This window comes from Luteibacter aegosomaticola (assembly GCF_023078475.1).
Lineage (GTDB): Bacteria > Pseudomonadota > Gammaproteobacteria > Xanthomonadales > Rhodanobacteraceae > Luteibacter > Luteibacter aegosomaticola.
In genome coordinates this window covers 2,920,236-2,976,548 of record NZ_CP095741.1, presented here as the reverse complement: position 1 = coordinate 2,976,548, position 56,313 = coordinate 2,920,236, and the positions used below count along the sequence as shown (strand labels likewise).

The window sequence follows — 56,313 nt, the reverse complement described above, 5'->3', positions numbered from 1 at the left end:
TGGAACTGGAGCGGCGACGGGCGGCGGTGGCCGTTCGTGCCACTTTTTCCGAAGGGCGGGTGCCGGGCGGGGCGGTATCCAGGTGTTCGGGCAGTTTCAGCATGGCCCGCAGCACGGCGCCATCGACCAGGTGCACGCGGGGCTGGCGCAGCACGGCGTTGCGCGCAGGGGTGGTGAATGCGCCCCGGGTGACGAGCACGCCACGGGCGGCCGCCTCGTTGAGCATGGTGCTCATGAGGTGCTGCACCTCGGGCAGATCCACGAAGATCGCATCCCAGTGTCCGCACTGGACGATGGTGGTTTCGCTGCCCCGGAACAGGCGCATGTCCAGGCCGGACTGGCCGAGCGCCTTCAGGTCGTGCGCCGTGACCAGTTCCACGCGGTAGCCCTGCGCGCGGTAGTGCTCCGCGAGCAGGTGCTCAAAATCCTGCCAGCTCAGCCGGGCAAGGGCGTCGCCGGGTTCAGGGGCGCGTGCGGAAAAGGCCAAGCGGGATCTCTGCCGAAGGAATGGACGTCACATCATACACTTATAAACTATTTGCCGGAAATCACCTCGCCTTCAGCCGCCGCCACCATGGCGTCGATGGCGTGCTCGATCTGCTCGTCACGGGCGTCCGGGTGGACCACGACGCACAGCGCCGTCTGGCGCATCGCACGCACGGCGACGGGGCAGCACACCTTGCCGTCACTGGCCCGCATGGCGGGCGGGGTGGCGTGCGACGTGTAGAACTCGCGCGTGAAGCGCTCGCCATCCTGGGGCCCGCCGGCCATCAAAGAGATCCATGTATGCATCTCAGGACTATCGGCGCCGTTCGGCGGGGGCGTAGAGGCAATTTCGGCACATCACAATGTGATGTGGCGCATTGCCGGCCAGGCACCCCAGCGGTTACAGTCCCCGGCTTGTGTCCGGGGGAAAACCAGGGGTTTGGAAGTGATGAAGTGCTTGTCGGTCGCCGCCGCGACCCTGTTGTTGTCCGCCTGTGGCGGCAAGTCGATGATCGAAGCCGATGCCAGCCGCATGGTGGCCGCCAGCCCCGATTCGCCGTGGCTGACCGTCGAGAACAAGAAAGACACCGTGATCGTCGTGAAGGGCCTCGAGGCCAAGGCGCTCGTGGAAGTGACGCCGGACGTGGCGTCGTTGATCCAGGCCCAGCTGCGCACCTCGCTGCAGCCGAAGTATTTCACCGACCTGATCATTGGCTGCCGCAATGTGGCCTGGACGATCGCGGCCAACCCGCAGGCTGATACGCCGGTGACCTCGATCAACCTCCAGGCCGATTGCCGCATCGTGGCGCGCGGCAAGGTGGTGGCGAAGGAGTACCGCGAGACGGAGTCCGTGCCGTTGAACGCCGCCGAGCCGAACCTGGGTAAGCAGGTACCCGCGCTGCTGCAGGCCGCTTCGCGTGACCTCGCCGACCAGCTCTGGGCCGACGTCGTCGCCACGGGTGTGCAGCGCTAAACCTGCCTCAGGCCTCGGCGGCTGCCGGGGCTCTCAGGTCGTCGCGTGCAGCCAGGAGACGCTCCTGGCTGAAGCCTTGCGAGGGCGTGGCTAGCAGCACGCTCTCGGGTTCGGCCAGCCCTTGCTCGATCAGCACATCCAGCATCGCCACCCGGCTCGACGCTAGCAACGCGCGGCCGAGGGGTGTGCGTGCGCCCGCGTCGGCGGGATCGGCGCGTTCGGCCAGGGCCTGCACCACCCGCGACGGGAAGTGCCAGTGGCGGGCGGCGTGCAAGGACAGCCTTTCGATCTGTTGGCCGATGGCGGCAATGAATGGCCGGCTCAGGCTTTCCTGCGCCAGGCCCGCGGCATCGAGTTCCATCAGGATCGTCTGCGCGCCGGTCTGGCTGACGAGGCCTGCCAGGAACGCTTCAAACGGATCGGCTGCCGGGCGGCTGAGGAATACGCAGGTACGGGCGCAACGGTCAGCGTGCTCCCACAGGCGGTCGCCGGCGGCACGGCTCGTCGGGTCGCTGTCGGTGCGCAGGATCGGCCGCATGACCAGCTGCATCACGACACGGCGCAGGCCGTTCTGGCCCAGCAGGGTGATGGCCTGGGGCAGGCCGGTCACCGGGCGGGTCGTGCGGAAGTAGGCGCTGTTGGCGACGCGGATGATTTCGCCGACCAGGACGGTATCGCGGCTGATCTGCTCGGCGAGCGAACGGCTGCTGCTGTCGTCGCTGCGCAGCGAGCGCATCAGTTGCGGTACCACGGAGGGCAGGCGGGGCAGGGTGCTCACGTCAAAGCGTTCGGCACCGAACGCGTCGCGCACCCGGCGCGCGGCCACCTGTTCCGTCGCGGTCATCGCCGGCTCGGCCGAAGGGGCCACGCCGAGCAGCAGGCGATAGAAGCGGTCTTCGACATCCTCCGCCGCGATGGCATGGGCCGGGCGGCTCGACTCCTCGACCGCGACCGCCACGAACGCGTGCTCCGCCTTCGCCTTCGGCGCCGGCGTGCCACCACCAAAAAGCTTCCTGAAGAACCGGCCGATCACGGGCGCAACGACCTCGCCAAACCTGGGGTGGAATAAGTGTTTGCAGTATATGCGCACACCGGGCTTTCCGCCGTCTTGCGCGCACGTGCCCGCCCGCCGCGCCAAGGGAACCGCACCGGGCCACGGAAGCCGCGCCGGTCCACGGAAACCGCGCTGGGCCACGTGAACCGCGCCGCTGTAGGAGCCCACCCTGTGGGCGACGCCGTTCGCGACAACGCCGCACGCCCTGTGGCGTTGTCGCGAAAAGATGTCGCCCACAGGGTGGGCTCCTACAACGGTTGTGCTCCACAATGCCGCTATGTCCCTTGCCCCGAAAAGCCGCGTCACGCTTCCACCTGGCCATGGGAGTACCGTGCTGGCGTTCCTGATCGAACGCTTTCCGGCGATCCCTGCGACGGAGTGGGCCGGCCGTATGGCACGGGGCCTCGTCGATGATGGCGATACCCCGCTCGACCCAGGCTCGCCTTACCAGGCGGGCCTTACCGTGTACTACCGCCGCGAGGTGCCGGTCGAACCACGCGTGCCCTTCGAGGAGACCATCGTCCACATCGACGATGACCTCGTCGTGGCCGACAAGCCCCACTTCCTGCCCGTGATGCCCGCCGGGGCCTACGTGGAGGAAACCCTCTCGGTGCGCCTGGCGCGCCGCCTGGGCAACCCGGAGCTTGTCGCCTTGCACCGGCTCGATCGCGCGACGGCCGGACTGGTGGTGTTCTCCGCGCGTCCCGCCAGCCGCGACGCCTACACGCGGCTCTTCCGCGAGCGCCTGATCGAGAAGACCTATGAGGCGCTGGCGCCGCCCCTACCATCGCTGGCCTTCCCGTATGTCCACGAAAGCCATCTGGCGAAGGGCGAGCCGTTCTTCCGCATGCAGGAAGTCCCCGGGGCCAGGGCGAACGCGCGCACCGAGATCGATGTGCTCGAGCGGGGCGATGCGCTGTGGCGTTACCAGTTGAAGCCGGTGACGGGCCGCAAGCACCAGCTGCGCGTGCACATGGCGGCGCTTGGCGCGCCGATCGCAGGCGATGTGTTCTATCCCGAGTTACGCGACGAGGCGCCGGGCTTCACGGAGCCGATGTGCCTGCTGGCGCGTGAATTATTCTTTATAGACCCGTTTTCCGGGCTCGAAAGGCGGTTCCGCAGCCAACGCGAGTGGGGCGGCTCTGCTAAAATGGCGCTTCCTCCTCCGCCTTCCCCCGGATGACCACCGCCCCTGGCTTTCGCACCGTTGCCCTGATCATCGCGAGCGCGATGTTCATGGAGCAGTTGGATGGCACGATCCTGGCCACCGCGCTGCCGGCCATGGCTACTTCATTCGATGTGTCGCCGCTGCACATGAGCGTGGCGCTTACCTCGTACATGCTCAGCCTCGCGGTGTTCATTCCCGCCAGCGGCGCCATCGCCGATCGCTACGGCTCGCGCAATGTGTTCCGCGCGGCCATCGCGCTGTTCACGGTGGGCTCCATCCTTTGCGGTATCGCCTCGAACCTGCCGCTGCTGGTGCTTTCGCGCCTGCTGCAGGGCATTGGCGGCGCGATGATGGTGCCGGTGGGGCGCCTGGTGCTGTTGCGGTCGGTACCGAAATCCGAACTCGTCAGCGCCATGTCGTGGCTGCTGGTGCCCGCGCTGATCGGCCCGGTCGTGGGGCCGCCCTTGGGTGGCTTCATCGTCACCTGGGTGTCGTGGCGCTGGATCTTCTACATCAACGTGCCCATCGGCGTGATCGGCATCTGGCTGGCCACGAAGTACATCCCCGATGTGCGGCTGACGGAGCGCGTGCCCTTCGACCGGATCGGCTTCGTGCTTTCAGGCGTGTCGCTGTCGTGCCTGGTGTTCGGGTTGGAACTCGCCAGCCGCGGCTCCTCGTCGCTGCTCGGTTCGACGGGGCTGATCGTCGGCGGCATGCTCGCTGGTGTGGGCTATCTGCTGTACTCGCGACGTATTTCGAATCCCATCCTCGACATGACGCTGATGCGTTTCACGACGTTCCGCCTGTCGGTGATCGCGGGGTCGCTGACGCGCATCACGGCGGGCGCGGTGCCGTTCCTGTTGCCGTTGATGATGCAGCTGGGCTTTGGCCTTTCGGCGGCGCATAGCGGCGTGATCACCTTCGTGTCGGCGCTGGGCGCGATGCTCATGAAGGCGACCGCAGCGCCGGTGCTACGGCGCTGGGGTTTCCGCGCGACGCTGGTGTGGAATGGCGTGTTCTCGATGCTGTGCATCGCGTTGTGCGCGGCATTCCGGCCGGACTGGCCGTTGTGGATTATCTACGCGGTGCTGCTGTTCTCCGGGTTCTTCCAGTCGCTGCAGTTCAGCGCATACAACACGGTGGCGTACGCCGATGTGCCGAGTGAGCGTTTCTCCAGTGCCACGAGCTTCTATACGACGTTCCAGCAGCTGATGCTGTCGCTGGGTATTTGCGTGGCGGCCGCGGCGTTGCATGTGAGCGTGGTATGGGGCGGCCGCGAGCATGCGGCGCTGCCTGATTTCAGCGTGGCGTTCCTGGTGGTGACGTTCATCTCGCTTCTCGCCGCACCCGTCAGCGCACTGCTGCCGAAGAATGCTGGCGCGGAGATGAGCGGGCATCGCTCCAGGTAGGATTCCGGCTGCCGGTTCGGAACGGCTCGCCTTTGGCTTCGCGCCGTTGAAGCGGTTCATTCGCTGGCGCGAATGCATGTTTTTAGCGGCTGACGCCGCCTCGCGCTGGCCAACCGGTACGTGATGACGACCGGCGCCGTCGTAGGAGCCCACCCTGTGGGCGACATCTTTCGCGTCAACGCTCGAGCTCTGCCACACATCACGACCCATCAAAGGCGAGGTGCCGCAAGATCGGTAGAGTGTCGCGAACGGCGTCGCCCACAGGGTGGGCTCCTACAGGGTTGGGCGCCTGAGCGCGAGGCGGCGTCAGCCGCTGGTCACACGCATTCGCGCCAGCGAATGAACCGCCCAAAAAAAGCTAAACAGGAAGCGGCACCTGCGCCTTGATCCAGCTGCCCGGCATGCCTGGCATGGCCGCCAGTCGGCGCGCCTGGGCGACGAATTGCTTACGGGGGATTTCGATGGCGCCCATGCTCACCAGGTGCGGGTTGGTGACCTGGGCATCGAGCAATGGGAAACCCCAGCCATGCAGCAGTTGCGAAAGCCCGGCCAGTGCCACCTTCGAGCCGCCGGTGCGCGCACTGAACATCGACTCGCCGCAGAACAGCCGGCCGATCGCCACGCCATAGATACCGCCGACCAGTGAGCCACGGTCCCACACCTCCACGCTATGCGCGTGGCCCAACCGGTGCAGCTCCAGGTACGCCGCGATCATCTCCTCGCTGATCCACGTGCCAGGCTGCCCGTTGCGCGGCTCGGCACAGGCCTGCATGACGCGAGCGAACGAGGTATCCGCGGTGAGTCGCCAGTTCGTCTTTGCCAGCTGCTTCTTCAGGCTGCGGCTGATGTGCACGGCGTCGGTGCGGAACACGCAGCGCGGGTCGGGAGACCACCACAGGATGGGCTCGTCCGGGTTGAACCAGGGAAACACGCCCTGCGAATACGCAGCGAGCAGGCGTTCGGCCGAAAGATCGCCGCCCCACGCGAGCAGGCCATTCGGTTCGTCCATGGCCTGTTCCGGATCGGGGAACTGGCTGGGCCGGGCAGGGTGGAGCTGGGGCAGGCGAATCATCGGTCCGCGTACGGCGAATGGGTGAGCAGTTCGGCGCGGTAAGCCTCGCGGTGTTCGGCTTCGTGTTCAAGCGCTTCGGCCACCGCGCGACGGAAACCGTCGTGGGGGATGTAGTGCCGGGAGTGCGTCAGTGTCGGCAGGAAACCGCGGGCGAGTTTGTGCTCGCCCTGGGCGCCGGGTTCGAAGCGCTGCAGGCCTTCGCGGATGGCGTATTCGATGCCGCGGTAGTAGCAGAGTTCGAAATGCAGGCCGGAGACCTCGACGCTGGCGCCCCAGTAACGGCCGTAGAGCGCTTCGCCGCCGCGCAGGAACAGCGCCATGGCGACGATATCGTGCTGGTCGCGGGCCATGGCGACCTGCACGTCGCGGCCGAGCGTGCGGCCCAGGTACTGGAAGAAGCGGGCGGTGAGGGCGGCGTGGTTGCCCTTCATGTCGAAGGTGAGCTCGTACAGCGCGTGGATCTGCCGCCACTCGTTGTCGGAAAGCTCGTCGCCGCCGCGCATCTCGAGGGTGAGGCCGGCCCCGTGGGCGTAGCCGCGTTCCTGGCGGATGTTCTTCCGCTTCTTGGCGGTCAGTGCGCCGAGGAAGTCGTCGAACGAGCCGTACCCGCGGTTGTGCCAGTGGAACTGGTAATCCGACCGTGCGAGCCACTGGTCGTCGAACGCGTGCAGGTCGGCATCGGCGAGGAAGTTGGCGTGGATCGAGGACAGGCCCAGCCGGTCGGCTTCATCCACCAGTGCGGCGGTGAGCTGGTTGCGGTAGATGTCGGCCAGCGGCCCTTCGCGCACCAACAGGCGCGGCCCGGGCACGGGCGAGTAGGGCGAGGCGACGAGTAGCTTGGGGTAGTACTGGCCCCCGGCGCGTTCCCAGGCGGCAGCCCAGCTCCAGTCGAAGACGAACTCGCCGTGCGAGTTGCCCTTCAGGTAGGTGGGAGCAGCGGCCACGATCCGGCCTTCGTCGAAAATGGCCAGGTGGTAGGGCGCCCAGCCGTAGTCCTCGCGCAGGCAGCCCTTCGACTCCATGCCGTACAGGAAGGCATGGGAGACGAAAGGGTTGCCGTCGGGAATGAGCGCGTCCCAGTCAGCGGCGGGGACATCGCGCAGGCCCTGCAGGAAACGGACGTCGTTCATGAAGGAGGGCCCCGCCTGCCACCAGCAGTGCGGGGCCCGGGCTCCATCAGTCGAGCTTGTGGTTCGCGTCGAGCCAGCGCTCGGCGTCCAGCGCGGCCATGCAGCCGAAGCCGGCCGAGGTGATCGCCTGGCGGTAGACGTGGTCGGCCACGTCGCCAGCGGCGAACACGCCCGGGACCGAGGTCGCGGTGGCCATGCCGGCCAGGCCGGACTGGATCTGGATGTAGCCATCCTTCATGTCGAGCTGGCCGTCGAAGATGCCGGTGTTCGGGGTGTGGCCGATGGCCACGAAGAAGCCCTGCACCTCGAGGTCGCGCTTGGCGCCGGTGTTGATGTCCTTGACGCGGACGCCGGTCACGCCGGAGTCGTCGCCCAGCACTTCATCGACCTGGCTGTTCCAGATCAGCTCGATCTTGCCGGCCGCGGCCTTCTCGAACACCTTGTCCTGCTGGATCTTCTCGGCGCGCAGCTTGTCGCGGCGGTGCACCAGGTAGACCTTGCGGGCGATGTTGGAGAGGTAGAGGGCCTCTTCCACGGCGGTGTTGCCGCCGCCGACCACGACCACGTCCTGCTCGCGGAAGAAGAAGCCATCGCAGGTGGCGCAGGCGGAGACGCCGCGGCCCTTGAACTTTTCTTCCGAGGCGATGCCCAGGTACTTGGCGGTGGCGCCGGTGGTCACGATCAGTGCGTCACAGGTGTACTCGCCGCCGTCACCCTTCAGGCGGAACGGGCGGTTGTTCAGGTCCACGCTGTGGATGTGGTCGAAGACCATCTCGGTCTCGAAGCGCTCGGCGTGCTCGGCCATGCGGCGCATGAGCTCCGGACCCTGCACGCCCTTTTCGTCGCCCGGCCAGTTGTCCACCTCGGTGGTGGTCATCAGCTGGCCGCCCTGCTGCAGGCCCGTGACCATCATCGGCTTCAGGTTGGCGCGCGCCGCGTAGACGGCGGCCGTGTAGCCGGCGGGACCGGAGCCGAGGATAAGCAGTCGGCTGTGCTTGGGGGTGCTCATGTATAATCCTTCAGGTTTGCTGCGGCTGTTTCATTCGTACCGCTCGCCTCTTGCGGCAGGAAGCTGAAGCCGTGTCGAGGTTCCGCGAGATTGCGTCGACCCGGAAGAATGGGGAAGACGGGGGTGCGATTCAAGACATTCGCTACATGCCGGTGGCTGCCCATGTCCCCACATGGGGGCTTATTTCTGTACTTTCAGGATCTTCCCTAAGATGCGCATTGGTATCCCCTCCGAAACCAAGACCCTTGAAGGCCGCGTGGCCCTCATCCCGGCCGCCGCCGCCGACCTGGTCCGCCGCGGCCACGAGGTCTTCATCCAGTCCGGTGCCGGCACCAAGTCCGGTTACGCCGATGCCGATTATTCGGCACTGGGCGTCACCGTGGTGCCCGACGCCGCCGCCGTTTATGAAAAGGGCGAGCTGATCGTCAAGGTCAAGGAACCGATCGAGGGCGATCTCAAGCTCCTTAAGAAGCACCACCTGCTGTTCTGCTACCTGCACCTGGCGGCCGAGCCGGCGCTCACCAAGAGCCTGCTGGACATCGGCCTGACCGGCGTCGCCTTTGAATCGGTGGACGAGAACGGCGCGCTGCCGCTCCTGCTGCCCATGTCGGTCATCGCCGGCCGCATCGCCACCCAGATCGGCACCACGCTCCTGCACCAGCCGAACGGCGGCAAGGGCAAGCTGCTCGGCGGCATGGCCTCCACCCCGCGTGGCAAGGTCGTCGTCCTCGGCGCCGGCGCGGCCGGTGGCAACGCCGCCGCCCTGGCTGCCCAGGCTGGCGCCAACGTGGTCGTGTTCGACAAGCGTCCGGACCGCATGGCCGAAATGATGGCCCTGGGCCCCAACGTCACCGCCCTGTACGCCTACGAGTCGTCGGTGGCTGAAGAAGTGCGCAACGCCGACATCGTCGTCGGTGCCGTGCTCATCCCCAGCGCCAAGGCCCCGCGCGTCGTCACCGAAGACATGGTCAAGACCATGGAGAAGGGCTCGGTCCTCGTCGACATTTCGATCGACCAGGGCGGCTGCTTCGAGACCTCGCGCCCGACCACCTGGAAGGAGCCGACCTACACCGTGCACGGCGTGACGCACTTCTGTGTCACCAACATGCCGGGCGCTGTGCCGCAGACCTCGTCGACCGCCATCTCGGCTGCCATCCTGCCGTACGTGCAGCGCCTGGCTGCCGGCAAGGAATGGCGCGACTACGCCCCGCTGGCCGCCGGTATCAACGTGGAAGGCGGCAAGCTGGTGCACCCGGCGCTTCAGGGCATGGCATGATGCCCCGCACCGAAGCCGGAGTAGTTCGCTAAGTGGCGCGCAGCGCGAAAGTGGTTAAGAAACAGGCCCGGGCCCAGCCCAAGGCCGAAAAGCCGGGCTTGAGCGATGAGCTCAAGCGCCGGCTCCGTGAAGCGGGGGCACTGCTGTTGCTCCCGCTCGCCCTGTACCTGCTGGTTTGCCTGCTCAGCTACAACGATCAGGATCCCAGCTGGGGTCACATGGGCGTGGCCGAGCACGCCACCAACTTTGGTGGTGCGGTGGGCGCGAATATCGCCAACCTGCTCCGGTACATCTTCGGACTCGTTTCCTACTTCTTCCCGCTGCTCCTGCTGGCCCTGGGTATCCAGGTCATCCGCCATCGTGGCGAGCGCAACGTCCAGCCGTGGGAACCCTCCCTGCGGCTGATCGGCTTCGTGTTTTTCTTTATCACCGCGCCGGCCCTGATCTACCTGAATGTCACCGAGACCCCCGTATTGCCGGAAGGCCCGGGCGGCATCGTCGGCAAGTGGGTAGGCCATGGCCTGCACAATGCGTTTGGCGACAAGGGCGCACCGCTGCTCCTGCTGGCGGTGTGCCTTATCGCGATCACGCTGGCCACCGGCCTGTCGTGGTTCAAGCTGATGGATGCCACCGGCGAGCTCGTCATGAAGATGGGCGGCTGGTTTGGTGGCAAGGTCCGCCAGGCCCCCGAGGTCATGGCCGCCCGTTCCGCCCGCGCCGAGCGCGAGGTGGTGAAAAAGGCCGAGGCCGTGAAGCAGGCCAAGCGCGAGCCGGTCCGCATCGAGACGCCCACCCCCATGGTGGTGAAGAGCGACCGCGCCGTCCGCGAAAACCAGATTCCGCTCTTCACCGGCGCCTCGATGGAAGGCGAAGTGCCGCCGTTGTCGCTGCTGGATGAAGCCCCGCCGCAGGGCCCGGGCTATTCCGAAGAAACGCTCGAGGTGCTGTCGCGCCAGGTGGAGCTGAAGCTGCGCGATTTCCGCGTCGAAGCCCGCGTGGCCGGCGTGTACCCGGGCCCGGTCATCACCCGTTTCGAACTGGAGCCTGCCGCCGGCGTGCGTGGCAGCCAGGTGTCCAGCCTCGACAAGGACATCGCCCGCGGCCTGTCCGTGGTGAGCGTGCGTGTCGTGGACGTCATTCCAGGCAAGAACGTCATCGGCCTGGAAATCCCGAATACCAAGAAGCAGATCGTCTACCTCTCGGAGATCCTCAAGTCCGAGCGCTTTGACCAGGTGAAGTCGCCGCTGGCGCTGGCCCTGGGCAAGGACATCGGCGGCAAGGCCGTGGTGGCCGATCTGGCGAAGATGCCCCACCTGCTCGTGGCCGGTACCACCGGTTCGGGTAAATCGGTGGCGGTGAATGCGATGGTCCTGAGCCTGCTCTACAAGAGCAGCGCGAAGGACGTGCGCATGATCATGATCGACCCGAAGATGCTGGAGCTTTCGGTTTACGAAGGCATCCCGCACCTGCTGGCGCCCGTGGTCACCGACATGAAGGAAGCCGCCAACGCGCTGCGCTGGTGCGTGGCCGAGATGGAGCGCCGCTACAAGCTCATGGCCGCGGTAGGCGTGCGTAACCTGGGTGGCTTCAACAAGAAGGTGAAAGACGCCGAGAACAGCGGCCAGCCGCTGCTCGATCCGCTGTTCCGCGCCAACCCCGATATGCCGGGCATGGTGGCCGAGCCGCTCGAGACGCTGCCGCACATCGTCATCATCATCGACGAATTCGCCGACATGATGATGATCGTCGGCAAGAAGGTCGAAGAGCTCATCGCCCGTCTGGCGCAGAAGGCGCGCGCCGCTGGCGTGCACCTGATTCTCGCAACGCAGCGCCCGTCGGTGGACGTCATCACCGGTCTGATCAAGGCGAACATCCCGACGCGTATCGCGTTCCAGGTGTCGTCGAAGATCGACTCGCGCACCATCCTTGACCAGAGCGGCGCGGAAGCGTTGCTCGGCCACGGCGATATGCTTTACCTGCCGCCGGGCACGGCGCAGCCGGAACGCGTGCACGGCGCCTTCGTGGATGACCACGAGGTGCATAACGTCGTCGAGTGGCTGCGCGCGCAGGGTTCACCCAATTACATCGAAGGCGTGCTCGAGGAAGTGCAGAGCACGGCCGACGGCAAGATCATCAACGATGCGGGCCTCCCGCAAGAAGCCGACGGCGATGGCGATAGCGACAACGCGCTGTACGACCGTGCCGTTCGCGTGGTGACGGAGACGCGCCGCGCCTCCATCTCCGGCGTGCAGCGTCACCTGCGCATTGGCTATAACCGTGCCGCCCGCCTCGTCGAACAGATGGAGCAGGACGGCATCGTCAGCGCGCCCCAGCACAACGGCAACCGCGAAGTCCTGGCCCCGCCGCCCCCGAAGGATTAACCCCCATGAACGCCATTAAGCCGGGTGCGCTACGCCAGCGCCCCTGGAGCCTGCTCGTCACCGGCGATCTCACGCCCACCCGCGAGGTGCTCGACGAGGTCGCGGTGGTCTTCGAGCTGAACCCGTCGATCCCGGGGCTGGAGCTTCGCGCGGACGATGGCCGCACGTGCACGATCGTGCGCGACTACCCGGCTGGCCACACCGCCGAGGTGGACGACGCGCTGGAAGTGATTTTCGCGGAGCAAGGCGAGCTGGCCGAGATCGTGGTCCTGGGCCAGGAAGCCCGCCCGGCCCATACCGCCACCCGCGCGGCGCCGTACTGGCACCGCGACGGCAAGGCCATCGCCGATATCAGCGAGAAGATGGAGGCGGGCGAGATCTCGCCCGCCGAAGCCATCGATATGCTTAAGTCGCTGTTCGAAACCGATCGCTGACAATCGGCCCGCATCCCACGGAATCCATGCCCATGAAACGCTTCCTGCTTGCCGCCTCGCTGTCGCTGCTCAGCCTGCCTGCCTTCGCCGCCACGGCGGCCGGTCCCGCGCGCGAGCGCCTGGATGCCTTCGCCAAGGGTCTGCACTCGTTGACGGGCCGTTTCAGCCAGACCCTGTTCGATGTGAACGGTGGTCCGGGCAAGACGACCACCGGCGTGGTCTCCCTGGAGGCGCCGCGGCAGTTCCGTTGGGAAGTGCTGGCGCCGTCGAAGCAGACGATCGTGGCCGATGGCAGCCGCGTGTGGCTGTACGACCCGGACCTTGAGCAGGTTACCGTGCGCAAGCAGAGCAGCGAAGAAGCGCAGAGCCCGCTCACCGTGCTGACCGACCTGTCGCAGCTCGACAAGGGCTTCTTCAAGGTCGCCGAGCGGGGCGAGCACGATGGCATGCAGTGGCTGCGCCTGTCGTCCACGGCGAAGGATCCGGCGTTCGATTACGCCGATCTCGGCTTTGATGCCAGCGGCCTGGCCCGCATGGAGTTCAAGGATCAGCTCGGCAACACCACCAAGATCCAGTTCGCCGGCTGGCAGAAAAACACCGCGTTGCCGGATGGCACCTTCACCTTCGTCCCCCCGCAGGGCACCGACGTGATCGGTGATGCCCCGGTCATCCAGACCCAGGGCGTGCACTAACTCAACCGCTTTCGTGCAAAACTTCGCCCTAGACATGGGATGTGTTGGGGGTAGGCAAGGGCATGTATGTGGTTTGGGCAATCGTGGGCGCCATCATTGGCGGGGTGGTCGGGGAGGGGATTCCTGGCGCCGTCGCCGGTTTTGCCATCGGCCTGCTTTGGGCGCGGCTTTCGCAGACGCGCCGTGAACTGGATGAACTGCGTACCCAGCTGAGCGCGACGCGCGTTACGGCGGCCAGTGCTTCGGCGCGCGCCGGTCAGTCGAGCCAGGTGCCGCCGGCCAGTCAGGATGCCTATACCGCGCCCGACGACCTCTGGGCGGCTGCGGACGCCAGCCCACCCTCTGCCGACACGCGTGCGCCTGCTGCCGGTACGCGAACCCCGTCCGCGACATCGGCGCCTGCCATGCCGCCACCGATGCCCGCCACCGTGGCCGCGCGCGCGGCGGAAGCGGCAGCGACAACCGCACGCACCACGCCGCCGCCCGCACCTGTATCCGGCTGGACGGCTGACGCTGCCGAGCCTGCCGGCCCCTCCGCGATCGATCGTGCCATCGAGACCGCCAAGCGCTGGTTTACCGAGGGCAACGTGCCGGTGAAGGTCGGCATGCTGGTGTTGTTCGCCGGTATCGCCGCCTTCCTCAAGTACGCCGCCGATCAGGGCCTGTTCCACGTGCCGGTGTCGGTGCGGCTCAGCCTTGTGGCGCTGGCTGCGATCGCGGGTGCCGCCTTCGGCTGGCTGCAGCGCGATAAGCGCCGCTCGTTCGCTCTCTCGTTGCAGGGTGGTGCGCTGGGCGTGCTGGTCATGACGGTGTTTGCGGCCTACCGGCTCTATCACCTGATCGATCCGCTGCCGGCGTTTGTGTTGCTGGTCGTGTTCGTCGGCTGCCTCGGCATCCTGGCGGTGTTGCAGGATTCGCTGGCGCTCGCGGTGCTTGGCCTCATTGCGGGTTTCGCGGCGCCGATCATCGCGTCGAGCGGGCAGGGCAACCATGTTGCGCTGTTCTCGTACTACGCCGTGCTGAACCTCGGCATCCTGGGTATCGCGTGGAAGAAGGCCTGGCGCATCCTCAACGTGCTGGGCTTCGTCGCGACCTTTGGTATCGGTACGGCGTGGGGCGTGCTTTCGTACCGTCCCGAGCTATTCAACAGCACCGAGCCGTTCCTCATCCTTTTCTTCCTCCTCTACGTGGCGGTGCCGTGGTTGCATGTGCTGCGCGCGCCGCGCGCGGATCGCGCCATCCTGGACGGCAGCCTGATGTTCGGTACGCCGATCGTCTGCCTGCTGGCGCAGGGTGCCTTGCTCGACTGGCAGCCCATGCCGCTGGCGTTCTCCGCACTCGCGGCCGCCGTGCTGTACGTGGCTATCGCGTTCGTCGTGCGTAAGCGCGACGACATGCATCTGCTGCGTGAGACCTGGGCCGTGCTGGCGGTGGCGTTCGCGACCATCGCCGTGCCGCTGGCGCTGAGTGCCAGCACCACCGCGTGTGTGTTCGCCCTGGAAGGCGCAGGCCTCGTCTGGCTGGGCTTCCGTCAGCAGCGCCATCTGCCGCGCTGGTCGGGCATGTTCCTGCAGCTTGCTTCGGGCGTGGCGTGGGCGCTGGCGGATTTCCCGCACGGTAGCGTGCGCGCCATGGCGTTCCTCAATCCGTATTTCATCGGCACCGTGCTGATCACGATCGCCGGTATCGCCTGCCTGGTGCAGTACGACCGGCATAGCGCGTCGAAGGGCATGGGCAGTCTGGCGCGCGCTGGTTTGCTGGTGTGGAGCGTCGCCTGGTGGTTGCTGGGCTTTGGCGCCGAGATCGACACCTTCGTGGGTGGAGGCGCGAATGGCTGGGCCGCGTGGATGGTGCTGCTCAGTGTCAGTGGCTGGCTGCTGGCCGAAGGCAATCGCCACGTACGCAAACTCGATCTTGGCCTGATGCTGGCGTGGTCCGCGCCGCTGGCCCTGGCGATCACCGCGGCATCGTCGTTAGTTGCGGACGCGGCACTCTTCCAGATCTTCGTGGGCTGGCCGCTTGCGGCCATCCTGGTGGCGGCGGTGGCGGGCTGGTTCTCGCTGCGCGCGGTCGCGGCACACGCCGGGGCGGCCGTCGTCGCGCAGGTGCTCTGGTGGGTGCGCTGGCTGGTGCTCGCCTACGTGGGCACGCACGTCGCTTTCCGCTTCGCGCCCTGGGTCGCGGATGGCTGGGTGTTCCTCGCGATGGCGGCGCCCACGCTGCTCCTCACCAAGCTGGCCTGGTGGTGGCCGCGGGTGATCACGCCGCCCCTCTCGATGCATGCCGCCGAGATCCGCCGCATCGTCGCCTGGGGTGGCCTCGGCATGAGCCTGCTGATCGGGGTGTTCGCGCTCGGTGCCGACGGCAGCCCGGACCCGTTGCCGTTCATTCCGGTGTTGAACCCCGTCGAGCTCGTGCTCGTGACGGTAGCGGGCCTGCTGGCCCGCGCGCTATGGGATGAAAGCGCGCCGGCCGAGTTGCGCCGCGTGCGTCCGGCGGTGCTTGCTGTCGCGGGTTTCGCCATCGCCACCAGCATGACCCTGCGCGCCGTGCATCATCTGGGCGGCGTGCCCTGGGATAACCACATGCTCGCCTCAAGCCTGGCCGAATTGTCCCTTACCGTCGTGTGGAGTGTGATCGGCGTGGTGGCATGGGTGCTGGGGTCGAGGCGGGGGCAGCGGCTGTTGTGGATGGCCGGCGCAGCATGCATGGCTATCGTTCTCGCCAAGCTCCTCCTGGTCGATCGCGGCCATCTCGGCAATCTCTTCGGCATCGCTTCATTTATCGCCTATGGCCTGCTTTGCACGGTCATCGGCTACCTCGCACCCGCACCGCCAAGGCAGGCAACCCCGAATGCCCAGGAATCCCATGATGCGCCGTGATGGACGCATCGGTTTGTTCGTGTTGTACGCCGCAGCGTTCAGTGCGGCCTTTGCACCGGCCCGCGCGGGCGATGATCCCCTGTACGCCTATGGCTGGCCGATCCAGGTCGCTTCGCACGCCGAGGCGTATGTCGTAGCGTTGCCGCAGGAGGCCTATGCGTGGGCTGCGCCGGATGCCGGCCTGGGTGATGTCGTCATCGTGGACGCCAAGGGGCGCGAGGTCGCGACGGGTCCGTATGAGGCTGCTGCGCCCACTTCGCATCCGGTGACTCTGGACGCGCCGCTGCTCCCGGTGCCGAACGGCAGCGATGGCGTGGCGGGGCCCAGCATTCGCCGCACCACGGCCGGCGATATCGTGATCGAGCCGGGCGCAGCCGCCAGCACGGGGCGTGTGCACGAATGGCTATTCGATGCGCGTACCGCCATTTCGGCGGAGCGGCTCGAATTCCCGCCGACACAGGGCGATGTGAAGCTGAGTGTCGATATCGACGCCAGCACCAACCTGCAGGATTGGCAGCCGCGCGCTACGGGTAGCTCCATCGTGAGCCTTGGCCACGGCGACGGCGCCGTCGATGCGCGGGTCGTGAAGCTCGATGGCCCGGCAGCCCGTTACTACCGTGTGCGCACCAGTAGTGATGACGCGCCGTGGGCTGAGGGCGCGAAGGTCACGCTCTCGGGCAGTGTGGTCGATGCCGCGGCGCTCGACGAGGCCGCGCGGCAGTGGCTGGATGTCGCCAATACCGCCTCGGCAGTGAGCGGCGGCGGCATGGACTACGACTACAAGCTGCCGGCGGCGCTCCCGCTCAGCGCGCTGCGTGTCACCCTGGGTGAAGGCGATAGCGTGGCCAGGCTCGGGGTGATTTCCGTTACTGGTACGGTAAGTGGCGAGAGCCTCGGCACGATCGTGGTCACGCCGGGGCAGGACGATAAGCGCCCGCTGGGCGTGCCGCCGCAGCGCCGCGACCTGATCCGCCTGCATTCGGCGACCTCGCTGCGCAGCGCGCCTAAGCTCAGCGTGGGCTGGCGCCCCGATCGTTTCGTGTTTCTCCCGGAAGGCACCCCGCCGTACCGCTTGCAGGTAGGCAGTGCGACCTCGCGCCGCGCCGCGTGGCCGGTCGATGATGCCGTGGCGGCATTGCGCACCCGCAACGGCGCCGCGTGGCGCCCCGAGCCGGTCACGCTGGGCGCTGGCCAGTCCATGGCCGGCAAGCGGGCCCTGGCGGGCGACGAGCATGTCGATTGGACCCGCCCGTTGCTCTGGATCGTGCTGCTCCTGGGCGCCGCCCTTGTCGCAGGCATGGCCGCCACCTTGCTCCGCAAGCCCCCAAAAACCTAAGGGTGAACGGCCTCGGGCGAATCGCGCGATAATGGCGGGATGCCGTCTTATTCCTCCCCCGGCCTGTTCGCCGAACCCGAAGCCCTGAAGCCCCTTGCCGAGCGCATGCGTCCGCGCGGCCTCGATGAGATCGTGGGCCAGCAGCGGGTGGTGGGCGAAGGCAAGCCGCTCCGCCGCGCACTGGAGGCGGGCAGGGTGCACTCCATGATCCTGTGGGGGCCGCCGGGTTGCGGCAAGACCACGCTCGCCCTGCTAGTGGCGCGCTATGCCGATGCCGATTTCCGCGCGATCTCCGCCGTGATGAGCGGCCTGCCGGATGTCCGCAAATCGCTGGCCGAGGCGGAAGGCAACTTCGCCCAGGGGCGGCGCACCGTGCTGTTCGTGGATGAGGTGCACCGCTTCAACAAGGCGCAGCAGGATGCGTTCCTGCCGTATATCGAGCGCGGCGTCATCATCTTCGTCGGCGCCACCACCGAGAACCCCTCGTTCGAGCTCAATTCCGCGTTGCTCTCGCGCTGCCGCGTGCACGTGCTCGATGCGGTGAGTCCCGACGACATCGTCGCGGCCCTGCGCCGTGCGCTGTCCGATGACGAGCGCGGTATCGGCGAGCTGGGCCTGCAGGTGGAAGACGCCACGCTGAAGCTCATCGCCTCGGCGGCCGATGGTGATGTACGCCGCGCCCTGACCCTGCTGGAAATCGCGAGCGAACTCGCCGAAGGCGGAAAGATCGACGACGCCACGCTCGAGCAGGTGCTTGCCGATCGTACGCGTCGCTTCGACAAGAGCGGCGAGCAGTTCTACGACCAGATCTCGGCGCTGCACAAATCGGTGCGTTCCTCGGACCCTGATGCCGCGGTGTACTGGCTCACGCGCATGCTCGATGGTGGCTGCGATCCGCTCTACCTCGCCCGCCGGATGACCCGCATGGCCGTCGAGGACGTGGGCCTGGCGGAGCCGCGCGCGTGGCGCATGGCGCTCGATGCGTGGGATACGTATGAACGCCTCGGCAGCCCCGAAGGCGAGCTCGGCCTCGCGCAGCTGGCCATCTGGCTGGCGATCTCGCCCAAGAGCAATGCCGCGTACATGGCCTACAACAAAGCCAAGGCCGTGGTGCGCGAGATGGGTACGCTGGAAGTGCCCATGCACCTGCGCAACGCGCCGACGAAGCTGATGAAGGGCCTCGGCTACGGCCAGGGTTACCAGTACGACCACGATGCCGAAGGCGGCGTCGCGCTCGACCAGGTCTGCCTGCCCGACGCGCTGGCAGACGCCACGTTCTACGAACCTGTCGACCGTGGCCTCGAACTGAAGCTGCGCGAAAAGCTCACGGCCCTCCGCGCCGCCCGCGCTGCGGCCCGCAAAAAATAGCGCTCCCGCCACCGCTCGCACCAATCAAAAAATCAGCATTTGGCCGATACGGCGAGTGACACGCCACGACGTACCGTGGCTGCACTTTCCACCCACGGGAACGGCCATGACCACGCTGAGCGTAACCGGCAAATACCTCACCCCACTTTGTGACGCGCGCCTCGTTCTGGCGTGCGGCACCGACGCGCACGCCGTTCGTTTACGCACTTCATAAAGCGGGCGAAACCCGCGCGCGGCGGCCGCCAGGGGGAGCCCGGCGGCCGGCCGACCACAGGGGACCAGAAAGCCTGGCAGGGGCGCTGGCCATAGGATTGAACAGGGGCTGGCCACGCCGACCCGAGCGCCTATGCGGTCGGCGGCTGGCCATGGAGGTCCAGCATGCCTTCGCAGTTGAACGGCACCGCCCGGCGTGGCGGTGTGTGTCGTCGTTTGTCCACGGTGGCGGGGAAGGAGTGCGCGCCGTGATGCCGGTTACCGTCTTGCTCGCCGACGAGCATGCCCTGCTGCGCGAGGGCGTGGCCGCACTGCTCGGTTCCTCACCGCGATACGAAGTCATCGGCAGCACCGCCGATGGGCGCGATTGCATGCGCCGCGCGCTGCGCAGCCAGCCTGGCCTGATCGTGTTCGACTGCGCCATGCGCGGGCTAAGTGGCCTGGAAGCCGTGCGGCGGATCGCACCACGTTGCCCGCATACGCGCCTGCTTTGCCTTTCCGCGTACGACGATTCGCGCTGGGTGCGCGCCGCCTTCGACGCCGGAGCGCACGGCTACGTGCTGAAGCGCGATGGCTTCGAGGTGCTGCGCGAGGCGATCGACACGGTGATGCGCTCGCGCTACTTCATCAGCCCGGACATCGCGCATCTCCTCGTGGACGGTATCCGCCGCCAGGGCGCACCCGCGTTCGGTCGAGGCGAAGCGCTCAGCGCCCGCGAACGCGAGATCACCCAGCTGTTCGCCGAAGGCCTGAGCGCCCGCGACATCGCCGAACGCCTGCACGTCAGCGTGAAAACGGTAGGCACCCACCGCGAACACATCATGGCGAAACTAGGTATCAACGGCATCGCCCAACTCACACGCTACGCCCTAAAAGAAGGCCTGACCACCCTCGACCACTAACCCCGCCTCCTGTAGGAGCGCGCTCGGGCGCGACATCTTTTCGCGAGGTGCTGAGGGTCACGAGCTCTGATGTTGCGTGGATCGCGCGCAAGCGCGCTCCTACAAGAGCGGTTCGGTCAGGTTGGTGGGTCGGGATAATCAGGTTTTTCCCGATCCCGCGTACCGCAGCCAAAACGCAAAGTGTCCCCACCAACGCACGGGAGCACTGCCATGGCCGACTTCAATTCGTTTTTCCCCACGCTGCTGAAACATGAGGGCGGCTTCGTCAACGACCCAGCGGACCCGGGTGGTGCGACGAACAAGGGTGTGACCCTGAAAACGTTCCAGCTGTTTGCGAAGTCGCTGCTCAACATCGAGCCGACGCTCGATAACCTGAAAGCGCTGACCGACGAGCAGGCCGGAAAGATCTACAAGAAGCAGTACTGGGATGCGATCCACGGCGATGCGATTGCCCTGCAGCCGCTCGCGAACATCGTCTTCGATTTCCAGGTGAACGCCGGCGGTAATGCGTCGCGCCTGCTCCAGCGCGTGCTGAACCAGCTGGGTGCGACGCCGCCGCTTCGGGAGGATGGCGTGGTCGGCGCGGGCACGCTCGCCGCGCTGGCGAAGGCCGATGCGAAAGCCGTGTACGCCCGCTACAAACAGGGCCGCAAGGATTACTACACGAACCTGGTGAACCAGCGGCCCGCGCTGGCCAAGTTCCTCAAGGGCTGGCTCAACCGCGTGGATTCGTTTCCCGACCTGGGAGCGGCCTAAGCCATGGCGGCGCAGACCTCGCTCAACAGCCTGATCGAAGCCATCGCCGGCGCGGTGGTCGATGCGCAGGACCGCATCGAGCAGCACCAGATGGCGCACCTGTCGGACTTCTTCGACGACAACAACCGTCCGAAGAGCGTGGTGATTCGCATGCCTTCGCTACACCCGCAAGCCGGCGAAGACGATGAAGACCTGTACCGGGCGCCGATCCTTCCGCTGGTTTCGATGAACGTGCTGCGCATCAAGGATGTGGAGATCACCTTCGATGCCGACCTCGGCCCGCTGGTGGAAGGCGACCCGCCGGAACCGGAGGAGCACGGCGAAGCGCCCGCCTGGAAGGGCAAGCCGCCGGCATCACGGCCGCATCTTCGCGTGGACCCGAACGGTGGCGGCAATACGCGCAGCGGTGGCTCCGTGCATGTGGTGCTGCGCGTCGAAGGCACCGAGCCCACCGATGGCGCGGCGCGGCTCATGAACCACCTTTCGCAGACCCAGGGGGTCTTCAAGACGTTCAAGCCCGGCGACTAACGGTGTCGGCCGTGCTGGACCGCGGTGCGCATCCCGCCCGCCGCGCACTACACCACAAGGAGTCAAACCATGCCTGATGAACTCGTCAATATGAGTAGTCAGTTCAAGGGCCTGCCGATGGGCGACCTGATCGGGTCGCCATTGCAGGCCGCGTGCGAAGCGCAGGTCAAGCTGGCCCAGGCCACCGCGGATTTCATCAAGGTCATCGGCTTCATGCCGCCGACCGATCCGTCGAAGGATCCCACCGGCGTCGGCGCGACCCGTACGGCGTCGTTCCGCTTCAAGCGGCCGGTCGATGATCCGAAGAACCCGGGCGGTATCGCCGAGGAAGATGTCGAACTCGAGGTGCCGCTGCTGGCGATCGTGAAGGTGCCCAACCTGAGCGTCACCAAGGTCGACATCACCTTCGACATGGAAGTGAAGTCGTCCTTCAGCTCGACCGAAAGCGAAGACAAGAAGGGCGAATTCAGCGCCGAGATGTCGATCGGCTGGGGCATCTTCAAGGCCACCGCGAAGGTCTCCGGCTCGGTGGCTACGCACAAGGAAAACACCCGCAAGTCCGATAACTCCGCGCGTTACCATGTGGAGGTGCATGCCGAAGACAACGGTATGCCGGAAGGCCTGGCGCGCGTCATGGACATCCTGCAAACCGCTTGCGCACCGCGCAAGGTCGGTGCCCCGGTGTCGGTGACCGATGCGGCTCCGGCGGGTGGTGGCTGATCGCGTCATGCAACCGTGGGTCGCGGCGCGTTAAACACGTCGCGATCCCTTTCCGGGGGATGAAAGGATGTTCGACCTGACCGACGTGAAATACGTCAAACGCGTGGTGGTGGGTAGCGACAACCCGAACCAGATGAGCACCGAAACGCAGGTGGAAGATGCCCGCGCGCTGCTCAACCGCTGCCTGACCGATACGCCGCGCGGCTCCATCATCGGGGTGGAGAAGAGCTTCACCATCCTGCAGGTGGGTGAGCACCAGGTGGTGCTGCAGTGGCTCTGCTACCACGTGGGCTTCCCGCGGAAGCCGGCGTGGCTGGGCGAGGGGTAGGGCCCATGGCGACCTGCACATTCGAGCAGTTGCTGTTCGCACTACGCATCGGCGTGGAGACCGCGAACGACGCCCTGCGCCTGCGCCGCGCGCGTCAGTTGCACGCGGCGAACGCCGGTGGCGAAGCCTTGCATGTGGAGATACCGCGCGGTGCCGCGGATGACGCGCCGCTCGATCCCGTGGTGATTCCGCTGCGCTGGTTTCGCGACTGGCGGGTGCCCCAGGTCACCGAGTTTTCGGTCGATTTCGCCTGCCGCTTGCAATACGAGCGCGCGCGGGGCGGGGCGCCTGAACTCGTGATCGACCTGCATCCGCCGGGCAAGCGCTGGTGGCGGCAACCGCGGACGCATCACCTGCGCATCGCGTTCCGCGCGGCCGACGACTGGCAGCCGAACGTCAGCCTCGACGGCCGTGCTGTCGGGCTCCCGCACGCGGAGGTGCGCTGATGGACAAGTTATCCCGCATGCGTGTGTCGCCCGCGTGGGCCGCCGCGCTTACGGCATGCCTGGACGAACCGCCGCCCATCCGCCGCCGTGTACGCGGCTGGATGGTGGCACTCGTCCTGACCCTGGGCGGCGCGGGTGGTGCCGTCGTTGTTTACCTTACCCACTGAAGGAATGTGTCATGGAAAATCATCGTTTCGGTTTCTGCGCGATCTCCGCCACGCTACTACTGGCGCTGGTCCCCGCGCTGGCGCTTGCCGCGCCACCCTCGGGCCGCCTCGAAGGCCTGGCGCAACACGCCAACACCGATGTCGCCACGCGGGTCGACATCACCGGCAAGTCCGCCAATATCCACTTCGACGCACCCTTCAGCTGCGACATCACCGCTACCTACCTGAAAGACGACAACGGCGCCTCGCTCTTCCGCTTCAACCTCTCGACCAACGGCGGCAGCTTCTGCGATGGCCTGAAGAAGGAGATCGCCTTCAAGCCCGCCAAGGCGAAGGACGGAAGCGCGATCTGGCACATCAGCTTCAGCTCGAAGAACAACGACTGGACGGGGCAACTGGCACCCGCCGGCAAGCCGTAAGGAGGGCGTGTTGTCATGGACACCATGTTGATGTTCACCCGCTTCTGGCTGTTGCTGGCCGCGGTGGGCGGCGCGTTCCTACCGGTGGCACTGGGCAACGAAGCCTCACGCCGCCGCGCCGTGGTGCAGGTGGTGTGCGGCGCGATGATGGCGATCTTCCTGGCGCCCGCACTGGAGCGGCATTTCCTGCCGGATTCGCCCGCCGAAATCCACGCCGGCGTGTCGTTCCTCATTGGCTGCTTTGGCCTGCGGATCACGATCATCGCCCAGCGCCTGATCGACAACCGTGGCGAATCCCTCGCCAATCGCATGATCGACCGTATCGCAGGGGGCGATCCGAAATGAACGACGAGATCTTCTACAGCCTCGCCGATTTCGCCTGCAGCGCCGTCATGCTGGTGTGCGCGTGCTGGCTGCTCACCGACCAGAGCCTGCGCCGGCTCGTTCGTACCGGTCATGCCCTGATCGCCGCCGGCATGCTCGTGAACATCCTCGGCCTGCTTGCCGATTACTTCCACTACAAAGGCATCGAATACGGCCACGTGTGGCCGGGTGAGGTCATCGGCAACTTCGGCACGGCGGTGCTCATGGTCACCTGGCTCCGCCGCTCGCTGGAAAAGAAACGCCTGTAGGAGCGCGCTTGCGCGCGATGGGGGCTCGCCGCAAGCCCCATCGCGTGCAAGCACGCTCCTACAGGGGCGGGGCTCGGCCGTTTGGCTGATTCTCGTGGGCGTGGGCCGGTCGTACCCTCGGGCCAACCATCGCCCGGGGAGAATGGCCATGCGTGTTGTCGTTGCCGCCTTGATCGGTGGCCTGATCATGTTTCTCTGGGGCGCCTTCGCCCATATGGTGCTGCCGATCGGCCAGGCCTCGATGAAGGCACCGGTCGACGAAAACCGCCTGCTCGACACCTTGCGTACCGCCTTGCCGCAAGAGCAGGGCGTCTACATCCTCCCGCACTTCGACATGGCCATGCGCGGGGACGACAAGGCGATCCAGGCTTATGTCGCCAAGACCGAAAGCAATCCCTACGCCTTCATCGTCTACCAGCCGCAGGGCAGCAACCCCATGGCGATGGGCCATAACCTGTTCCACCAGTGGTTCGGGGACACTCTCGCGGCGCTGATCGTCACGTTGGTGCTGCTCCGAGGCGGCGCCGGTCTGCGCCGCGGCCTCCTCGTGGGCCTCGGGTTTGGTGTCTTCACGTGGCTAAGCCTGAGCGTACCTTTCTGGAACTGGTTCCGCTTCCCGGCACCGTTCACCTTCGCTTACTTGCTCGAACAAGCGTTTGGCTGGTTGCTGGCCGGCGCTGCCATGGGCTGGTGGTTGGGGCGCAAGCGTATGTGAATGGATACTAGCCATGGCGGTTGTGTCCGCGGGCAAAATCCGCGACCGTCAGCCCAGGTTCCATGTGCCGGGGGTGGCCCATGCATCGCGTCAACGTCACGCACTACTTTCCGTTTCCGGCGGAAAAGGTTTTTCGCGCCTGGCTGGACCAGGACACCGTGGGTGAGTGGCTGTTCGCCACGCCCGAAGGTGAGATGGTGGAGGTGGCGCTAAACCCGAAGGTGGGCGGTAGTTATCGCATTGTGGAACGCCGCGAAGACGGCGACATCCTGCACACCGGCACCTACGAACGCATCGACCCGCCGCACGAACTCGAATTCAGCTTCTCCGTTCCGCATTATGATCCGGGCTCCGTCCATGTCCGTATCCAGATCGTCAATGTCCCTGGCGGCTGCAACCTCACGCTTACCCACGAAGTGGAGGAGCAGTGGCTAAAGCCCAGCACCCACGGCTGGCAAACCATGCTGAGCAACCTGGAAGCCACCCTCTAACTTTCCACGCCGCGTGCTCTTGTAGGAGCGCGCTTGCGCGCGATCCCCACCGCCCAACGACGCAACGGAATGCCAAATGACCAACCCCATAGATCCCAAAGCCTGGAAAATCCTCCACGACACCTACTTCGGCCGTGACGGCTGGAAGCGAGACGAGCAACGGTCCGTACCAGACGACGATTTCCGCTACGCCAAAGAAAAGGGCCTGATGTTCGACCCGGTGCCCATGACCCACGAGCAGGCGGTCATGACGGTGTGCGAGGCGGTGGACCGTCTTGATCGGCGCACGGTCGCCGACGCCTTTCTTGCCAGCCTCTCGACGCGGCGGCTCGATTGGCGCTCAGCGCTTGGCAGCTATTCCGTCTTTGAGCACATGTTGCCGCACGAGGTGACGGCGGCGGGTGTCGCCTGTGCGATCTGTGGTTGGTACGTATCCAGAACCGTGCACGACTGGAATATTTATAATTTCTACCGGTTCAAGTGGGGTGGTGTCCCTCATCTTGACCTGGCATTCGCCGCCATGGACCTCACTGTTTTCATGCGGGAAGAGGCGCCGAAACCGACGCGCGAAGATATCGAGATATTCCGCGCCATCGTCGATGTCATCCGGGCCGCCGAGCCTGGGCTAACAGCGGCGAAGCTGCAGGCGCGCCTGCCCAAGTCGCTTAAGTCGAACAAGGCTGAGCGGGATATCCTCGTGGGGATCCTGGGGTTCTGCGATGTTCTCGCCGGGCCGGATCATCCGGGGTTTTCCGACGTCTTCCTGCTACCGATGCAGCGCCGCCTTCCGGATCGTCATTTCGTGGATATGGCCTATCCCGCCTGCTGGTGGACGGGTGCTATCGGGTCGAATGAGGCGCGGCTGCAGGAGCGGTTTGGGCATGTGTTGTAGCGGCGCGAGCCGTGAGGCGACGAAGCGATCATTGCTGGTCTGACGGCTTGTCCACGACTAGAACGACGTCATCAGACTCCAGGGGAGGAAGCGGGGCGCGTTCCTTGGCGCGGCGTGGCAATTCCGGAGGTCGTCGTTGGTACGCAACATAGCGAGCGGAGAACACGCCACCCGTTCCAAATGCGTAGGCGTTCGTTATATCCACGCGCTTTTGAACAGATTGGCCCGGCGCCACAGTCACGAAATGGCTGGCCTCGACGGGTCCCCAATGGTCCCTGGACCCTATGTACTGGACGGGATTACCTGAAGAGTCCTTGACCTTGAGAAAGTCGGACGCTGGCTCGTCGTCGTAACGGCCGAAGGGCGATTCAGGGCGATAGATGTAGGCGGCCTCGTCGCCTTCATTCGTAAAAGTCGCCGTCACGATGACGCTTCGATTTTTAGCTGAAGACGTGTCCGTGCTGAGGTGGACTTTGAGGTCGCTGGCCGCTTGCGCCGAACCTATCGCCGCGAATAGCGCTATAGCCATGGCGATGCGTGTGTGGTGTCTTTCAGTCATAGGCACTCCTGTCGAATGGCCGCGGAGTGTGGAGGCCTGTTCGGGCCGCTTGCTATGGAAGAATTCTGAAATATTGCCCCGATTGGCCAATGGGCGGACTCGGTCACGGATTTTGGTTTCGCGAGGAAAAATCAGATCCGTCTGATTGACCGGCTGCCCGGGAAATGCCGCTTCCGCTTGACAGGAGCCCCCTCCCGCGCGCATTGAGGGTTATCAACACGCGACCACCGAGGCTTCCCGATGGACGACGTACTCATCAGTGGTGCCGGTCCTACGGGGCTCGTGCTTGCCCTGTGGCTTACCGCCCAGGGCGTGAAAGTGCGCATCATCGACAAGAAGCCCGGCCCGGGCGATACCTCGCGGGCGATGGTGGTGCAGGCGCGGACGCTGGAGCTTTATCGCCAGCTTGATCTCGCCGAAGCCGTGATCGCCGATGGCCATGGCATGACCGCGATCAACATGTGGACGCGTGGGCGTCGCGCGGCTCGGCTCGCCCTGGCGGATGCGGGTGCAGGGATTTCGCCGTATCCCTCGCCGTTGATCTATCCGCAGGATCACCACGAACGCCTGCTTGGTGCACGGCTGGAAGCGATGGGCGTCACGATTGAACGCAACACGGAGCTCGTGTCGTTCGAGCAGGCGCCTGATCTGGTGAGTGCCACGCTTCGCCGTGCGGATGGCAGTGAAGAAACCACCTCGGCACGTTATCTCGCCGGTTGCGATGGTGCGCGTTCCACCGTGCGTGATCAGCTCGGTATTGGCTTTGAAGGCGGCACGTACCGTTCGGTGTTCTACGTAGCGGATGTAAAGCTCAGTGGGCTCGCTTCGCCGGAAGAAGGTCATGTATCGATCGAGCGCGGCGACTTCGTCCTGGCCTTGCCCTACGGCAAGGAAGGCAAGGCACGCCTTGTCGGCGCGGTAGCCGATGAACGTGCCGAACGCGCCGAAGCCCTGACGTTCGAAGACGTCCATCAGGATGCGATCAAACGCCTCGGTGTCACGGTAGACGAGGTCGGCTGGTTCTCCACCTACCGCGTGCACCACCGCGTGGCGGAAACCTTCCGCAGCGACCGCGCGTTCCTCCTCGGCGACGCCGGCCACGTCCACAGCCCGGCAGGCGGGCAGGGCATGAACACCGGCATCCTCGATGCGATCAACCTGGCGTGGAAACTCGCCGAGGTGCTGCAGGGCGAAGCGCCCGATGCCTTGCTCGATACCTACAACCGCGAGCGGCAAGCCTTCGCTCATCAACTGGTGCACACCACCGACCGCGGCTTCTCGCTGATGACCGCAGGCGGCGCGGCGGCCAACTTCCTCCGCGTCTACATGCTGCCGTATGCCGCGCACATGGCCTTCGAGCTGGGCGCGGCACGCCAGGCGATGTTCAAGCTGGTCTCGCAGACCGAGCTGGCCTATCACGACAGCGCCCTCAGCGAAGGCCGGGCAGGGAAGGTGCGAGGCGGCGACCGCCTGCCGTGGGTGCGGGTGGGCGACAAGGACAACTTCGCCCCGCTGGAGCGGATCGGCTGGCAGGTGCACGTCTACGGCGAATCCCGGCCTGAGCTGATGGCCTGGTGCCTGCACCGCGGGGTGGCCCTGCGCGACTTCGCCTGGGAGCCGGTCTACGCCAAAGCCGGCCTGGCCGAGGGCGCCGCCTACCTGCTTCGGCCCGACACCTGGGTGGCCCTGGCGGAGCCGGAGGGCCGGGTAGAGGCCCTCGAGGCCTACTTCGCCAGCCACAGCCTGCATCCGGGGCGGGCCAAAGCCGGGGAGGCCATGACATAATCAAAGACCGCCCACCACGGACAGAACCACCATGCTGGATCCCGCACTCCTGCGCGGCCGCCTCGCCGAAACGGCAGAACGCCTCCGCGCCGCCCGCAATTTCGACCTCGACGTCGCCACTATCGAGCGTCTGGAATCCGAGCGTAAGTCCCTGTCCACGGAGACCCAGGAGCTGCAGAACCTGCGTAACACCCGTTCCAAGGCCATCGGCCAGGCGAAAGCCAAGGGTGAGGACGTGGCGCCGCTCATGGCCGAAGTGGCCGGTATCGGCGACAAGCTGAAAGCCAACGAGCATGCCTTGGCTGACGTGCAGGCCAAGCTGGCCGCCATAGCCGAGGGGATCCCGAACCTGCCGGACGCTGAAGTGGCGATCGGCAAGGACGAGAGCGAGAACGTCGAGATCCTGCGCTGGGGCCACGCCCGGGCGTTCGATTTCCCGGTGAAAGACCACGTCGATGTCGGCGCCCGCCACGGCTGGCTCGATGCCGACGCCGGCGCCAAGCTCAGCGGTGCCCGCTTCACCGTGCTCCGCGGCCAGCTGGCCCACCTGCACCGTGCGCTCGCCCAGTTCATGCTGGATCTGCACACCACGCGCCACGGCTACCTCGAGCACAACATCCCGCTCATCGTGAACGCCGATGCCATGTACGGCACCAGCCAGCTTCCCAAGTTCGAGGAAGACCTGTTTGGCGTGATGGTGGATGACAAGAAGCGTTACCTCATTCCGACCTCGGAAGTGGCGCTGACCAACCTTGTCCGCGACAGCATCATCGAAGCCGACCAGCTGCCGATGCGCCTTACCGCGCATTCGATGTGCTTCCGCGCTGAAGCCGGCAGCTACGGCCGCGATACGCGCGGCATGATCCGCCAGCACCAGTTCGAGAAGGTCGAGATGGTGCAGGTGACCACGCCCGAGACCTCGATGGCGGCGCTGGAAGAAATGGTCGGCCACGCCGAAGCCGTGCTGCAGGCGCTGAACCTGCCGTACCGCAAGGTGATGCTCTGCACCGGCGACATGGGCTTCGCCGCCGCCAAGACCTACGACCTCGAAGTGTGGCTGCCCAGCCAGAACACCTATCGCGAGATCAGCAGCTGCTCCAACTGCACGGATTTCCAGGCTCGCCGCATGCAGGCGCGCTGGCGGAACCCGGCTACGGGCAAGCCGGAGCTGGCTCATACGTTGAATGGTTCTGGGCTGGCCGTGGGCCGTACGCTCGTCGCTGTGATGGAGAATTATCAGCAGGCCGATGGGAGTGTGGTGGTGCCTGAGGTGCTGCGGCCGTATATGGCTGGGGTTGAGGCGATTAGCTGAGCCGGTTCAGGTACAATCGGCGCGCCGGGGCAATCCTGGCGCGCCTTGTGTGACCTCCGGCTGCAACAGCCGGGGTGCTGAAAATACGGAGAGATGGCCGAGTGGTTTAAGGCAGCAGTCTTGAAAACTGCCGTAGGTGTAAGCCTACCGTGGGTTCGAATCCCACTCTCTCCGCCAAGCCTGATTTTTTCCTTTTAAATCAGTCGCTTGCGAGAGTCGTGCGAAACCGCCATCGGGACACATTTCGGGACACAAGAGTCCCTTATGCGCATCCCGCACTACCTTGTCCGAGCTCCCAGTGGAGTCTTCCATTTCCGGCGGAGAGTTCCCGCCGTTGTTGCCACACTCCTGAAAAAGCACGTCGTCAAGAAGAGTCTCGGCACGCGGGAGCTGAGTGTTGGCCGCGACCTCGCCCTGCATCTTTGGCGTGCGTATGATGAGCTCCATTCAGTGCTGAAGGTCATGGGCATGTCAGGGAAGAAATGGGACGTCGACGAGCTCGCTGCACTGCTCAACCGGCGCGGCATCAATTACAAACTGAAAGTCGGCGCCGACGGCTCCATCGAGCTTGAAACGAAGGATGCGGCCGACCACATCGAAGCCATGGAAGCCATTGACCGCATCGGCGACATGAGAAAAGAAGTCATGGTCCAGGCGTGGATGCGGGACGGGTGGAGCCCGAACGCGCCCACGCCCACTGCGCCGAAACCCGTGTCCCATCCCTCTGCACCAATCCCTCAGGCAACACCGGTCTCAGCATCACCCCAGGCCGCACTGCCCGAGGCGGTGATGCCCCTTGGCAAAGCCACCACGCAGTGGTTGGCCGACATCAAGAAAGACACGGTCCCCAAAACCCTGGTCTCCAAGCGGCTCGCGCTGGAAGACTTCGCACGTTCGGTCGGGGAGTCAACACCCGTGCACGAGTGCACGCGTGTGCCCATTGGTGCCTGGGTCTCCGAGCTGCGCGCAAGGGACCTTGCCACCCCGACTATTGTCAACCGCCTCTCGTACGTTCGTGGGTTTCTGGCCTGGGCCAAGGGCAAGGGCTTTATTCATTTCGAGGCCCACTCCAATCCGGCATCGGGGCAGGCCTCGTATGGCGCGCGCGAAAAACGCCAGCGGAAAAAGCATGGTTTTCGCGCCTACAACGATGCCCAGTTGAAGTTGCTCTTTGCACCGGACAATCTCAAGAAGCTCAACACCGACGCGCAGCTTGGCATGTGGATGGGCCTGTTCACCGGCGCGCGTGTCTCGGAAATCGGACAGCTTGCACTCAGTGACTTCTTCGACGTCGATGGCATCCCATGTCTTCGCATCACCGATGAAGGGGTCGGGCAAAGCACCAAAAACGAGGTATCCAACCGCATCATCCCGGTCCACCCTGAGTTCATCCGGATGGGACTTCTCATACGCGTCGAGCGCCTGCGTGCTGCAGGTGAAAGACGCCTGTTCCCCAAATCCGGCCGTCGTGCCACAAAAGCAGGTGCGGCCATCAACGGGCAGGGCGACTGGTTGTCGAAAGCCTTTGGCCGGCATCTCTCCGCCATCCTTCCCAAGCCAGAAACCGGCAAGCTCGGCTTTCATTCCTTTCGCAAGACCCTCATCCAGCACCTCCAGGCGCACGGCATCGAGGCGGAGGTGCGTGCCGCATACGTCGGCCATGACCTCGACGACGAGCACCACAACACGTACTCGGACGATGTGCCAAAGCAGCAGGTGCTCGACGCCATCCAGAAACTTGACTATCCGGTCAAGCCCGACACTGACGCGTTTGCCTAGGAGAAGCGTTTTCAACGCAAAGGCAAATGTGTCGTGCCCCCTTGACGAGCCAGGATTTCCCGTTAGATCTGTATCTTTGACGGGATCACCGAATGGCACGGACGCAACGGGAACTGGCCAGCGCGATGGAGGCGTCGGGCTGGCGGTTGGAAGAAGCACCCCAGGTCGCAAGAAAGCCGCGCCGGTCATGGACAATGGTGCATTCCGCGAGCAACACCACCATTGCCTGTGGGCGGCTCGACAGCGTCGAGGCGATGTGGCGTGAGCTCTGCCGTATCCAGCGAACGATGGATGCGTGTGCCCGTGTGGTGGCTCGTTGGCATGAGACCGGGGATGGGCCAGAGGCCGAGCTGTCCCGGGCGTGGCTCGCCTCGGGCGACCATGCCATCCCGGACGGGCTTATCGAGGTGCTGTCGTCGCTTCCGCGCCCTGGCGAACCCCGTCACTGGTTCCGGGATTCGGCGTCCATGGGCGTGGTCAGTCCGCCAGGCGGGCACGATCTTAGGGACCTTGCGCGCGGGCATCTTGCCCGGTTGCAGCAGCGCTACCTCAGCCGGGTACTCGGCAGTGCCGGCCAGGAGCGCCACCGGCGGCAGCTGTGACTGTGGCGCTGGAATTCGTCTCCTGAGCCCACCACGTGCTGCAATGTGCGGACTGCAGACGACCAGCGCAATTGTCCGGGCCGAGCGCGGTGTGTCAGCCCGACAATTGCCAGCGTGCGTTGATTTCCTCGCACGCCGCTTCGATGTCGGCCATCTTCTTTTTGCTCGCCTTGGCGGCATGCGTCACAACCCGGGCGGGCACATCGACGACAAGGCAGTGCTTCGGATCAATCTCTGACGAAGGGTGTTGCTTGACCAGATATTCCCGCAGCGTCGCGGCGACGTACTCTGCGCCTTTATCCAAAAGGGGGTAGGTCTTCGGAAAATGGAATTTGATTGCGCCCGCGACGTGTCCTGCTTTTGTCTTGAGCAAGACATCTGGACGGACGGATACTGTTACCCCCGCAATGTCGATTTGGGCAGAGACAGTTGAATCGACAGGCTCGATGACCAATCCGTCGAGTACGAGCTGATCGGTTGTCTCAAGGAAATCATCGATGGCATCGGCGGATCCAGCTTTGTCCTGACGAACGAAGTCCGTACCGGGCGCCTGGCGCAGGTGTAGCGCCGCATCCCTGAGCGACTGCTCGTCCTCCATTCCATCGGCGAGGAAGCTCACGATCTCCTGTCGCGCATCGCTGTAGCGCGTCACAATGAATTCTTTCGGCGCCTTCTGGTCCTGAACAATGCGACGGCGCCGTGCTGGCGTTGCCGTAAGGTATTCACCAAGCTTGTTGACGCTGATGCGTGCTTTTGACACTGGGCTGCCTCCTGCGAGGGTCATGGTTAGCGGATGGTAAAACGACGCTGACTCTCGTTTCTGTAGGGGATGACCTACGACCAAAGCGGTATCTGGGGTGGAGTGGCGTGATGTGCCGATGAGAGCGTCGCGGAGTCCGCCCCTCGCGCAGTCATCCCGCCCGGTGGTCCGCCAGGCTGATGACCTGTGCCGGGGAAGGGACGTCAAGCGCGGTCATTCCATTGGCGGAATCGTTTGAATTGTCGTCACCGAGCCCGGCAAGGCGAATGAGGTAGCGCAGATAGGCAATCCGGCCGACCCGTGCCTTGACGCGAAACGCCCCGATGAGGAGGAGGACGAAGGCGGTACACAGCGCGCCGGTGACCATGCCAGGTGTCGTGTGAAACGTGGGTGCGAGATGCGCAACCACGGCCGAGCCTATCTCATTGGCCTTGCCCGTAAGCAGGGTTGTCAGAAGGGTCACCATGGCCAGTTCCTTGCCGAAGAGGACCGAGACGCGGCGCTCCATGCCGGTTGCCTCCTGGTCGAGCCACGCATCCGCCCGCGCGATGCTGGCGCGCGGGTATTCACGAATGCTGGACGCAAGGTCCAGGTCATGGGCGAAGTGGCCCCGGTCGTGGTGGTCCCGCACGGTGCGGATGGCCAGCTGTGCGAATGTGGCGGCCGCATCGGCCAGCAGCATCACATACCAGGCGATGAGATCAAGGAGGCCGAGGATGAGCCCTGTGGTTTTCAGGACCGGAGGAAGTGGGCCGGCAAGGAAGCGCACAGCACCGAGAAGCATCATGACGCCGAGGCCCGCGACGGCGACCCAAAGGGCGCGTCGGCTCCACTGCTGGAAGAAGCGTTCAAGGCCCGTTAGGAACCGACTGGACTTATATGGCTGCATCGCTTGAAGTGCGTTGAAAAGCGTTGTGTCGCCTCGTACTGCGTGACTGGCCACGGTGGTTCCCCTGATGACGTTGGACGGCCTGGTGCCGTAATGCCAAGGTCACCGAGGCCGGTCTCAGGGGCTGCGATGACGGACAAAATGAGTGAGGCAACAACTACGCATTTTCGGCCGGGACCACTCATGTGCGAGAGGAGAGGCGCTGACATTCCCGGTCAGCGCTCAACTGGGCCAAGCGGTCTCACGCTGCGAGACCGGCATTGGGCACCCTTAATAAAAAGGGAAGGGACCATGACATTTGAGATGAAGATGCTGCTGCGGTTGGCCGCACCTGCGATCGTTGTGCTCGGTGCAGGATTGGCGCTGGCGACCATTGCGTCGTCCGTCAGCGACCTGCCAAAGGCGCTGGGTGGGGCGCCCCTGTTTGACAACGTTGGCGATGACATGGCCATCGCCACGGCGGTTGTCGCAGGTGTCGTGTATCTCTGGCAGATGACCCGCTACTGGCGGTGGACCCAGGGAAATGGCGACCGCTGTTTCGTCTGCACATGCCTTTTGGGCCGTGAGCGCGATGGCCGTTTCGGTCCGTACCGAAAATGCCTTGGCTGCGGGAAGAACCACGCGCTCGGTCGACTCTAAGGCAAGTTGAAGGCGATTCCGCGACGCGGCGGACTCAAAATCCGTTGGTTTGCCGACCGGGACTACCCGTCTTGACAGGAGGGCTGTCGGTGCAACGATTGGCCGGGCTTTCCGTCAAGGCGCATACGGTGGACATCAAAAAATACTTTCGCGACCTCACCCATGAATCACAGGCGCTGAAGAACCGCGTCCGCAACCTGATGACGACGCCCCACTGGCTGTCGGACGGGGAATGGAAGGAGTCGGTCATCCGCTCGATGATTCGGCGCATCATCGGGCACGATATCGCAGTCGGCCGGGGATTCGTCGTCTCCGACAACATGGCAAGCTCACAAGTCGACGTGCTGTTGTACGACGCTTCCCATCCGGTGCTCCATCGTGATGGCGATTTCGTTTTCATTATGCCGGCCGCCTGCCGGGGCATCATCGAGGTCAAGACGCAGCTCGGCTACGCGCAGTTCGCATCGGCCATCGAGCGTCTTGCCGATGACGCCATGCAGATCCGCCATGCGGGAGGCATGAAGCTTGATTTTGTCGGGCTCTTTGCCTTTGACCCGAACGAACGGGCCGACGAGGGGAGAAGGGCGTTGTCGGCGCTCGCGAGGGTGGCCGGAGGCGAGTGGGAGCGGGTGGTTGACCATGTCGTCCTCGGGCCATCGACCTTTCTGCGATTCTGGGACCGGGATGAAGGTGATGTGCCCGGGCAGCATTGGTCGCTCTACGAGCTCGACCGCATGAGCCCGGGCTACTTTCTCCACAACCTGGTGCTGAGGCTGTCTGCCACGCCCGCCGAGGGGCACGAGGTCTGGTTTCCTCGTGAAGGTAAGTTGGCTCATCGCATCGCCGTGCGTCGCCTGTGAAAAGGGAGTCGGTATCGTCCGTATATCGAGTCAGTCGTGGCGCCCGGGTTCTGGGCGGGGCGCTGGTTGTTTGACCGACAAACTACTTAGGCTGCATGGCGGATGGCTACCCGTGTCCTCACTCCCTAGGCTCGGGAGCGGGGGAGGGAGAAAGCCATGTCTGATACAGGCGTTGCTCCGGTCGCCCCCGTCCCGGTCGCGGCATACATGCGCATGTCTACCGACATGCAGCAATACTCCATCCTCAACCAGAGTCTTGCCATCACGGCCTATGCGGACGCCCACGGTATGCGCGTTGTGCGTACTTACCGCGACGAAGGGCGCAGCGGCCTGACCATAGAGCACCGGCCCGGCCTGTTGTCATTGATGAATGACATCGCCGGGGGACGAAGCACGTTCGAAACCGTGCTTGTACTTGACGTATCGAGATGGGGGCGCTTCCAGAACGTTGACGAAGCCGCCTACTACGAATACCTGTGTTGGCGTGCAGGGGTGAAGGTCTGCTACGTCGCTGAGTTGTTCGAAAATGATGGGTCACCCTTCGCGATGATAGTGAAGGGGCTCAAACGGGCAATGGCCGCCGAATACAGCCGCGAGCTGTCGGGGAAGACGGTCATTGCCCATCGCACCCTGGCGTCCCGTGGATTCCATCAGGGGGCGAGTCCGGGATATGGCCTGCGCAGGTTGCTCATTGACCAGTTTGGCAAGAGGCGCCAGATTCTGGAGCGGGGCGAGCGGAAGGGGACGCAAACGGATCGTGTCGTTCTGGTACCTGGACCGTTGAAAGAGCAGCGCACCGTCCAGTGGATGTTTCAGCAGGTGGTTGCAGGAAAGACCTACACCCGCATCGCAAATGAACTCAATGAACGGGGGAGCGTCACGCACTTCGGGAAAGCCTGGACGTATGGCCGGGTGCATGAAGTCATCACGTCTGAGCGCTACTGCGGCACTCTGGTCTACGGGCGCGAAGCAAAGCGCCTTGGCGGGGCGGTTCAACAGCAGCCCGTCAGCTCATGGGTCCGTGCCGACGGTGCCATCTCGCCGATCATCAGCAGGGAGCTCTTTGATGCCGCCCAAGCCGCGCACAAGGCACAGAACGGCCGGGTGTCGACGCAGGCCATTGTTGAGCGGACGCGACGCATCCTTGAGCGGGAGGGGCGGCTGTCGATTGATCTTATCAATGCAGACCCAGGGTTGCCCGACAGCCATGCGGTTGCACGCCGCTTCGGCGGCCTGACACCGCTGTATCGCATGCTTGGCTACGTGCAGCCAAGAAATCCCGACGTTGCTGCGGCCAGAGAGCTCATCACGACGTGGCGAAAGTCGGTGACTGGATTTGTCGAAGAGTGGCTGAGGGACGCCGGATCGACGGTGACGCGCGACACGTGGACGCTTTGCGTTGATGGCGTGTGGACCATGTCGTTCACGGTTGTTCGGGCTGTTGGAAGGCAACGCATGCAGTTCTTCAACCACCGGGCGGTGGACGACGCGGACATCGTGGTCTTCGTCCGCACCCGGATAGACGAACCGGTGCCGCGCGACTACCTCGTTTTGCCCCGTGTCTTGTTTCCCGTCTGGCCACGGTCGTTCCATGCGCGAAATGGACCATTGATTGACCAATGCACGTATCCGTCGCTCGCAGTCCTTGGTGATCTGGCGCGATTGTCCAGACGGGAGGTCATGCGGTGTGGATAAACAAGGCGGAGCGCGCTTGGCGCCGCGCCGGCGAGACTCGGCAGTTGTGTGCGAAGGCCCGTGCGGCGGAGGCGCACTTTGCCGCTTTTGATCGCGCGGTTTCCCTGCTCATGGAGGACGCGACCGGTTGTCGCCATCTTGCGCGGCACGGCATTACGCGTCGCTGGTGCCAGCGATCGAGGCGGCAGGGGAAGGGTGGCGTCGAGGGCATGTCGGTGCTCGAGGGGGTGATTCTCCGGGGCATCTGCAGTCAGATTCTCGATGATGCGTCCTTTGTCCGCTGGATGTCGCATGCCCGGCCAGAGGCCCTGCGGGCATTGCATTCGGCCGTCGGCGACACCGTGCCGGACGCCCATCCAGGCGCCTGACTGCAAGCGCAACACATGGTTCGCGTTCGATTCATCCATTCGTGTCGTGGTTGCGCCCTTCAGTTGGAGAAGCCCTGACCGATACAGCCCAGACCCATCACCCGAGGCTGTCCATGGATCTTTCGTTCCTCCCCGACCCGACCCCACTTGCGCCGTATCTTTCCGCCCTTGCCGTCGCACTTCCTGTTGCATGGCTGGCCATTCGTGGCCGCTCGCTCTTTCCGCTTCGTTTGCGCCTGTGGCGGCTGATACATCGCAAGGCCGATGTGGAGGCCGAATGGCTCGCCGGTCCGATTCGTGAGCGCATGGAGTTGATGAAGTGCCGCGCACTGGTGATGTGGGCAGACAGCTACGCAGAGGCGCGGCGGGTGGAGGCCTGGGCGACTGCCCGTGGCGTTGACCTCGGGACGTTGGGCGAATGCAGGAACTACTTCGACCGCAAGGCCCTGACGATTTCCGACAAGCTCCCCCATCTGTGGCGTGTTCGTGGCACCGCGCTCGTGTTTGCTTATATCGCCTGCCTGTTCATGACCTTTGGCGCGATTCTCCTGTCCAAAGACGAGGCGATGGTGTCCCTGAAGGCCAACGGCCACCGGTTTTACCTGTCGGCCGAAGGTGCCCATCCGCTTGGGGTTCCGCGTTATGCGGCGATGACCGTCACAGACTGCAAAACGAACGACGACCCCGCCGGCTTCAACGGCGATCGCGCCGATGTGTGCGACATTCTCAGCGACCCGCACCTGCCGGCAGCCGTGGTCTCCGACGTGAAGGCCCAGCATTTGGCGGGGGGTGCCTTGTGCGTCCTGGCCGCGTTCGTCTTGCTGCTTCTCTACCGGTGGACCGCGTCGGTCCGCTCCTCGCATGCCGTGCGAGACCAGATCGAGCGCCATGCAGCGGCAAGCATTCCGGTACCGTCAGGTGGGCCGGTCGGTCGCGAAAGCTGGTGAACCGGGTCGGCGGCGTCCCATGGCCGGCCGCCTCTTGACAGGTCACGGATCCTTGCCAGGATGGGGGTCCCGAGGTGAGTCTCGTGAACCTTCTCCTGCAGGCCGCCGAACCCGCAACCATTTTCCCCGGTCGCGTCATACCACGTTCTTTTTCGCGGTACGAGGACGAACGGCCGTATGAGCGTCCCCAAACACCGGCGGAAATGGCCGACTGGCTCGATGCCTTCGGCTATGCGCTGGCGCCCGCAACGGAGGCGGTCGAACGGCGGTTTCCCGGCAGCGCCTGGGTAGCCTGGCGGGACGAGTTTGTGCAGTTCGTCGATGCCAGCGTCGAGTCGACGTGGGGCCTTGTCGCGCTACCTGAGGTGGCTGTCCTGGAGCGACAATGGGGGCGGGCGGTTTTGGCGTTTGTGGCAAAACAGCGCTTTGTTGAGCGATTGTCCGAAGCGCTCGCAGAGGCGTCATCTGCCGTTCTCGACGCGACCCTGGACTGGCTGGGGAGCCCAGCCAGTCCAGCGCCCGCCAGTGTTCCGGACGTCCTGCGCAGGGAGGATCCCCGGACGCTCGCCAATGTGTGGGACCATCCTCCGGGTGACCTTGCGGCGCTGTCACCGAAACAGTGGCGCGAAGGCGCCAGGCTATGGCGGCATGCCAACGCCGGTCATCAATGGTGTCTTACCAGCACCGCACTTGAACTCCTCGCTGCGGAGGAGCGTCGGCGATTGTCCCGTTTGCCCTCTGCATGCGGGTGCCATAGCCGGGATCGCCTCTAGACCTTCGGTTTTGCACGCCGATACTCCGGTTCGGCGGTGACATCGTTCTGGAGCTCGCCAAGGTCTGCGCGAGCGTCTCGGATTGCTGCGCTCTCTTCTTCCGTTGCCAGACGTGCTCCTCCTTTAGTAATGACCCATGTATCCAGGGAAACGCCAGGTGGAATGGTCATGAGTTGTTGAAGAAGCGCTGCATCGGCTATCAGTTCACGTGCGCGAGCCTCGGCCTGTCCGAAGGACGCAAATTCCGTGTCGAGGTAGGGACCCGACGGTCCGGCACAGATGGCGAAAAGCGGGGATGGGACTTCCACGAGCTGCGCGGTCGGCATGCCGCTGGCATCCCTTTCCGCCTCAAAAAATGCTATCTCGTCGATGAAGACCGGCACTGAAGTGTTGTTCAGTGGCGTGCTTTTGACGATCTTTGCGATGCGCGCGGTGGCCATGGCGTTGGTTCTCCTTGATCAACAGGACGGGTGATGGGGGCGCAGTGTCACTCAATGCGGCGGAGCGCCATCGCCATCCTTGCACTCCTCTGTTGCGACTCGACATGCCCGCTGCATGTCATGGCGCGCGAGCGACTGCCGCATTTGACGCTTTCCATTTTATCGCCGAAAACGTGCATTGATGGGTGGCGCCTCGAGACGAATAATCACACGAAAGGGGATTGGAATGGGCTGCACGTGCCAATTATCGTGCGCGGCTTTTTGGCCAGTCCTGCTGGCCAATCGATATCCCAGCGAGCGTCACGCGCGGACGAGCGTGTCGGGAAAGTCCGAGGCGGACTACGACTTCATCGTTTTCGGTGGCGAAGACCGTGCTGAAATCCGCCATGTGGGTCACGACATCCGCCGTTGGCTGCCCCTTGACCTGTTCCCGTCCCTCCGCGACGCGGAGGGCGACCTTGCACGTTGGGGGCGTTCTCCGTTGCGTCCGCTGCTTGACAGGGCGGCCCAATACATCGACGCCAAGGTGCTCGAAAAGATTGCGCGTGATGTCGACGCGGCTACGGCGTCTCTCACGAAGCTCGGTGACCTTGATGCTGTCGTCCAGGGCGTCAATACCCAGTTGACAGCGATGGTCGGTCCGCAGCACGCGGTTAGCACCGGACTCGGACTTGCGCCGACGGAGGGTACGCGCCTCATCCGCGCGCTCCAGCTGATGATTGACGGCAACCGCCGGGGTGTCGCAGAGGCGAGTCTCGGTTCTGCAAACGTGCTCTACCTTGCGCTCAAGCATCTCGAAATGCAGGCACTGGCCGACGAGAACGCGCGCCGTCATACCTTCCTTGCCATCGAGGAGCCGGAAGCGCACCTGCATCCACACCTCCAGCGACTCGTCTATCGCACGTACCTTCGCACCAAGGACGTTACTGAGAAGGTTCGCAAGGCGTACAAGGCCCGCACGATCCTTCTGACCACCCATTCGGCCAACGTGGCAAGTGTGGCGCCGTTAGCCGACGTCGTCGTGCTCAAGCGGAAAGCGACGGGCACCGTCGGACGGAGTCTGCGAAGGGCGGCGAAGTCACTGGACAAGGGCGACCTCGACGACATCGAGCGCTACCTAGACGTGACGCGAGGGGAGTTGTTCTTCGCGCGTGGCGTGCTGCTGGTCGAAGGCGATGCCGAACGGTTTCTGATGCCGGCACTCGCCGCCCTTCACGACCCGCCGCTGGATTTCGACGAACTTGGCATTTCCGTCTGTTCGGTTGCAGGAACGAACTTTGCGCCCTATATCCGTCTTCTGGGCCATGCAGGCCTTCGAATTCCCTATGCCGTCCTGACCGATTTTGACCCGAAGGAAGGGCCAGGAAGCCAGGAGGACCTTGACCCCAAGGAGGTCGGTGCCAAGAGCGGCTATGGGTTGAAACGTGTGGTGAACCAGATCATGGCTGAGGTCATGCCCGAGAATATCTGGGAGCGGCTGTCATTCCAGCAAGTGGTCGACGACGCACCGGAATGGGGTGTTTTCCTGAACGACCATACCTTTGAAATTGACCTCTTCAAGGCCGGTAACCACGAGTTGTTCAGCACCGCAGTCCAGGGTGTGACGACCAACAACCGCATGATTGAGCGCTTTGCTGGGTGGGCCGCCGACCCGGACAGCCTCGACAAGGCCGCATTCCTCAAGGACATCGATTCCGTCGGGAAGGGGCGCCTGGCCCAACGGCTCGCGTCCCTCATCACCGAGCAGGGTGAGATGGAGCTGCCCGAGTACATCGCCAATGCGTTCGACTACCTCCATTCGGAGCTCGACGAGCTGTGACGGGATGGCGTGATGAGGTTCCGGGGATCCGGAAGAACGCCGGACAGTGGAAAGCCTTCGAGTCGAAGGGCAACTGCGTGGTGCTCGCGGGTCCCGGCAGCGGGAAGACCAGGACGATTGTAATGAAGGTCGCACGTCTCGTGACGGAGGCCATCACCGAACCTCACCGGATCGCCGTGCTGACTTACAGCAATGCTTGCGTCAACGAGATACGGCGCCGCCTCTCGAACCTGCGTCTGGATGACGAATCCCGGGTCCTCGTGTCCACCGTCCATGGATTCTGTCTGGTCGAGCTCATCATGCCGTTTGCGAGGCTGGCCGGCGTCTCCGTGCCCGAGCCCCTGGTGGTAGCGACGGAAGCCCAGCGAAGCCGTCATTTCGGAGAGGCGGTGGCTGAGGTTCTTGGGCGGCGCACGGACTACAAGTTCAGGATGCGCTGTGAGGTCGCTCGTATGGCCGTCCAGGATCGGCAGTCGCCGGCCTGGACGGGGGATGACCGCGTTGAGCGGAAGGTCGTTGATGCGTTCGAGCGGCGAATGGCCCGTGCCGGCCTTATCGACTTCGACGGGATGGTGCTCGCAGGCGTCGAGCTCATCGACAAGCACGAATGGGTGGTGCACCGATAACATGGGCGAATCGGACATCACGGTCGCAGCGTTGACCCGAAGCCTGTTCCGGATCCTCCGGCTTCCCCGACGGGAAGCCCCTGCACTTGCCGTGCAGCTCGGGCTTGCGCGGTTCCTAGTCAAGGGCAAGAAGCCCGCCATGGCGCTTCGCACCTGGCTTGCTGGTATGGAGAAGTGTTTTCTCAAGCAGGCATTCGACGCCGACCCGACGCTGAGCGAAGAGGCCGCCCAATTCCGTGCCCTTCGCGGACTGTCCGCCCACGGGAAGGCCCTCGGCCACCTGACGGTGTCAACATTCAGCAACCACGGACGAGACCCTGGGCGATTGTTCCTGACCACCCTCTACAGTGCAAAAGGTTTGGAGTGCAATGCCGTGATTATGCCGGGCCTCGAGCATGGGCAGGTGCCGCGTGCAGACAACAATGCCGAGCAGCAAGCGGAGGCGAGGCGACTGTTTTACGTTGGCCTTACGCGAGCCCGCCATCAGGTGCACTTGATGTATGCCACGACACCATCGGTCTTTGTCGAGGCGGTACAAGATTCACTCGGTGAGGCTGGCGAGTCAGCCTGACGGCACGCTCGAGGGACCCCCGCAAAAACGGAGAGCACGTCTTAGCATGCGTTGCATGCAAGCGTCGCACGGTGTGCGCCGGGCCCGCTGTGCGGGTAGAAAGTGCCGATGGAAAAGCAGGCAATCGCACCGATGTACAGCTGGCCACGGGCGAAAGGCGGAATCTTTTTTGGTGTGAATGTCGCGCCATCCGGGTTTGGCGTGTTTCAAGTCTGTCACAAGATGCGCATACAAAACCGCTTTTTTCACGATGTTTCAAATAGTATGGCGCTCAAGTCCGTTCCCGCGCCACTGGGCGCGTTACACCTGAGATCGTCTGCAACACAATGGCATTGCACCCCCTTGACGGGTGAGAATTCTACGGTACAGCTGAAAGCACAACGAAGGCGCTGCGTGCAACAAGACATGCGCTTTCATCCGGCCAGGATGGTCACTCTGCAAAAGGACATGCATGCCTCAACACGCCAGACCCCACCTCCATACCCACCAGCGCGGCAAGCGCCACTCAGCGGTTGCGGGCGCAGCCTATCGGCTGGGAATCGACCTTCTCGACGAGCGCACCGGTGCGCTGCACAAGTACTCGAAACGCGCTGGAAAGGAAGTCGTCCATGCCGAGACGATTGGACCGCCTGGCGTGCCGGCCTCGATGCTCGACCCAGGCGTGTTGTGGAACCTGGTCGACAAGGCGGAGAAGCAATCGACGGCGCAGATTGCACGGGATTTCCGTATGCCCATCCCGCTCGGGCTTGGCAAGGACGATGCCGTCGAGATGGCACGTGGCATGGCCCGCTTCATCGTGGCGCGCTTCAACACCCCGGTCTCCATTGGTGTTCATCGCGACAATGCAGTCGACCTTGATGGGAACACGAAGGATGAAAGCAAAGTGGGGTTTCACGCGCATCTGTATTTTCCCACCCGCGAGCTCGAGAAAGAGGGGAGCGGAGCCTCGGCGCTCTGGTTCCTCGGGCGCAAGCTCTCGGAACTGTCCAACCGCAACACATCGGGAGAGTTTGTCGACACGCTAAATGCAAAGTGGGCGACCCTCGCCAACCGGTACGCCGCCAACGCTGGGCTTGAGGCGAAGTACGAATCGAAAAGTTACAAGCGCCTTGGCCTTGATATCCAGCCAAAGCCAGAGCGCGCCCGGCGCTTTGGCAAGGACAACAAGTGGTACAAGCCCACTGGTGCCTTCGACGTCGGTGGCGTGACCCTGGTCCCCGGCGAGCGGCGGAGGAGGAAGGAGCGACTGCATGCTGACCGAGCGATCAAGCATTCGCCTGCGGTCAGGCTTGATGCGGCAGCGGTCCGGCAGCGCATTCTCGAGCGTCGCGCAACGCGGGCTCTCAAGGGTGCGACGTCCTCGGTGGGCAGACTCAAGCGGCGTGCCCGGGCAGGCACGCACGGCAAGGCGCCGTTGCTCAACCGCGTGCGCTTGGTCGGTGGGCGGATGCTTCGCATGGATTCCCACCTGCGGTTGGCCGAAGCCATGCGTCGTGCCGGGCCGCCGCCACGGACGGAAGCCGACCAGGCCGCCTTGGAGAGGGCCATGTTTTTTGCCGACTTGCTCGAATCCTTGCTCTTTTCCGTCGAGCGTGCCCGCCAGGCGGCGGGGGACTTTGCGATGCAGAAGATGCGCCGCGAGATGAGACTGGCAGATGCAGCGAGCCGTCAGTCCATCGTCGACGGGGACCTGCGTCGCGCTGAGCAAAATCTCGACCGCTGGATGATCGCCCATCCCCTCCGAGCCCAGCTGCGCCGTGCGTCGGGTCAGCATGCATCCCTGGTCGAGGCGCGGGACCGGGCAGCAAGGCATGCCCGGCAAGTGTGTGATGCAGTGAGAAAGCACGAGGCCGGGGTCAGTGAGGCAAACCGGGTCCGTGTCCTCCAGAAGATGGATGAGCGCAAGGCCCATGGTGCGCTGCTCGACGCCTTGCAGGCCTACAAGACGGAATTTCCCGCGTTTGCGGAGGCACTCATTCCGTTTCTCGACGACACGCAAAAAATGGACATCAAGGCGCTGGCCGTCGACCTCGACATTGACGGCGCGGACCTTGTCTCCACCGAAAGAGCGGACGCCCCGTTCAATCGCCCGCAAAAACCCCACTGAACCCACCAGCCAGGGAGGGCTGCATGCAAAACAACATCGAACTTGAACTCCTGCTCCGTCCCGCCGGCGGGACTGTCGTCTCCCTCATCGCCCAGCGTCTTCAGACGCGTCTCATCGAGGAGCGCAGCACGACCGTGCATGATCATCGCGTGGTCAGGGACGACACCGTTCCGTCGATTGCACCGACGGTGGCGCCTGTGGGCCAGCCGGGCTGGACGGCAGACACCGGTCAGGTGTGGAACCGTGTGGAATGGACGGAGCGCCATGGCACCTTGCCTGCGGCCTTCGAGCTCCGCGTCATGCTGCCCACGGCGTCCGACGCCGCCATGAGGACTGTGGCGGGCAATCTCTCGCGCTTCATCGCGCAGGATCTCAACGTGCCGGTCACATGGTCGCTGATCGACGCCGAGGTGCCCTGGCCGTTGCGTACGAGCCTTGTTCCGGGCCTTCGCTTGTGTTTTCCCACCCGCGTGCTGCCGGGGGGCGGCCAGCCGTCCGTCGTCGACCGGTCGGGTCAGCCTTCGGGCTTTGGAGGGCGGCTGTTGATGGTGGCCAATATCCGTGTGATGAAGCAGTTCGAGCATCGCGTCGGAATGGAGCTCCAGCGGCTGATGCAGGCGGCGTCTGCGGCGGCGGGGGCGGTGTCCCGGGCACCCATGGCCCCGAACGTCGGGATCTTTTCATTCCCCGACGGTCCGGCGGATGGGAAAGCGGTCCCGCTGCGGCTGGCACCCGACATCAGTGCCGTCACGCACCCGCATGTGGCCCGCCTTCAGCGGGAGGGGCCGCGTGGACAGACGGTCATGGAGTTGCGCGAGTTCGATGTGGCGCTGGGGTTTGCCAGGACGGTCGAGGACGCACTGCGGGACGTCCTCGACAAGGACCGCCAGTACGACGAGTGCGGTGAGCGGCAGACGCGCCTCCAGAGTCAGCTTCTTGACCACGCCTACCTGCTCGACCGGGCGCGTCAACGGCGGGCGTCATCGGCGTCGGCGCTGGCCGGCCTGCAGGACAAGAAGGTCGGGCTGATCCATTTTGCCAAAGGCCGAATGGAACTCGCATCCCTGGCGCGTGAGCGGCATCACCGGGAGAGGACGATCGCCCACATGCACGTGCAGGAACTGAAAGCGTCCATCGCCCGCATGCAGGACCGGGTAGGGGTTGGTGTCCATGAGTCAACCGTGGCACGTGCCGCACGCGACGTCGCGCAAGACGAGCTCCGGATTGCCGTCAAGTCCCTCCATGCGGCCGATCCCCGCGTTCTGTCACACCTGATGGGCTTTTTGACCGGGAAGGAGCGTGCCTGCCTCAAGGCTGCGATGGCGAAGGCCGTGCCGGTGGAGATGCCCGCTGGCGGTCTGTTGGGGGACGCTGCCGAAGACACCCGGGCGGGGCCGCCGGCCAAGCCCTCAAGGACGCCCAAACCGTGAAATGAGCCGTGGCCACGCAGGGCGGTGGCGTCAGCACCATGCATGGCGCACGCAGGCGGGCAACGCTCGCCGTCGCAGACGCTGCGACGTCTTCTGGTCTGGCGCGCACCCGGTTGGCCCGGCTGTTATTTATCGACCCTGTGCACTCGCCAATAGAAGTGCGCGACGCTTGGACAGGGAGGACAATACTCATTTCCGGCAAGTTGAGTGCATTGTCCGGCCGGTCCCGCTTGTGCACATGGGCATGGACGTGCGCCCGTTGTTGAAGGTCGCACAAATGCTTGTCAGGTTTTTCCGCCGCCTATCGTAGGTGTTCGCCTACGACGGACGATATAGGGACGGCTTGTGCCAACGCATTGCCAGAACGTGGACGCAATTAGTTGCGAGTGGACGTTCGCACGCGTCTGCGCGTAAAAGCCACGTCGATGGTCGACACCAACAGTCCATGCTGCATGAATTGAGGGGCGGGACGCGACAGCAACGCAGTCGCGCGCCGTTCTAGCCAGACACGAGTCCGCGCAAGTTTCTTCGGTCACTCTTCACGGGAAGCTAATGCGCGTTTCCTGACGTTCCGCCCTGCGCGCAATGCGCAACCAGATGCCCAGCGGGATGGGGCCTTTTCGGCGCAGTCGGAAGCAGTCGGGGGACGGGGATGTTGGACGTCAATGTGCGGTCGTGCATGGCCAAGGTGGCGTGCGTGCTAGTTGGGATGTGCCTGGCGGGTCACTCGCTCGCGCAATCGGCGGCAGTCACGCCGGAGAGCGAGTACCAAAAGCGCGTCAAGGTCAGTGAGGACATCCAGCCAGTGGGAGACCATCCCTTTGGCGAGAACATCAGTCTTTACAACGGCGCACTGTCGTTTGACGAAAACGATGTCACGCTTCCTGGGCAAGGACCTGACATCGTCATCTCCCGCTCGTTCCGCCCGGCCGACGTGCCGCCCCAGTCGGTGTACTACGACTTCATCGACAACGCACTCGTTGACTGGTCGCTTGAGACGCCCCGCATCGAGACACTGTCGGCCGCCAGCAGCACGGCCAACCTCGACCCGCCACCGGATGCGCAGTGGTACTTCCTCTCCGACGCGCAGCGATGCTCAAGCCAGCTTCCCGCGCAAAGCGAGTTTGTGTCGTTCAAGGGCACGGTCATCACCTACCCGGCCGAGAACTGGTGGCATGGTATCCAGCTCATCGTGCCGGGCCAGGGCAGTCAGGATGTCCTGACTCGCGATACGGCCAACACCCAGACCCCTGCCATGGTCGACACCTCGGGAAATGCGATTGTCTTCCCGTGGCTGACCAAGGCGCGTTGGGCCATCGGCTGCCTGCCGTCGACGTCCAACGGCCAGCCTGGGGAAGGTTTCCTGGCGGTCTCTCCCGAGGGCATGCGGTATTACATGGATGCGCTGTTCTACCAGCGCACCGATTACGTGGCAGAAGGTGGCGGCGGCGCGCTACATCGCCGGCTGGTGACGATGAAAGTCTCCAGAATCGTCGATCGCTTTGGCAACACGGTCAACTACCACTACGACGTCAACGGCAACCTCACGCAAATCGACAGCCCGGACGGTCGCACGGTCAGCCTTGGGTATGACACCTGGCAGAACCCGGCCAAGGACGCGTCCGGCAACTTTTACGACCCGCCGGGGTATCGCCTGCGCTCGGTCACGGCCCAGCCCGGGAGCGCTCACCCGCGCACCTGGACCTACAACTACACCACCGACCCGGTCATTCCGCGTCTGAGCAGCGTCCAGCTGCCGGACGGGTCCGCCTGGTCGTTCAACCTCGGAGGATTCGCACCGCTGCCGGGGGACGGCTCGCTCATCATGAATGCGGGGTGCGACTACACACTCCGGCCTCAGGACGCGGTGGCCTCGCAAGGATCCATCACCCAGCCTTCCGGCGTCACCGGCACGTTTTACCTCCAGAGCACGATTCGCGGGCGCTCGTATGTGCCGTATGCATGTCTGAACGTCAATGGCTCGTTCCAGACAAATTATCCGGCCGCCTACAAGCAAAACTCGCTTGTGCGTCGTGAACTGTCGGGGGCTGGCATCGGAACGTTGGCTTGGACCTACAGCTATTCCTCGCCGAACGACAGCTGGTCGACCTGCACAACCGGGTGCCCGACAACGGTGACGACCGAGATGGTTGACCCGTCGAACCGGACAACAAGGTACACGTTCAGCAACCGCTTTGACGCCTCCGAGAGCCTGCTGCTGCAGTCGACGCTCTATACCGGCAACGACACATCGACGGCTGTGCGCACGGAGACAACCGACTATGCGTTGCCGCCAGATGACGGTTCATGGCCATATCCCTGGCCCAAGATGCTCGGCGCCACGCCGGTGCATTCCATCAATCCCGACCAGGCGGGACGTCTGGTGCCGGTGACGAAGAAGACCACGGGCCAGGACGGCGACACCTACACCTGGGCCGCCCAGTCATTCGATGCCTTCGCCAATCCTGCCCAGGTCCAGCGCTACAGCAGCGTCGCGGGTCAGACGGATGGCATCACGGAGACAACCGGTTATCTCAACGACCCTGCCTACTGGGTGCTCGGCCAGACCCTTCAGGTTGTGAAAAATCTTCCCTTGCCGGCGGAGACGGAGGCGGTCAACACCTACACCGCCCAGGATGAGTTGCTGACCCGGGCACGGTTTGGCCAGACGCTGATGACGTACGGTTACAACGGCGCAGGGCAACTCGCTTCATACACCGACGGCAACCAGCACACAACGACGCTGACGAACTATGTGCGCAGTATCCCCGGCTTGGTCACGTATCCCGATGCATCCACGGAACAATTTGGGGTCGACGAGTTCAGTGAGGTCTCGTCGGTCACCAACCAGGCGGGCAACGCGACCTCGTACGCCTACGACAGTGTTGGCCGGCTCGCGCAAATCACCTATCCGGCCGGCGATACAGTCGGCTGGGCGCCGCGCGTCTTCAGCTATGCCTTCGTCGGGGTCGACGAACGTGGCGTGCCCGCCAACCACTGGCGCCGCACGATCGACCAGGGCGACCGGACGGATGTGACGTATTTTGACGCACTCCTGCGGCCGATGTTGGCTGGCCGTAGCCGGGCCAGCGACGGAGGCCTTGCGACCACGACCGTTACTGTGCACGACTGGAAGGGGAATGTGACATTCCAGTCGTACGCCGATGATGGCGCCAAGGCATTCACGGAGGTGACCGATGGAATCTCCACGAACTACGACCCGTTGTCCCGGCCCATCCAGCGCATCCAGCCATCCGAGACGGGCGTGGCACTCACCACAGTCACGGCATACCTGTCGGGCGCGCGAATCCAGGTCACGGACCCCAACAGCAATTCCACGACGACCAGCTACCAGGTCTTTGACACGCCGTCACAAGACCGGCCCATCCTCGTGCAGGCACCGGAAACGGTCACGCAGGTCATCGCCCGCGACATCTATGGCAACCCGCTGACCATCAGCCAGGGTGGCATCGATAAACAGTTTGTCTACGACAGCTTCAAGCGGGTCTGCCGGACATTTGAGCCCGAAACGCAAAGCACGGTGTCGGCTTTTGACGGAGCAAACAACGTCATCTGGACCGCGAAGGGTCAACAAATCACGGGAGACGGCTGTGGCCAGGACCAGGTTGCAGTGGCCGCACAGGTGAGCCGCAGCTACGACAACCTCAATCGCGTCACCGAGGTCGACTACCCGGGCGCGTCGCCGGTCACGACGCGGGTGAGCTACACGCCCACCGGCAAGCTCAACACCGAGGATTCCGGGCTTGTCCACACAGCGTTTGCCTACAACAAGCGCGACCTGCAGACCGGTGAGAGCCTCTCGGTAGATGGCTACTTGTGGCCCGTGGGCTATGGGTATGACGTCAATGGCGCGTTGTCGGCCATGACCTATCCGGACGGAAAGGCCGTGACGTTTGCACCGGACGCCTTCGGTCGACCCACCCAGGCGGGTGCGTATGCCAGCACCGCAAGCTACTGGCCGGACGATATCGTCGAGCACATGATTCTGGGTAACGGCGTGGACTATCTCTCAGGGGAAAACGCCCGAAAGCTGCTCATGTCGCTGTCTTACGCAGTGGGCACAACACCTCAGCTCGAGCTCGATTATTCGTACGACAACAACGCCAATATCTCGCTAATTCACGACGCCGCCGGATCGACCCATGAGCGCAGTTTCAAGTATGACGGACTCAACCGGCTTTCCGAGGCGAACTCGGACTTGTGGGGCGGAAAGGAAACGTATGTGTACGATGCCAGAAACAACGTCGCCTCGATAACGACGGGTACGGCCAGCCCGAGCACCGTGACCTACACCTACGACGTCAACAACCTGCTCCAGGGGACTTCGGGAGCCGTGTCGCGCACCTTTGCCTACGACCCGCATGGCAACGTCACGACCAATGGCACCTCTCACTACACCTACGATGGCGCTGATCGGATGTCGGCAGTCACGAGCATTTCGTCGAGCTATGCCTACGACGCCGAGGACCGACGGGTGAAGGCGACGGGAAGCGGTACGACGACGTACTCCTTCTACGACCACGGTGGCCAGTTGCTTTGGCAATACGACCCTGTGGGCAACACGGGGACGGATTACATCTATCTCGGCAAGCACCTCGTGGCCAGTACAAAAAATGTCCTGATCCCATCCTTGGCTCCTGCATTGACGGCACCGTCATCGGCCCAGGGCGCCGTTGCCTACACAGTCTCCTGGACCAGCGTTCCGACAGCGAGCAGTTACGAGCTGCAGGAAGAGCCCGATGGGGGCGCCTGGGCCGACATTTCCAACGCAGCTTCGCTCTCAAAATCAGTGACGCATCCGTCGGCCGGCACGTTCCACTACCAGGTCCGGGCCTGCAACGCAGGCGGATGCGGTACGTGGAGTGCCATTGCGACGACCGTGGTCAGCGCACCCCCTTCCGCGCCGGCGGCACCGGCGAGCGTCACGGCGACGCCAGCGGCCAATCTCCTGACCGTCAGTGTCAGCTGGCCTGCGGTGGACACGGCCACGTCGTACAACGTCGAGCAGCGCATCGGATCCGGGGCGTGGTCGTCATCGACGGCCGTGCCGGGAACATCGACGTCCGTCTCATCCGTGGCAGACGGGGCCTATGCCTTCCAGGTGCAGGCCTGCAGCCAGTACGGCTGCAGCGCGTGGACATTGAGCAACACAGTCACCGTCCAGCATACGCCAGGCGCACCAGCCTCCATCAATGTGCAGAATCCGAGCTCCGGGTCCATTGCCATCAGCTGGCCGGCGGTGACCTACGGGCAGACGTACGCCGTCGGCAGGAGCACGGACAATGTGAACTTCTCGGACGTTTACTACGGCGCGGCGACGTCCACCACGCAGTCGGTGGGTTCGACAGGGACCTACTGGTTCCGCGTACGGGCCTGCAACAGCACCAACGGGACGCTTTGCAGTGCAAACAGCCCGTCTGCCGGGTCCGTGGTCACCATTCCGCCATCCCAGGCGCCCGGTATCTCGGTCCCCGGCACGAGCAGCAACGGCTGCTACACGGTCACCTGGAATGGTGTGGCGGGCGCCACGTCCTACACCATGCAAGAACAGGTCAACGGCGGCGGTTTTGCCAACATTGCCAACAATGGCTCTGGTGCGCTGGGCATCTGCGGCAAGGGCAACGGCACGTATGGCTACCGGGTGCAAGGATGCAACGCCGGGGGATGTGGGCCATTCAGTGGAACGGCAACGGTCACGGTGGCACTTATCCCAGCGGCGCCAACGGACCTCACCTGGTCCCTCACTGGACCGGCAACGAAGAGGACGGTGCATCTTGCCTGGAATGCCTCGACAAGCGCGACGTCCTACCAGGTCATCGAGACGTTATCGCCTGATCCCCAGCAGCTTTCCGGCCTGCAGTGGACCGGGAATGCGACCACGTACATGCAGTACCAGGTGGTCACGGCCACGGCGCAGTACTGGGTGCGGGCGTGCAACGCCAGCGGTTGTTCGGGAAACAGCAACGGCGTTGCCATCTCTTTGCAGAACGGCAGCGCGTTTGGGCGGGTCGCCGAGGAGAACTCCAATGACGGGAAGTAACCGGATGCGTTCCCATTTCCTTGGCGTGATTTTGTGCCTGTTCGGGGCGGTTCATGGGTCTGCGCTGGCAGCAGAGACCGTCACTTACTACTACACAAATCAGCAGGGCACACCTCTGGCGACAGCGGATGGGGCGGGCAACCTGCTCACCACCTCTGAGTACAAACCGTACGGCGCGCAAGCTGCAGGTCAGGCAGCCTCCGGACCGGGATATACGGGGCATGTGAATGACCCGGAATCAGGGCTTGTCTACATGCAAGCGAGGTATTACGACCCGGCCATCAGTCGATTCCTCAGCGCAGATCCTGATGGTGTATCACCAGGGAATTCGCTTGCTTTCGGTCGGTACGCGTATGCATCCAACAATCCCGTTGGAAATGTCGATCCCAACGGGCGCGAGGCCGCATGCGTCAGCAGGGCGGACCATTGCTCGCAGGCTGGGGAAGGTCTTGCGGAAGCGCCTGGGAAGCTTGCGAACCTGCTTGACGAGGTCAATGACGACGTGGTCGTCCCTATCATGGGAGCGAACCCGGCGGCAGGTGAAGAAGTGTCGGGCGCCCTCAAGCTGACGGCTCTAGCGTTGAGGTTTGGTGAGGGCGCGGAGGTCGCCGAAGCCGCTGCGGTTGGTGCAAGCGAGGTTCCCGAGGCATCAGCGCCGGTGGCAGAAGGATCGTTCTCGGTCGTTGACTGGACCGGGTATCCTGCGGGGGTCGCCAAGCCGACAGGCCCAATGAGGCTGCTGGCGGGCACCGAATACAGCACGGCGAGGGCTGCAGCGAACAATGCCAATCGGTCGATTCGAAACTTGTACGGAATTACCTCGAAGGACCTTCAACTTCACGAAATCAAGCCTGTAAAGTTTGGCGGAAGCCCTGCGGACATTGAGAATAAGGTATTGCTGCCGAGGAGCATACACGAAGGTCAGGTAACCCCATGGTGGAACCAACTCCAGCGCGACTTAACAAATTAGGCGGTGTATGTCCCTGAACTCGATGATTTCCAGCTGGGAGCCCAACGCGGCGATCGATCGCCCGTCATTGGAGCGGGCACTTGGGGCTGTGGCCAATCGTCTACCGGACGACTATCTGAGGTTCATCGAGACGTCCAACGGAGGGGCTGGCTTCATTGGGCCCAATTTTATCAATCTGTGGAGAGTCGAGGAAATCGCGTCTTCGAACGAAGACTATGAGTCATCACGATATGCACCAGGCCTCCTGCTCTTTGCCTCCAACGGGGCAGGAGAGGGATTTGGGTTCGATCTGCGTCAGACGGACGTGAAGGTAGTGATGGTGCCGTTTGTCGGCCTTGGGTGGGCCGACGCGATTGTCCTTGGAGATGACTTGACCGGACTGTTTTCGAGGCTCGCTGAGGATACTTTGTATGAGTGAGCCGTACGTGCAGACGGACCCGCTCCGCAAGGACCGCGAACTTTTTTTCATCAAGCCGATAATGCTGGGCGGCGACGCTGAGGACCCGGCGAATCGGGTGTGGCTCACCCGCGAGGAGCATGTTGCTGCGGTACGCTACTGGAATGGAGTCATTGAGAGCCTTCGGGGCGCGTCATCAACAGAATGACTGCGTTGCCGGTGAGCCCCCGGGCGCGTCTTTCAAGTATGTGCTTTGTGTCGTCTGCCACTCGTCTGTGCGCTCAGGGTCGGCGGTCTGTCGACCATCAACGCGCAACGCGATGTCTGTGTCTCAAGCTCCGGCATCGATGGCGTCGGTCAGCCTGAGCAGCGCCCGGCCAATGCCGGGCACTGCAACCGTCGGCGAATCCTTCATCAGCCACGCCATGCCCCGTGCTGCATGGGCGACGTCCTCGAAGCCCGCCTCAAGCGCATATTTGAGGACCAGGTGCGTCCGAAAGCGGGCCTCCTCGACGTCTGTGTTCAGCAGCGCCGTGCCGACCGCCATGGCATCGACGGCCAGTCGGGCGCGGGTCAGCAGAAGGTCTTCATCAACGTGGCTCATGACAACAGCGTACGCCGCACATCGTGATGGGACCATCAGCCGGAAGGGAGGGGCCTTGGCAGGTCAGTGGGGAACGCGAAGCGGCGTGTCGAGCCTGAGCTTGCCCGTCTCCTGGAGCGCCTGCAGCGCTTTCATCTCTGTAGGCTCCAGCTTGAACGTTCTGGACGAGCCCGCGCGGGGGAACACGACCTTCACTGTCCGGCCCTCCCCCTGATGGACGTCCCCTGCATGTACGCGGATGACGGGCTGGGGGAGGCCTTCGGCGTCGTCCATTCCATACACGAAACCCGAGGGCAGGAATGCAACGTAGCCGTACTGCTCAATCGTTCGCCCGGTATCGCACTCGACGACCGGCGTTTCCGGCAAATGTCGGCGGGCCGCTGCTGCGATGGCTTTCTTTTGCGCATTGAGCGCGCGGATATGGCCATTGATATCGGGCGTGAGGCGTGCCGCGCGGTGGTTGAGCCAACGGGTGACGGGCCCGGCGTTGCCTTCGCCCACCCATACATCAGCATAGTCAGACACCGTCCTCGGGCTGTACGGATCAAACTTCCCATCTGCAAAGGCCTCCGGCAGCTTGAAGGAGGTGATGCGGACGGAGTACCCAGCCCTGGTCCAGGCGAGAGTGCCCACCTTCAACCGGCGCACGCCAGACTGCCCCTGCTGCGTGATGACAAGTTCATTGGCCGCGTCGTCAATGAAGAGGGACAGCCGGCCAAAGGAAAAGCGGCTGCGGCGTGCGTCGATTTCACGGAACAGCGTACGCCCAATGTAGAGCAGACCAATGAAGGCGGCGGTGCCGGTGAGCGCGAGGCAGATGTAAAAAAGAGACGACATGGAAACTCCGGAGTCAGTGGCGTATTCGCACGTGACGCGCATGGGGCGCGACAATGCATGCGGGCGGGGACGCAAGGACATGGACTCAGCCCCGGTTGCCGTTGGGCTCATATCCCGCAATCCACATGCGGTAATCCCACCCACCGCCACTGACGCCGCTGCCAAAGCCCGTGACGCGCAAAAGGCGGGCGATGACCGGCCACTGGGCCCACACCAAAGGCTCCGGAATCGACCGGATGAAGAGCGCCATCGGCGGACTCGGGCCTTCGGTTGCAACGGTCCCGGTCGACGCCACCGGCGGATGCGTTTCGGCTCCCTGCGCGAGACGCGCTTCCATATCGTTGGGCATGGCGTATCCGGTTTGCCCCAAATCGTTCGTGACCTTGACCGGCGAGCTCCGACAGATCTGGAAGCGCTCATCGTGATGACGGGTCGAGTCAGTCCAGATACGAGCCCGGGCGGTCCAGCAATCGAGTTTCGTGCCGTACTCCTCAAACGTCACGGCGACGCGCGGCCACGCAAGATGCCCGAGCTGGGCTTCGGCGGACTGACTGGCCGGGAAGATGCCCACGAGCTGGCTGGCACCTGGGGTGAGCGGCCGGAACGCGTCGCCCCGGCCCGAGCCGGGGTTGGTGATTTCCTGCCCGATGCGGTGCCCGGCACTCTTGGCGGTGTCGCCCACCCGCTCCCAGAAAGATGGTTTGGCTGCGGTCGACCCCTGGGCCGGGATGTCCTGGGCGTCGGCCGGCGTGGCGGCGAGGAGGGCGAGAAGTGCGATGAGCGTTTTCAATCCGGTTCCCCTGTTTTCCGTGGTGGAGGAATGGTAGATCGAAAATACAACAAGATGGAGTATTTGTGTTTGGCGTTTAGCGTCGCTTCACCCAGATGTGAAGTGTCCAGATGCCGAAAGGCGAGTCCAAATCAGTCCACTCCGAACAATTTCCGTTTTTCCAGGAGCTGCTCGTCGCCACGCGTAAGGGCGCAGGCGTGACCCAGGTGGCCATGGCGAGAGCGCTGGAGAAGTCCCAGCAGTACGTGTCCCATGTCGAAAACGGGGATGTGCGCCTCGATTATCTCCAGCTCCGCAAGTGGCTTGCGGCGTGCGACGTAAGCATCGTGGATTTTGCAGTCGAGCTTGAGCGACGCCTGCAAAAGGCCGGGCTTTAAGAAAGGCACCTTGCGCTGTCTCCGGATCTGAGCCGGTCGCCTGTCACGATTCCATGCTTGCAGCAGGAGTCGTACCATGGGTAGCACGCACACAGGGAATGGCGTTGGGGGAGAGCCGTTGAAACCGATTACAGGCAGGACGCGCATCGGCGCGGAAGGGATCCGCAAGCATTTCTCCAGGATGGAGCCGGCCGGTGCGGTCATCGAGCTGGCCTGGAACGGCTTTGACGCCAGGGCCAAAGCGGTTGAGGTGACGCTCACCTTCAACGACCTCGAGACGCTCTCGACAGTGGAGATTGCCGACAATGGCGACGGCATCGACTTCACCCGCATCAAACACAACTTCGGCCGCTTCAATGAGTCGGAGAAGACCGGCATGGCCGCCATGCACGGGCATCACGGCCGTGGACGCCTGGCATTCGACCGGCTTGCCCATC

General features: G+C 64.2%; 56 protein-coding genes and 1 tRNA gene (2 of these 57 running past the window's edge). 44 read left to right on the top strand and 13 right to left on the bottom strand.

Features of this window, described 5'->3' with window-relative positions; genetic code table 11:
• Both L2Y96_RS13180 and L2Y96_RS13175 read right to left on the bottom strand, forming a co-directional pair.
• Window positions 1–487, bottom strand: the 5' portion of a protein-coding gene (locus L2Y96_RS13180) for a restriction endonuclease (RefSeq protein ID WP_247326565.1). It extends 383 nt beyond the left edge of the window; 487 of the gene's 870 nt are visible here — the first part of the coding sequence; its start codon is at window positions 485–487; its stop codon lies beyond the left edge, outside the window.
• A gap of 47 nt (window positions 488–534) precedes the next feature.
• Window positions 535–771 carry a hypothetical protein gene (locus L2Y96_RS13175; RefSeq protein ID WP_247326555.1) on the bottom strand — a complete coding sequence of 79 codons (237 nt, stop codon included), beginning with the start codon at window positions 769–771 and terminating at the stop codon, window positions 535–537.
• Between the two features lie 163 nt (window positions 772–934).
• On the opposite strand from L2Y96_RS13175, the gene L2Y96_RS13170 reads away from it, so the two are divergent.
• Window positions 935–1,459, top strand: coding sequence for a hypothetical protein (locus L2Y96_RS13170; protein WP_247326553.1), 525 nt, complete (start codon window positions 935–937; stop codon window positions 1,457–1,459).
• 7 nt (window positions 1,460–1,466) lie between these two features.
• On the opposite strand, the gene L2Y96_RS13165 is transcribed toward L2Y96_RS13170, so the two are convergent.
• Window positions 1,467–2,492, bottom strand: a complete 1,026-nt coding sequence (locus L2Y96_RS13165) for an HDOD domain-containing protein (protein WP_247326550.1) — start codon at window positions 2,490–2,492, stop codon at window positions 1,467–1,469.
• A gap of 298 nt (window positions 2,493–2,790) precedes the next feature.
• On the opposite strand from L2Y96_RS13165, the gene L2Y96_RS13160 reads away from it, so the two are divergent.
• Window positions 2,791–3,696: a pseudouridine synthase gene (locus tag L2Y96_RS13160; protein WP_247326541.1), complete on the top strand. Its 906-nt coding sequence runs from the start codon at window positions 2,791–2,793 to the stop codon at window positions 3,694–3,696.
• Window positions 3,693–5,090: an MFS transporter gene (locus L2Y96_RS13155; RefSeq protein WP_247326538.1), complete on the top strand. Its 1,398-nt coding sequence runs from the start codon at window positions 3,693–3,695 to the stop codon at window positions 5,088–5,090. Before L2Y96_RS13160 ends, L2Y96_RS13155 begins: the two co-directional genes overlap by 4 nt.
• 358 nt (window positions 5,091–5,448) lie before the next feature.
• Here the strand turns inward: L2Y96_RS13155 and aat are convergent, their stop codons facing one another.
• Genes aat through trxB form a run of 3 tightly spaced genes read right to left on the bottom strand, consistent with a single transcriptional unit; the run spans window position 5,449 to window position 8,301 of the window.
• Window positions 5,449–6,162, bottom strand: a complete 714-nt coding sequence (gene aat, locus L2Y96_RS13150) for a leucyl/phenylalanyl-tRNA--protein transferase (RefSeq protein ID WP_247326535.1) — start codon at window positions 6,160–6,162, stop codon at window positions 5,449–5,451.
• Window positions 6,159–7,292 carry a GNAT family N-acetyltransferase gene (locus L2Y96_RS13145; protein WP_247326533.1) on the bottom strand — a complete coding sequence of 378 codons (1,134 nt, stop codon included), beginning with the start codon at window positions 7,290–7,292 and terminating at the stop codon, window positions 6,159–6,161. The genes aat and L2Y96_RS13145 overlap by 4 nt, the downstream gene beginning before the upstream one ends.
• Before the next feature lie 46 nt (window positions 7,293–7,338).
• A complete protein-coding gene (trxB, locus tag L2Y96_RS13140; protein WP_247326531.1) occupies window positions 7,339–8,301 on the bottom strand; it encodes a thioredoxin-disulfide reductase in 963 nt (320 codons plus the stop codon).
• Between the two features lie 211 nt (window positions 8,302–8,512).
• On the opposite strand from trxB, the gene L2Y96_RS13135 reads away from it, so the two are divergent.
• The 20 genes from L2Y96_RS13135 (at window position 8,513) to L2Y96_RS13040 (ending at window position 25,879) form a co-directional block, all read left to right on the top strand.
• On the top strand, window positions 8,513–9,577 hold the full coding sequence (locus L2Y96_RS13135) for an alanine dehydrogenase (RefSeq protein ID WP_247326529.1): 1,065 nt from the start codon (window positions 8,513–8,515) through the stop codon (window positions 9,575–9,577).
• Window positions 9,578–9,609: 32 nt separating this feature from the next.
• Window positions 9,610–11,958, top strand: coding sequence for a DNA translocase FtsK (locus L2Y96_RS13130; RefSeq protein WP_425492423.1), 2,349 nt, complete (start codon window positions 9,610–9,612; stop codon window positions 11,956–11,958).
• A gap of 5 nt (window positions 11,959–11,963) precedes the next feature.
• Entirely contained in the window at window positions 11,964–12,392 is a 429-nt protein-coding gene (locus L2Y96_RS13125) for a hypothetical protein (protein WP_247326526.1), read from the top strand.
• Between the two features lie 32 nt (window positions 12,393–12,424).
• A complete protein-coding gene (gene lolA, locus L2Y96_RS13120; protein ID WP_247326524.1) occupies window positions 12,425–13,084 on the top strand; it encodes an outer membrane lipoprotein periplasmic chaperone LolA in 660 nt (219 codons plus the stop codon).
• A gap of 62 nt (window positions 13,085–13,146) precedes the next feature.
• Complete coding sequence (locus L2Y96_RS13115) at window positions 13,147–15,966, top strand: DUF2339 domain-containing protein (RefSeq protein ID WP_247326500.1); 2,820 nt, start codon at window positions 13,147–13,149, stop codon at window positions 15,964–15,966.
• Window positions 15,953–17,302, top strand: a complete 1,350-nt coding sequence (locus L2Y96_RS13110; RefSeq protein WP_247326497.1) for a DUF3999 family protein — start codon at window positions 15,953–15,955, stop codon at window positions 17,300–17,302. The genes L2Y96_RS13115 and L2Y96_RS13110 overlap by 14 nt, the downstream gene beginning before the upstream one ends.
• A 39-nt stretch (window positions 17,303–17,341) precedes the next feature.
• On the top strand, window positions 17,342–18,670 hold the full coding sequence (locus L2Y96_RS13105; RefSeq protein WP_247326481.1) for a replication-associated recombination protein A: 1,329 nt from the start codon (window positions 17,342–17,344) through the stop codon (window positions 18,668–18,670).
• 464 nt (window positions 18,671–19,134) lie between these two features.
• Window positions 19,135–19,785 carry a response regulator gene (locus tag L2Y96_RS13100; protein WP_247326470.1) on the top strand — a complete coding sequence of 217 codons (651 nt, stop codon included), beginning with the start codon at window positions 19,135–19,137 and terminating at the stop codon, window positions 19,783–19,785.
• Window positions 19,786–19,995: 210 nt separating this feature from the next.
• Window positions 19,996–20,541, top strand: coding sequence for a glycoside hydrolase family 108 protein (locus L2Y96_RS13095; RefSeq protein WP_247326468.1), 546 nt, complete (start codon window positions 19,996–19,998; stop codon window positions 20,539–20,541).
• Window positions 20,542–20,544: 3 nt separating this feature from the next.
• Window positions 20,545–21,069 (top strand): DUF2589 domain-containing protein, encoded by a 525-nt coding sequence (locus L2Y96_RS13090; RefSeq protein WP_247326466.1) that lies wholly within the window; start codon window positions 20,545–20,547, stop codon window positions 21,067–21,069.
• Between the two features lie 69 nt (window positions 21,070–21,138).
• Complete coding sequence (locus L2Y96_RS13085) at window positions 21,139–21,789, top strand: DUF2589 domain-containing protein (RefSeq protein ID WP_247326463.1); 651 nt, start codon at window positions 21,139–21,141, stop codon at window positions 21,787–21,789.
• A gap of 67 nt (window positions 21,790–21,856) precedes the next feature.
• Window positions 21,857–22,117, top strand: coding sequence for a hypothetical protein (locus tag L2Y96_RS13080; RefSeq protein WP_247326460.1), 261 nt, complete (start codon window positions 21,857–21,859; stop codon window positions 22,115–22,117).
• Between the two features lie 5 nt (window positions 22,118–22,122).
• On the top strand, window positions 22,123–22,563 hold the full coding sequence (locus L2Y96_RS13075; RefSeq protein WP_247326457.1) for a hypothetical protein: 441 nt from the start codon (window positions 22,123–22,125) through the stop codon (window positions 22,561–22,563).
• On the top strand, window positions 22,563–22,730 hold the full coding sequence (locus tag L2Y96_RS13070) for a hypothetical protein (protein ID WP_247326444.1): 168 nt from the start codon (window positions 22,563–22,565) through the stop codon (window positions 22,728–22,730). Before L2Y96_RS13075 ends, L2Y96_RS13070 begins: the two co-directional genes overlap by 1 nt.
• Before the next feature lie 11 nt (window positions 22,731–22,741).
• The gene (locus tag L2Y96_RS13065) at window positions 22,742–23,149 is read left to right on the top strand and encodes a hypothetical protein (RefSeq protein WP_247326442.1); all 408 of its coding nucleotides are present in this window, start codon (window positions 22,742–22,744) and stop codon (window positions 23,147–23,149) included.
• Between the two features lie 15 nt (window positions 23,150–23,164).
• Window positions 23,165–23,494: a hypothetical protein gene (locus tag L2Y96_RS13060; RefSeq protein ID WP_247326440.1), complete on the top strand. Its 330-nt coding sequence runs from the start codon at window positions 23,165–23,167 to the stop codon at window positions 23,492–23,494.
• Entirely contained in the window at window positions 23,491–23,781 is a 291-nt protein-coding gene (locus L2Y96_RS13055) for a hypothetical protein (protein ID WP_247326438.1), read from the top strand. Before L2Y96_RS13060 ends, L2Y96_RS13055 begins: the two co-directional genes overlap by 4 nt.
• Window positions 23,782–23,929: 148 nt before the next feature.
• Window positions 23,930–24,496, top strand: coding sequence for a hypothetical protein (locus L2Y96_RS13050; protein WP_247326435.1), 567 nt, complete (start codon window positions 23,930–23,932; stop codon window positions 24,494–24,496).
• An 80-nt stretch (window positions 24,497–24,576) separates the two neighbouring features.
• Window positions 24,577–24,987, top strand: a complete 411-nt coding sequence (locus L2Y96_RS13045; protein ID WP_247326432.1) for an SRPBCC family protein — start codon at window positions 24,577–24,579, stop codon at window positions 24,985–24,987.
• A gap of 76 nt (window positions 24,988–25,063) precedes the next feature.
• Window positions 25,064–25,879 carry a hypothetical protein gene (locus L2Y96_RS13040; protein WP_247326429.1) on the top strand — a complete coding sequence of 272 codons (816 nt, stop codon included), beginning with the start codon at window positions 25,064–25,066 and terminating at the stop codon, window positions 25,877–25,879.
• A 28-nt stretch (window positions 25,880–25,907) separates the two neighbouring features.
• Here L2Y96_RS13040 and L2Y96_RS13035 read toward each other — a convergent pair whose 3' ends face one another.
• Window positions 25,908–26,438, bottom strand: coding sequence for a hypothetical protein (locus L2Y96_RS13035; RefSeq protein WP_247326427.1), 531 nt, complete (start codon window positions 26,436–26,438; stop codon window positions 25,908–25,910).
• Between the two features lie 240 nt (window positions 26,439–26,678).
• Here L2Y96_RS13035 and L2Y96_RS13030 point away from each other — a divergent pair, with 240 nt between their 5' ends.
• The 5 genes from L2Y96_RS13030 to L2Y96_RS13010 all read left to right on the top strand — a co-directional run bounded on the left by L2Y96_RS13030 (window position 26,679) and on the right by L2Y96_RS13010 (window position 31,916).
• Window positions 26,679–28,223, top strand: a complete 1,545-nt coding sequence (locus L2Y96_RS13030) for an FAD-dependent monooxygenase (RefSeq protein ID WP_247326424.1) — start codon at window positions 26,679–26,681, stop codon at window positions 28,221–28,223.
• Between the two features lie 31 nt (window positions 28,224–28,254).
• The gene (gene serS / locus L2Y96_RS13025) at window positions 28,255–29,535 is read left to right on the top strand and encodes a serine--tRNA ligase (protein ID WP_247326414.1); all 1,281 of its coding nucleotides are present in this window, start codon (window positions 28,255–28,257) and stop codon (window positions 29,533–29,535) included.
• A gap of 87 nt (window positions 29,536–29,622) precedes the next feature.
• Window positions 29,623–29,712, top strand: a tRNA-Ser gene (locus tag L2Y96_RS13020).
• An 87-nt stretch (window positions 29,713–29,799) separates the two neighbouring features.
• Window positions 29,800–31,314 (top strand): site-specific integrase, encoded by a 1,515-nt coding sequence (locus L2Y96_RS13015; protein ID WP_247326404.1) that lies wholly within the window; start codon window positions 29,800–29,802, stop codon window positions 31,312–31,314.
• Window positions 31,315–31,406: 92 nt separating this feature from the next.
• On the top strand, window positions 31,407–31,916 hold the full coding sequence (locus L2Y96_RS13010; protein ID WP_247326401.1) for a hypothetical protein: 510 nt from the start codon (window positions 31,407–31,409) through the stop codon (window positions 31,914–31,916).
• Window positions 31,917–32,010: 94 nt separating this feature from the next.
• Here L2Y96_RS13010 and L2Y96_RS13005 read toward each other — a convergent pair whose 3' ends face one another.
• Both L2Y96_RS13005 and L2Y96_RS13000 read right to left on the bottom strand, forming a co-directional pair.
• The gene (locus L2Y96_RS13005) at window positions 32,011–32,676 is read right to left on the bottom strand and encodes a hypothetical protein (RefSeq protein WP_247326399.1); all 666 of its coding nucleotides are present in this window, start codon (window positions 32,674–32,676) and stop codon (window positions 32,011–32,013) included.
• Between the two features lie 151 nt (window positions 32,677–32,827).
• Entirely contained in the window at window positions 32,828–33,619 is a 792-nt protein-coding gene (locus L2Y96_RS13000) for a hypothetical protein (protein ID WP_247326397.1), read from the bottom strand.
• A 237-nt stretch (window positions 33,620–33,856) separates the two neighbouring features.
• Between L2Y96_RS13000 and L2Y96_RS12995 the strand changes: the two genes are divergently transcribed.
• The 5 genes from L2Y96_RS12995 to L2Y96_RS12975 all read left to right on the top strand — a co-directional run bounded on the left by L2Y96_RS12995 (window position 33,857) and on the right by L2Y96_RS12975 (window position 38,847).
• Window positions 33,857–34,204, top strand: coding sequence for a hypothetical protein (locus L2Y96_RS12995; RefSeq protein ID WP_247326395.1), 348 nt, complete (start codon window positions 33,857–33,859; stop codon window positions 34,202–34,204).
• An 89-nt stretch (window positions 34,205–34,293) separates the two neighbouring features.
• A complete protein-coding gene (locus L2Y96_RS12990; protein WP_247326393.1) occupies window positions 34,294–35,064 on the top strand; it encodes a DUF6602 domain-containing protein in 771 nt (256 codons plus the stop codon).
• 213 nt (window positions 35,065–35,277) lie between these two features.
• Window positions 35,278–36,759 (top strand): recombinase family protein, encoded by a 1,482-nt coding sequence (locus L2Y96_RS12985; RefSeq protein ID WP_247326391.1) that lies wholly within the window; start codon window positions 35,278–35,280, stop codon window positions 36,757–36,759.
• Between the two features lie 481 nt (window positions 36,760–37,240).
• Entirely contained in the window at window positions 37,241–38,074 is an 834-nt protein-coding gene (locus L2Y96_RS12980) for a DUF6216 family protein (RefSeq protein ID WP_247326389.1), read from the top strand.
• 83 nt (window positions 38,075–38,157) lie between these two features.
• A complete protein-coding gene (locus L2Y96_RS12975) occupies window positions 38,158–38,847 on the top strand; it encodes a serine/threonine-protein kinase (RefSeq protein ID WP_247326378.1) in 690 nt (229 codons plus the stop codon).
• Here the strand turns inward: L2Y96_RS12975 and L2Y96_RS12970 are convergent.
• Window positions 38,844–39,287 carry a hypothetical protein gene (locus L2Y96_RS12970; RefSeq protein ID WP_247326377.1) on the bottom strand — a complete coding sequence of 148 codons (444 nt, stop codon included), beginning with the start codon at window positions 39,285–39,287 and terminating at the stop codon, window positions 38,844–38,846. The genes L2Y96_RS12975 and L2Y96_RS12970 overlap by 4 nt on opposite strands.
• Before the next feature lie 316 nt (window positions 39,288–39,603).
• On the opposite strand from L2Y96_RS12970, the gene L2Y96_RS12965 reads away from it, so the two are divergent.
• From L2Y96_RS12965 to L2Y96_RS12925, 9 genes are all read left to right on the top strand, one after another.
• The gene (locus tag L2Y96_RS12965; RefSeq protein WP_247326375.1) at window positions 39,604–41,106 is read left to right on the top strand and encodes an ATP-dependent nuclease; all 1,503 of its coding nucleotides are present in this window, start codon (window positions 39,604–39,606) and stop codon (window positions 41,104–41,106) included.
• Complete coding sequence (locus tag L2Y96_RS12960) at window positions 41,103–41,732, top strand: UvrD-helicase domain-containing protein (RefSeq protein ID WP_343218412.1); 630 nt, start codon at window positions 41,103–41,105, stop codon at window positions 41,730–41,732. Before L2Y96_RS12965 ends, L2Y96_RS12960 begins: the two co-directional genes overlap by 4 nt.
• Before the next feature lie 139 nt (window positions 41,733–41,871).
• Window positions 41,872–42,303, top strand: a complete 432-nt coding sequence (locus L2Y96_RS12955; protein ID WP_247326368.1) for a 3'-5' exonuclease — start codon at window positions 41,872–41,874, stop codon at window positions 42,301–42,303.
• Window positions 42,304–42,754: 451 nt separating this feature from the next.
• On the top strand, window positions 42,755–44,410 hold the full coding sequence (locus tag L2Y96_RS12950) for a MobA/MobL family protein (protein ID WP_247326366.1): 1,656 nt from the start codon (window positions 42,755–42,757) through the stop codon (window positions 44,408–44,410).
• Window positions 44,411–44,433: 23 nt separating this feature from the next.
• Complete coding sequence (locus L2Y96_RS12945) at window positions 44,434–45,840, top strand: hypothetical protein (RefSeq protein ID WP_247326353.1); 1,407 nt, start codon at window positions 44,434–44,436, stop codon at window positions 45,838–45,840.
• Between the two features lie 652 nt (window positions 45,841–46,492).
• Window positions 46,493–51,901, top strand: a complete 5,409-nt coding sequence (locus tag L2Y96_RS12940) for a hypothetical protein (protein WP_247326350.1) — start codon at window positions 46,493–46,495, stop codon at window positions 51,899–51,901.
• Window positions 51,888–52,871 (top strand): RHS repeat-associated core domain-containing protein, encoded by a 984-nt coding sequence (locus tag L2Y96_RS12935; protein WP_247326347.1) that lies wholly within the window; start codon window positions 51,888–51,890, stop codon window positions 52,869–52,871. The genes L2Y96_RS12940 and L2Y96_RS12935 overlap by 14 nt, the downstream gene beginning before the upstream one ends.
• A gap of 7 nt (window positions 52,872–52,878) precedes the next feature.
• On the top strand, window positions 52,879–53,289 hold the full coding sequence (locus tag L2Y96_RS12930; protein WP_247326341.1) for an SMI1/KNR4 family protein: 411 nt from the start codon (window positions 52,879–52,881) through the stop codon (window positions 53,287–53,289).
• Complete coding sequence (locus L2Y96_RS12925) at window positions 53,282–53,476, top strand: hypothetical protein (protein WP_247326338.1); 195 nt, start codon at window positions 53,282–53,284, stop codon at window positions 53,474–53,476. The genes L2Y96_RS12930 and L2Y96_RS12925 overlap by 8 nt, the downstream gene beginning before the upstream one ends.
• A gap of 123 nt (window positions 53,477–53,599) precedes the next feature.
• Here L2Y96_RS12925 and L2Y96_RS12920 read toward each other — a convergent pair whose 3' ends face one another.
• From L2Y96_RS12920 to L2Y96_RS12910, 3 genes are all read right to left on the bottom strand, one after another.
• On the bottom strand, window positions 53,600–53,872 hold the full coding sequence (locus L2Y96_RS12920; protein ID WP_247326336.1) for a hypothetical protein: 273 nt from the start codon (window positions 53,870–53,872) through the stop codon (window positions 53,600–53,602).
• Between the two features lie 63 nt (window positions 53,873–53,935).
• A complete protein-coding gene (locus L2Y96_RS12915) occupies window positions 53,936–54,709 on the bottom strand; it encodes a hypothetical protein (RefSeq protein ID WP_247326333.1) in 774 nt (257 codons plus the stop codon).
• A gap of 85 nt (window positions 54,710–54,794) precedes the next feature.
• A complete protein-coding gene (locus tag L2Y96_RS12910) occupies window positions 54,795–55,499 on the bottom strand; it encodes a hypothetical protein (protein WP_247326330.1) in 705 nt (234 codons plus the stop codon).
• A 110-nt stretch (window positions 55,500–55,609) separates the two neighbouring features.
• Between L2Y96_RS12910 and L2Y96_RS12905 the strand changes: the two genes are divergently transcribed.
• Window positions 55,610–55,876, top strand: a complete 267-nt coding sequence (locus L2Y96_RS12905) for a helix-turn-helix domain-containing protein (protein ID WP_247326327.1) — start codon at window positions 55,610–55,612, stop codon at window positions 55,874–55,876.
• Window positions 55,877–55,952: 76 nt separating this feature from the next.
• Window positions 55,953–56,313 carry the 5' portion of an ATP-binding protein gene (locus L2Y96_RS12900; protein ID WP_247326325.1) on the top strand. The gene runs 1,739 nt beyond the window's last position, so only the first 361 of its 2,100 coding nucleotides appear in the window; its start codon is at window positions 55,953–55,955; its stop codon lies beyond the right edge, outside the window.

Bases quoted from the DNA above. Each gene is read 5' to 3' on its own strand.
- L2Y96_RS13080 (WP_247326460.1), top strand. From the start codon at position 21,857: ATGTTCGACCTGACCGACGTGAAATACGTCAAACGCGTGGTGGTGGGT.
- L2Y96_RS12920 (WP_247326336.1), bottom strand. From the start codon at position 53,872: ATGAGCCACGTTGATGAAGACCTTCTGCTGACCCGCGCCCGACTGGCC.
- aat (WP_247326535.1), bottom strand. From the start codon at position 6,162: ATGATTCGCCTGCCCCAGCTCCACCCTGCCCGGCCCAGCCAGTTCCCC.
- L2Y96_RS13015 (WP_247326404.1), top strand. From the start codon at position 29,800: ATGCGCATCCCGCACTACCTTGTCCGAGCTCCCAGTGGAGTCTTCCAT.
- L2Y96_RS13135 (WP_247326529.1), top strand. From the start codon at position 8,513: ATGCGCATTGGTATCCCCTCCGAAACCAAGACCCTTGAAGGCCGCGTG.
- L2Y96_RS13075 (WP_247326457.1), top strand. From the start codon at position 22,123: ATGGCGACCTGCACATTCGAGCAGTTGCTGTTCGCACTACGCATCGGC.
- L2Y96_RS12925 (WP_247326338.1), top strand. From the start codon at position 53,282: ATGAGTGAGCCGTACGTGCAGACGGACCCGCTCCGCAAGGACCGCGAA.
- L2Y96_RS13050 (WP_247326435.1), top strand. From the start codon at position 23,930: ATGCGTGTTGTCGTTGCCGCCTTGATCGGTGGCCTGATCATGTTTCTC.
- L2Y96_RS13155 (WP_247326538.1), top strand. From the start codon at position 3,693: ATGACCACCGCCCCTGGCTTTCGCACCGTTGCCCTGATCATCGCGAGC.
- L2Y96_RS12935 (WP_247326347.1), top strand. From the start codon at position 51,888: ATGACGGGAAGTAACCGGATGCGTTCCCATTTCCTTGGCGTGATTTTG.
- L2Y96_RS13055 (WP_247326438.1), top strand. From the start codon at position 23,491: ATGAACGACGAGATCTTCTACAGCCTCGCCGATTTCGCCTGCAGCGCC.
- L2Y96_RS12905 (WP_247326327.1), top strand. From the start codon at position 55,610: ATGCCGAAAGGCGAGTCCAAATCAGTCCACTCCGAACAATTTCCGTTT.
- L2Y96_RS12930 (WP_247326341.1), top strand. From the start codon at position 52,879: ATGTCCCTGAACTCGATGATTTCCAGCTGGGAGCCCAACGCGGCGATC.
- L2Y96_RS13030 (WP_247326424.1), top strand. From the start codon at position 26,679: ATGGACGACGTACTCATCAGTGGTGCCGGTCCTACGGGGCTCGTGCTT.
- L2Y96_RS12980 (WP_247326389.1), top strand. From the start codon at position 37,241: ATGGATCTTTCGTTCCTCCCCGACCCGACCCCACTTGCGCCGTATCTT.
- L2Y96_RS13070 (WP_247326444.1), top strand. From the start codon at position 22,563: ATGGACAAGTTATCCCGCATGCGTGTGTCGCCCGCGTGGGCCGCCGCG.
- L2Y96_RS12985 (WP_247326391.1), top strand. From the start codon at position 35,278: ATGTCTACCGACATGCAGCAATACTCCATCCTCAACCAGAGTCTTGCC.
- L2Y96_RS12940 (WP_247326350.1), top strand. From the start codon at position 46,493: ATGTTGGACGTCAATGTGCGGTCGTGCATGGCCAAGGTGGCGTGCGTG.
- L2Y96_RS13090 (WP_247326466.1), top strand. From the start codon at position 20,545: ATGGCGGCGCAGACCTCGCTCAACAGCCTGATCGAAGCCATCGCCGGC.
- L2Y96_RS13125 (WP_247326526.1), top strand. From the start codon at position 11,964: ATGAACGCCATTAAGCCGGGTGCGCTACGCCAGCGCCCCTGGAGCCTG.
- L2Y96_RS13010 (WP_247326401.1), top strand. From the start codon at position 31,407: ATGGCACGGACGCAACGGGAACTGGCCAGCGCGATGGAGGCGTCGGGC.
- L2Y96_RS13085 (WP_247326463.1), top strand. From the start codon at position 21,139: ATGCCTGATGAACTCGTCAATATGAGTAGTCAGTTCAAGGGCCTGCCG.
- L2Y96_RS13100 (WP_247326470.1), top strand. From the start codon at position 19,135: ATGCCGGTTACCGTCTTGCTCGCCGACGAGCATGCCCTGCTGCGCGAG.
- L2Y96_RS13110 (WP_247326497.1), top strand. From the start codon at position 15,953: ATGATGCGCCGTGATGGACGCATCGGTTTGTTCGTGTTGTACGCCGCA.
- serS (WP_247326414.1), top strand. From the start codon at position 28,255: ATGCTGGATCCCGCACTCCTGCGCGGCCGCCTCGCCGAAACGGCAGAA.
- L2Y96_RS13115 (WP_247326500.1), top strand. From the start codon at position 13,147: ATGTATGTGGTTTGGGCAATCGTGGGCGCCATCATTGGCGGGGTGGTC.
- L2Y96_RS13035 (WP_247326427.1), bottom strand. From the start codon at position 26,438: ATGACTGAAAGACACCACACACGCATCGCCATGGCTATAGCGCTATTC.
- L2Y96_RS13095 (WP_247326468.1), top strand. From the start codon at position 19,996: ATGGCCGACTTCAATTCGTTTTTCCCCACGCTGCTGAAACATGAGGGC.
- L2Y96_RS12970 (WP_247326377.1), bottom strand. From the start codon at position 39,287: ATGGCCACCGCGCGCATCGCAAAGATCGTCAAAAGCACGCCACTGAAC.
- L2Y96_RS13145 (WP_247326533.1), bottom strand. From the start codon at position 7,292: ATGAACGACGTCCGTTTCCTGCAGGGCCTGCGCGATGTCCCCGCCGCT.
- lolA (WP_247326524.1), top strand. From the start codon at position 12,425: ATGAAACGCTTCCTGCTTGCCGCCTCGCTGTCGCTGCTCAGCCTGCCT.
- L2Y96_RS13160 (WP_247326541.1), top strand. From the start codon at position 2,791: ATGTCCCTTGCCCCGAAAAGCCGCGTCACGCTTCCACCTGGCCATGGG.
- L2Y96_RS13060 (WP_247326440.1), top strand. From the start codon at position 23,165: ATGGACACCATGTTGATGTTCACCCGCTTCTGGCTGTTGCTGGCCGCG.
- L2Y96_RS12945 (WP_247326353.1), top strand. From the start codon at position 44,434: ATGCAAAACAACATCGAACTTGAACTCCTGCTCCGTCCCGCCGGCGGG.
- L2Y96_RS13040 (WP_247326429.1), top strand. From the start codon at position 25,064: ATGACCAACCCCATAGATCCCAAAGCCTGGAAAATCCTCCACGACACC.
- trxB (WP_247326531.1), bottom strand. From the start codon at position 8,301: ATGAGCACCCCCAAGCACAGCCGACTGCTTATCCTCGGCTCCGGTCCC.
- L2Y96_RS12955 (WP_247326368.1), top strand. From the start codon at position 41,872: ATGGCGCTTCGCACCTGGCTTGCTGGTATGGAGAAGTGTTTTCTCAAG.
- L2Y96_RS13065 (WP_247326442.1), top strand. From the start codon at position 22,742: ATGGAAAATCATCGTTTCGGTTTCTGCGCGATCTCCGCCACGCTACTA.
- L2Y96_RS12915 (WP_247326333.1), bottom strand. From the start codon at position 54,709: ATGTCGTCTCTTTTTTACATCTGCCTCGCGCTCACCGGCACCGCCGCC.
- L2Y96_RS12950 (WP_247326366.1), top strand. From the start codon at position 42,755: ATGCCTCAACACGCCAGACCCCACCTCCATACCCACCAGCGCGGCAAG.
- L2Y96_RS13105 (WP_247326481.1), top strand. From the start codon at position 17,342: ATGCCGTCTTATTCCTCCCCCGGCCTGTTCGCCGAACCCGAAGCCCTG.
- L2Y96_RS12995 (WP_247326395.1), top strand. From the start codon at position 33,857: ATGACATTTGAGATGAAGATGCTGCTGCGGTTGGCCGCACCTGCGATC.
- L2Y96_RS13170 (WP_247326553.1), top strand. From the start codon at position 935: ATGAAGTGCTTGTCGGTCGCCGCCGCGACCCTGTTGTTGTCCGCCTGT.
- L2Y96_RS13045 (WP_247326432.1), top strand. From the start codon at position 24,577: ATGCATCGCGTCAACGTCACGCACTACTTTCCGTTTCCGGCGGAAAAG.
- L2Y96_RS13175 (WP_247326555.1), bottom strand. From the start codon at position 771: ATGGCCGGCGGGCCCCAGGATGGCGAGCGCTTCACGCGCGAGTTCTAC.